The sequence below is a fragment of the Acinetobacter sp. V116_7 genome (assembly GCF_056735735.1).
In genome coordinates this window covers 115,343-173,013 of the sequence record NZ_JBWZIF010000014.1, presented here as the reverse complement: position 1 = coordinate 173,013, position 57,671 = coordinate 115,343, and the positions used below count along the sequence as shown (strand labels likewise).

Below are 57,671 nucleotides of genomic sequence, written 5' to 3'. Positions count from 1 at the left end.
TTGCTGCATGAATAAAGAGTATTTTTGGAGAGGGTTTAAGCTTCTGAATTTTCTTTTGATGTTGAGATTTTATAGTAAGCAACATCATAGACAGCTTGTTTGTAAGCTTCATAAGACGCTTTGCTAATAACAACTGCGGATTCTCGGCCTCTGCGAGTAATTTCTACAGGATGCCCAGCGATAGCTTGCTCCATAATCATGGTAAGTTGTGCTCTGGCATTTGAATAATTCCACTGATTCATTTGTAGTTCTCCCTGACTAAATCATTTTCACGATAGGGGAAATGTACAGCTCTCTTCAACGGATTTATTCTCAAGGATGAATGAATTTTTATCATGGGTGGATGTGGCTTTATGAAGTGTTTCTCGATATAGATTTAAGTTTTTTATGAAATTGATTTGTAACCTCAGAAATCTGTAACCTTTTTACTTTTTTAAAAGGTTACACCGTGAAAACCTTGCCCCGTACGGCCGTAACCTCGGTAATCTCTAAAAAAGATGCTGTTAATATTTTTTGGACAACTATCTTCCTAGCCCATATCTATACTTATCACTAAGTTTTCCAAACCTATTATGCTCACATTGGCCAATTTTTTAAAATAACAACCAGGATGATTTATGCAGGAGAGCATGTTTCTATAATAAAATTTCTGAACCACTGTTGAATAGGGTCATGATGAGTTCGCTCATGCCATGCCATTAATTTATTATAACCACCAACTTCGATAGGTGGTTGCTTTGAAATAATGCCCGAATCTTTGTCCAATAAATGATGAGGAGCAACAGCAATCCAATCACTATTTTTAAGAATTTCTGGTAATAAAAGAAAGCTTGTAATAGACATTACTACATTTCTTTTTTTTCCAATTTTCTCCAGTGCAACATCTGTAGCGCCAGTAAATTTACCTCCATCATATGAAACTAATACTTGATTGGCTGAACAAAATGTATCTATATCAAGCTCTTGATTAGCTAATGGATGATTTTCTCGCATCATACAAACATAGTTTTCTTTATGGATTATCCGTGAACGAAGGTTCAAGGGAACTGTTGGTTCACCCACTATAATAAGGTCAAGTTCTCCATTCATCAGCATAGCTTCGACATTCCGACCATGAATAGACATCAGAGCTATTTTGACTTTTGGTGCAATCTTATTTAAAGCTAATGTAAAAGGTACACCTACACAATGCATACCGTTATCAGTCGCAGCAATTCTAAAAGTTGTTTCTAGTTCCGCTGGATTAAAGATAGGCGATTGTATTAATTGCTCAATTTCACTTAATATTTTTTTTAAAGGTTCAGCTAAAGCAAGAGCTCTATCTGTTGGAACCATACCATATGATGCCCGAACAAATAATGGATCATCAAAACGATCTCTTAGCCGGTTAAGCATGCTACTAACAGCAGGTTGTGTTAAAGCTAACTTATCAGCTGCACGTGTAACATTCTTTTCATCTAGCAATGCATCTAGTGCTTTAAGTAAATTTAAATCGAGATTATTGATATTAACCATATTTATAGTAAGTATATAGTTTGATAATTATATTTATAACAAAGCATTTCCTAATATGCAAAGCCCTTATCTAAAAGCGCTAGTACTATGATAAAAACACCATTAAAATTTATAGGTGAATGCTCATTACCGATGAGTAAACTTGCATTAGGTACAGTTCAGATTGGTTATGACAGTAGGATCAGCTTTGATCAAGCAAAAGAAATTATAAATGCCGCATATTATGAGGGTGTTCGATACTTTGATAGCGCTCCGATGTATGGATTTGGACGTGCTGAATATACATTAAGTACTATTCTACGTGAGTTAGAGATCAGAAATAATGTCCTTGTCAGTACCAAAGTTGGGCGGGTTTTAAACTCACAAGGCCTTTATTCTAAAAATCCATCCTGGTACTTAAATAATCCTGGTTATTATTATGACTATACCTATGATGGAATAATGTCATCTTTCGAAGACAGCTTAAAACGAACTGGATTAGATCATATCGATTTATTGTTGGTACATGACCTCGGGGAAAAATGGCATGGAGATAAAGCTGAACTATTTTGGAATCAATTTTGTGAAAGTGGCTTTAGAGCTTTAGATGAATTGCGTAGAAATAGGGATGTTTCAGCAGTTGGACTAGGAGTGAACGAAACTGAAATTGTTTTAAAAGTAGCCAAAGAGTTTAAAATTGACTGTGCATTGATTGCTGGTCAATATACCTTATTAGATCATAAAAACTCATATGAAGATTTAAAAAAACTATCCGAATTTAATATAAAAATTTTAGCTGCGGGAATCTTTAACTCAGGTGTACTGGCCTTAGGTAATACTTCACAAGCTAGCTATAATTATAAAAAAGTACCTATTGAAATCTTCTCTAAGATACAGAAAATTCAAGAGATTTGTCTAAAATATAATGTATCTCTTGCTACTGCAGCTTTGCAATTTACTGCAAGCCATCCAACAATTACTTCATTAGTTTTCGGGGCTAAAAGTGATAATGAAGTCATGCAGAATGTTAGTTCTTATACACAGCAAGTTCCCTACGAGTTTTGGAATGAACTGAAATACAAAAATATCATCAGTACTTCTGTCCCATTGCCAGTTTCAGATTGAGCAGTAAATTACCTAGCAATAGTATTAGATATTAATTTGATTAATACAGTTTATATAATTCTATAATTATATTTATTTCTATGGTTGCACTAGTATTTTCATAACAGCTGAACACACATTTTTTTCTAAAGCCGAAAGCTGTTGTGTACGACTGAACTATCATACTGAAGTAGGAAATCCAAGATGTCTAAACCAACTTATGTAACTGAATACAATGCAATTGTTGAAGTATTAAATAAATATAATGAAGGTGGAAAACAAGCTGATAGCAGCATTATGAAACCTGCTTTCAGTGAGCACGCAACTATCTTTGGTGTAGATGCTGACAATAAGCTTATTGGTGGTCCCATCCAAGGGTTATTCGATGTTATTGATCGTGATTTTAGCCCATCACCAAATGCGCAAGGTGTGATCGTAAATATTGATATCGTTGGAACTGCTGCAAGTGCACGTATTGATACTAATGATATTTCAGGATTTTGCTTTACAGACTTCTTTAACTTATTGAAAGTAGACGGTAAGTGGACTGTTGTTAGTAAAATTTATCATACCCATTCAACCAATTAATATTTGGAGTGGGGCATGAATTATTTAGAAAGTAAAGTAATCATTATTACTGGAGCCTCTTCAGGTATTGGCAAAGCTTCTGCCAAAATGTTGGCGGCTGAAGGAGCTAAAGTTATAGCGGTTGCAAGAAATCAAGAACGTCTTAATGAACTAGTTAATGAAGTAACAAAGCATGGTGATCAAATCACAGGCTTTGTAGCAGATGTTACCAACCTTGATGACGCTAAAAAGCTTGCTCAATTTGCTAAAGATACTTACGGCTCTGTTGATATTCTAATTAACAATGCTGGACTTATGCTTTTTTCATATTGGAGCGATTTAGCAATTGATGATTGGAACAAAATGATTGATACCAATATCAAAGGCTATTTGAATGCAATAGCAGGCGTATTACCAATTATGCTTGAGCAAAAGTCTGGACAAATCTTGAATATGGATTCAGTTGCTGGGCATCAAGTAGATCCAGCAGCGGGGATCTATTGTGCAACAAAGTTTTTTGTACAAGCGATGACTGAGTCAATGCGTAAAGATTTGGGTGTTAACCATGGTATCCGAGTTAATACAGTTAGTCCTGGTGTTATTAATACAGGCTGGGCAGACAAAGTCACTGATCCTGAAGGCCGTAAGGCAGCACAAGAGCTGAACAAAATTGCTATAGATCCAGATGATGTAGCACGCGCTGTAGTCTATGCACTTAATCAACCTGAAAATGTCACTGTGAATGATTTAATCATTTCTCCAACGCGTCAAAATTGGTAATCACTATCTATCTTTCGCTTTTCCTATTCTTACAAGATGTGAGGTGGAGAAGCGATGCTTTTTACTCAGGGTTGGATATTAATCACTTCATTAAATCGTAATTATTACGAAGGTGTATTTATGAATATTCTTGTTGTTGGTGCAAATGGCAGAGTGGGTTCTCATTTGGTCAATACATTGGCAAAAATGGGGCATTCAGTTTTTGCAGGAGCCCGCAAGGACTCTTTGAGTTTTACGAATCCTAATATCCACTTTTTTGAATTAGATTTGCTGGCTGATTTGCAAAAGATCATTCAAGGTTTCGAGTCTATAAATATAGATGTTATTTATTTCACTGCAGGTTCTCGAGGAAAAAATCTTCTTCAAGTTGATGCTTTTGGTGCAGTGAAAGTCATGCAGGCTGCGCAAGCTGTGGGGATTCGTCGATTTATAATGTTGAGCTCAGTTTTTGCACTACAACCAGAACGCTGGGGTGAGTCATTCTTACAGAATATCACTGATTATAATATTGCAAAATTTTTCGCAGATCATTGGTTAGTTCATCAAAGTAATTTGGATTTTACTATCCTTCAACCAGGTGCATTGCAAGAAAAATTAGGTAGTGGCCGAATCAAGATTAATGTCTCTGAGCCTCTTAGTAACAGTATTGATAATGTCGTTGAAACACTTGCAGGTATTTTAAGTGCTCCAAATACGATTGGTCAGGTAATTACGATGGCTGATGGTGACATTCCAATTATAGATGCGCTCAATCAAGTCTCCTCGTAAAGTTTTACGTTTCTGTTTAATGCTTTTAAAGCAAAGATTAAGTTCAAAGATTTTTTAAATTGAAGATGAATATGATGAATCCGAAATACTCTCCCTTATTCCAACCCTATACTTTAAATAATGGGGTAACGATTAAAAATAGATTAGTCGTTGCTCCAATGACACATTTTGCTTCTAATGATGACGGAAGTCTGAGCCAAGAAGAGCGTGCTTTTATTCAAGGACGTGCAGAAAACTTTGGCTTATTCATTAGTGCAGCGACCTTAGTTTCACCTGAGGGTAAAGCATTTGTAGGTCAGCCTGAGGCCATTAGCGATAAAGATTTACCTAGTTTAAAAGCAGTTGCTAATTTGATTAAATCTCAAGGTGCAAAAGCAATTTTACAAATCCATCATGGAGGTAAGCTCAGCATTAATGAATTGTTGAATGGTGCAGAAATGGTTGCTCCATCAGAAGATCTACAATCTGGATCACGTGAACTCACACATTCTGAAATCAATAATTTAATCGAAGCATTTGCAAATGCTGCTGATTTAGCTATTCAAGCGGGTTTCGATGGTGTTGAGATTCATGGTGCAAATGGGTATTTAATTCAACAATTTAACTCAGCACAATCAAACCGTCGCACAGACGAATGGGGTGGCAGTATTGAAAAACGTATGCGTTTTTCATTGTCGATTGTAGATGCTGTACATGCTGTCAAAATGAAACATGGATTTAATGATTTCATAATTGGGTATCGGTTTTCGCCAGAAGAACCAGGAGAGCAAGGTTTAACAATGGCAGATACATTTGCTCTAATTGACGCCTTAGTAGAAAAGCCAATTCAATATTTACACGTATCTCTTTGGGATTTTTATAAAAAAGCACGTAGGGGGGCAGATGTAAGCTTAACTCGTATGCAACTTCTACATGAGAGAATTGCAGGTAAGCTTCCATTAATTGGTGTCGGAAGTTTATTTAGTGCAGATCAGATATTAGATGCATATGAAACTAAATGGGCTGAATTTATTGCAGTTGGTAAAGCAGTAATGATGAATCCTGATCTTGCAACATTAATTGCGAATGGGCGCGAGAGCGAAATTGTTTTAGCAATAGATCCTCATAAAGCAGATCGATATCGTATTCCTAATAATCTGTGGCAACAAAATATGAGCCGTTTATCCTATTTACCTCCACTTAAAGATGACTTTGAGTGGAAAACAGTTGATATTTAAATATTGAGCATAATATGGCAATTCAATCTGTACCTTTAGAAAAAGCATATCGCTTATTGAACCATGGACCAACTGTGTTGGTCTCTGCAAAACATCAATCTACTGAAAATGTGATGGCTGCTTCATGGGCTTGTGCATTGGAGTTTTCTCCAGCGAAAGTCACAGTGGTTTTAGATAAAATGGCATTTACACGTTCTTTAGTTGAACAAAGTGGATGGTTTGCATTACAAGTTCCTGTTGCACAGCAGGCTCAAATGGTTGTAGATGTTGGAAGTGAAAGTCTAAAAGACTACCCAAATAAATTGAATGAATTTGGTGTAAAGCTATTTTACAAAGATGGTTTTCAAACTCCTTTAGTCGAAGGTTGTGTAGCTTGGCTACTCTGTAAACTAATTCCAGAGCCACACAATCAAGAAGCTCATGATCTTTTCATTGGAGAGGTGGTTAGTGCTTGGGCTGATGATCGTGTCTTTAAAGATGGTCACTGGCAATTTGATGACGTACCGATAGAACTGAAAACTTTACATTATATTGCTGGTGGACAGTTTTATGTTATAGGCCAAGGACTTAAAGTAAATAAAGGACCTTAGTCTAGCTGTAATTTTACTGTATTGGCGTATTTTATGTACCAATACAGTAAATATTTTAATCATGTTAAAGTTAGAGATATTAAAGATATTGAAAATAAAATAAAAAAGGCACCAATTATTTTGTTAAATAAATAAAAGAATTTTGGTTTTTTTATTAACACTTTAATCTTTTCACCACCCCAAATGTAGATTAGCATCCAAGAAAATTCGCAAACAACAAAAGTAAAAATCAGTATTGAATATTGGGGAAGCAGAGGTGAGTTGGAATTAATAAATTGAGGAAAAAATGAAATAATAAAAAGTAATGTTTTAGGGTTGCTGATAGCTATAAAAAAACCGTTTATAAAGAAATTTCCACGTTTTTTATATTTTGATACATTATCATTTTCTAATTTTTCTGTTTTATACTTTAAGTGTTTTATTCCAATTAAAAATAAGTAGATAATTCCAAATAAATTAATTAATTTAATAAAGATAGTTTGTAAATTGCTTAAAAATAAGAGTGTAATACAACATGCTGTAATTGAGACTAATACTCCAAATAAACACCCTGCAACCGATATTATAGTTTCTTTTAAATTTTGGCTTAGTCTTGTATTCAAAACGAATACCATATTGGGGCCTGGTATTGCTGATAGTGCAGAAATAGTAGGTAGGAATAAGAGCCAAGTATATAAGGTCATAGTGGTTCATTAAATTTTAAATTATAGTTTTTAAATAAAAATATAATAAACAATATTTTTTTATTAAATAGATAAAAAAATATTATATGCATGTATGATTTTGATAATCATTATCTTTTATTTAATTTATTTTATTACAGTAACTTAGGTTGCATATAGGAATAATTTGTTAATTTGAGAAAATATTTTTGTTTCTAAATACGCTTTTTTTTATATAGCATTAATTTGTTTAAAGGATGTGAGTAAATAAGATCAAAAAGATTCTTATTATCTTAAATTCCTATTCAGGTATAAAGGATTATACGAGTAAAGACAGAATCTAAAGTTTTAGATTTTTAACTCGGAAAACCTTTCTATTTTAAATTTTTATTTAAGACAAAAGTCAATTTAATAGAGGTTCTTATGAGTTTAGCACCATTCCATTTAGCTATCCCAGTTTATGATTTGCCCGCTGCAAGAAATTTTTATGGTGAAGTCTTTGGTTTAGAAGAAGGAAGATCTAGTGATCACTGGGTTGATTTTAATTTCTTCGGACATCAATTAGTTATTCATGAACATCCTAAAATGGATTATCAAGAAAAAGTTGTTTCTAATTCTGTGGATGGTCATGATGTACCTGCTCCGCATTTCGGAATCATTCTAAGTTGGGAAGATTGGGAAACTTTAGCTGAAAGATTAAAGTCGTTAGGTACAAAGTTTGTGATTGAACCCTATGTACGTTTCAAAGGTAAAGTTGGCGAACAAGGAACTATGTTTTTATTTGATCCGTGTGGTAATGCGCTTGAATTTAAAGCATTTAAAGATATGACTCAGCTTTTTGCAAAATAAAGTAATGAGGGATACGAATATTATTTGTATCCCTTTTTTGAGGACATGTAGAAACAAGGATGATTTATGAAAAGTATTTCTTTGGTATGGCAAATATTAATTGGTCTTCTTTTTGGTATTTTAGTCGGGTGGTATTTTAATGTAAATCCAACTCATCAAGTTTGGGTAAGCACTGAGATATTAAAACCGTTAGGCGATATTTTTATTAATATGATGAAAATGGTCGTTGTACCTATTGTATTGTGTTGCATGATCTTAGGCATCGCAGGAGGAGGTGATAATAAGTCTTTTGGAAAAATGGGTGCGGGTTCTCTCCTTTATTTCTTTACAATAACAAGCCTTGCGATTGTTTGGGGTTTATTATTGGCCAACTTTTTTCAACCTGGGGTTGGAACAGATATATCTGGGATGGCACACTCAACTGTAGTACTACATACAGATACGAACAAAGGCGCTCTACAGATTATAAAAAATATCGTGCCGGAAAACATTGTGGTAGCACTATATGAAGGCAAACTACTATCAATTCTATTTTTTGCGATTCTTTTTGGTTTAGCATTAAACAAAATTCCTGAAGAAAAAAGCCAACCTGTAATAAGAGTTTTACAAGGAATATCTGATGCATTGTTCAAGCTTGTAAGTTTAGTCATGGCTTATGCACCGATTGGTGTGTTTGGGATGATCGGCGCGACAGTTGCGACTTTTGGCTTCAGTTCTTTATTGCCGTTACTGAAATTAATTGGAGTCGTTTATCTAGCTTTAGCTTTATTTGCTATTTTTGTTCTAGGTGCTGTGTGTTTGTATATAAGAGAAAACTTATTTCACCTTATTAAATATTTTAAAGACGAGCTTATTTTAGCTTTCTCAACTGGTGCATCTGCTGCAGTCATGCCGCAATTAATGCAGAAACTCGAAAACTATGGTGTTCCACGCCGTATTGTAAGTTTTGTAGTACCTATGGGATATGCATTTAATTTAGATGGAGCATCAATTTTCCTAGGTGTGGCTACAATTTTCGTCGCTCAATTATATGGAATAGATTTGACTATCTCTCAACAAGCATTATTGGTTGTGACTATGGTCTTAACATCTAAAGGGGCAGCAGGAGTTCCTGGTTTTGCAATTTTGATTTTATCTGCGACCTTAGCAACAGCTGGTTTACCATTAGAAGGTGTTGCCTTAATTGCTGGTATTTTTAGAATTATTGAAAGTGGTACTACAACATTAAATGTTCTTGGAAATGCTATTGCGCCACTAGTTGTAGCAAAGTGGAAAACTAAGAGGTTAGAGTCTTTTAATACTGTAACTGAAAATTAAAACCAAAGATAAGTATCGCACTAAGAGATACTTATCTATATAAATTTAAGAAGTGTATAATTTCTGCAAGGATTGGTTTTATCATTTAATGGAATGCAGATAGTATGTTTCATGAGCTCAAAACCCTTATAGCAATCAAAAAATATGGTTCATTTAGTGCTACAGGCCATAATGTAGGGCTTACACAAGCAGCTGTCAGTGCACAAATCAAATCTTTAGAATCTTATTTGGGGATTAAGCTTTTTGAAAGAAACGGAAAAACTGTTCAATTTAATAGTGAGGGTTTACGTGTACTTGCGTTAGCTGAACAAGTTTTTGATCTTGTCGAGAAGATGAAACAACCTGAATGTATGGCAGATTTCACTGGTGAGATTAGAATAGGGGCAATTGCTTCAATTCAATCCAATATTTTGCCAGAAATACTTGAAGAACTATTCAAATACTTTCCTAAAGCAAAAATTAAACTTATACCCGGTGTCTCATTTAATTTGTTCCATCAGCTTGGAAAAAATGAGATAGATCTAGCAATTATCATTAAGCCTAATTTTGAAGTTTCCGATGATTATTGTCATTATACTTTAAAAAAAGAGCCTATTCTTCTTATTACCCCAATTGATATTCACGAAAAACACCCTGTTGAAATTTTAAAAAATAATCCGTTTATACGTTATGACTATTCCTCATTTGGGGGGAAGGTGGTAGCAAACTATTTAAATAGAAATCAAATCAAAACAAATGACATTATTGAAGTAGATGAAATTGAAGCAATTATTAGAATGGTAGAAAAAAACTTAGGCGTAGCTTTAATTCCAGATATTGGAATGAATAAATTGAAAGAAAAAAATATCAATATAATTGATTTAAAACAACCAGATCTTTATCGAGAAATCATTATTATTCATAAAAGGAATACTGAAGATTCAATTATTTCGAGTATTGTTTCTAAAATAGTTCAAGGTGTAGCTATGCGTGATAAGTAATTAAGATTGTAATTCCAGTAAGAAAATAGTTAATTAATTCAAAAAGTAATATTGTTTAGATAAGATTTATTTTTATTGCCTTTAGTTATTAGTATCTTGTTCCCAACAAAAGCAAAGATATGTATTACGGCTGAAAGAGCTTTATCAATTTTGTATAGCTCTTTTAAGAAATTTAATTTTTTATTTGAAAGCTATCTATGTAACCTCAAAAACCTGTAACCTTTTCATTTTTTTTAAAGGTTACACCCTGAAAGCCTTACCATATAAGACTGTAACCTCCGTAACCTTTGTAACCTCTAAAATTTAGCTGTTTCTTAAATTAAAGTGAAAAGATAGGTATTGATATAAAGTTACAGCAAAGACAGTAGGAGTATTTTTGTATCATGACTTGTATCACCAATATGATTTGATTTATTAAATAATTATTTATCAATAATTTGTAATTAAGTTTGGTATTGGATATACCTACCAAGATTTAAAGTCATATAAACTCGAATAGCTTTACATGACTTAAAAAGCCCTAAACTATAATGGTTTAGGGCTTTTTTTATTGGTTTGTATAAACTTATAAAATCACTAAAGGCATATTGCAAGAAAGGTGTTAAAAGTACCTAGAATAAAAGAGTGTATTTTGAATAGTGAATAGAGATAATACAGTGAACCGATGAGATTGATAGGATAGTTGAAAATGGCTAAAGACTGGATGTTCAAAGGTTTTCTTGGAGATACTACACCGGATGATGAAATACGTGCTTGCATAAATCAAGGCAAGTTTATGATCGAAATTGCAGAAAAAATAAAAAATAATGAGTTGCTAACTGATCGGGAAAGGGAGTGGGCTGTAGGTATTGTGAAGGCTAGAGGTAAGGACCAAATAATAAATCCAACAAAATATATTTCTAAAGAAGAGAGCGGAGCTCCTCCAGATCCTAGGAGATATGAAGCTGTTCTAAGATATTATTGCTATCTAAAAATTCTAAAGGTCCAAAGAAGAGCGATTGAATTAGTTTGTTATTCCTATGAAGATATAACATCAGATAACTTAAAAAGTTGGATAAAGCAAGAACGAGAAGCTGGACAGCCAATTAAAAGGCAAGCAGACGATATGATTATTAATAATCCAGAAAGCATAATTGTTAGTTATGAGAAAATTAAAGGGAAAAAGTAAAAAAAGTTTTTTCCTATTTTCTAAAATTACTATGTGAATAATTAAGTACATCCCTGTTAAATTCTAAAGGATGTATTTAGATGTTGAATAAAATTAAACAGCCCAGAAAAATTGCTTCAGACTCAGTAAAGCCAAACTTTAAAACACTGTTAGATTTGCTAAATTCAATTTTGAAAATTATTCGTCTTTGGCTTGAAATCATCAACATTTTATTTCTTTAGATTTAAAAATTCTTTGCGACACAGTTAGACGTATTACTTAGCTTAATATCTTTATATATAAACTATTTTAATTTAACTTCAGAGAGCTAAGTCTAGGTTAGCTCCCGAAAGTCAGATACCCAATCTGATTGGCTTAGCTCTTTCTAAATGGGAATTTTGTGCTGTGGGAGGCATGATGTATAACGAACATAATAATTGTTCTGGCTATTCAGAATATGCTGAATGGTTAAGGCTATCTGATATTCTAAATGAATGGTGTAAGGCTGATAGAACATGCCGAGAAGTCAAGCAACTTGCTATTCTTGGAGCTTGTGAGAATGGTGAAATAGCGTATACAAGAAGTGATGGTAAAACCTTTGATGATCCAGTTATAGATCTTCAAGGACGTGGGATACTCTTAATCAATAAAAGCTCATTTAATGAGTGGAAAAATAGAATAGAGCAAATAGAGACTGCATCTATTACAACTCAGCCTCATACCAACTTACTGGACTTTCTAAATAGTATCGATTCTGAATATATCAGTATTGGGGATGCTATTGATGCTATTCATAAGCATATTGGATTAGATCATGATATTAATAAAGCTATACAAGTTTTGAATCTTGCAATTGGTAAAGCACCAAACAAACCTAATATATACAAAAGATATGATTTTAGTGGATGGGAAAAGGTAACCATTACTCAACAATACGGATCAGTTGATATTCATTGGTTTGCACAAGATCAATATATTACAGAAGTTAAGAAGACTAATACTATTCGGGGCGCAATTGATTTAGAGATAAGCACAAGAAGACAAAAGGAGTTAGACGATGAGTTACCATTCTGAGACTTTAGCTTTTAAAAAGTCTGAGCTTTTAGCTGTCTTACAAGCTATTGATAAAAACTTTAGTTTCGATCCTATTAAGCCAAGTGAACCGCCATTACAAAGAGTAATATCATCAGATAAGCAGGATTCATTTGACTATAATAAAATACTTTTTAAAAAGCCTTTACTTTCTCAGTATGAAGCAGCATGTATCATATCGGGAATTGGTTTGTACTTAGTCCTGGCATTCAATGATGAGTTTGAAGCAAAAATTGAATATCCAAATTGGGGAGGGGCCTTAGACTATATAAAAACATGTATAAAAGAGGGGCTGTTAGAAACTGAAGGCTCTGTTATAGAGCATATTAAGCGTGATCATTTAAAATCATTTTTAGCTTCAGAAAATATTATTATTGAAGGGTTTAATAATAATATTAAGCCAGATAATTTTATTGAGAAAGGGCAATTAATACTTCAGCAAGTAGAACTAAATGATGAAAAAATTAATGTAGAGATCGCAAATTTAAGTGGACTCGTGGCTAAACAAAAACTAGAGATTGAACAATTAAAAAAAGATATAGCGAACGAAAGGGCGATTTCTCTTTCATCATTAATAGATAAAAATGAAGCGGAAAAAGAGGTTGCTAAATTACAAGAACACATTAAACAACTAGAAAGCGAGAAAACCTTAGAAAAATCAGATGAAAGCGAACTTTTATCTTTAATTTTCGATGAATCAGCTACAGACAGATACGCGCCAGATTTAGTACTTTCAATAAAGTTATGGAAAGCGATCTATATAGATAATCCGAAAAATGATAGCCATAGTAATAAAGCTAATAATTGGATTTGTCTAAATACAGATTATGAATTATCTAGGCCATCAGCTACAAAATTAAGAGAAATAACTAACCCTTTAGTCAACTGGTCAACGCATAGAGATAGAAATTATAAAAAATAATTTTATTTTAAGTTGTTGATTTATATATACCCTACCTACTTATGGTAGGGTATTTTTTTACGTTACCTATCTTACCTGAGGTAATACCTAATTTGATTTTATTGCTCCATCAAACACAACTGTATGGAGCTAAATAAATGCAACCAATTCGAGTTATCTACCATCACACTGGTGAACTATTAAGTATTAACCGTAATACTTTAGGTCAGCCCAATTTAAATGATCCGATTTACTCTAGGGGGGATAGAGTGGTCGTAGATATTTCAAATCCTCAGGCTTTACGCCGTGCTCTTTTGGACTATACAGAGCAAGTAATTCATCTTGAAACTCAGAACCAGTTTTTAGAGCGAACGATCGACACCATTACTCAAACACCTACAGGAGTGAAATTTCAGCAAGCATGCAAGATCTTAAATATTAAAAGACAAGTATTAGCTAGCTGGTTGCGAAAACATGGTTGGGATCGTCATCTTAATAATGCACGTACTTCAACATACTATAGTCAGGTACGTGGGTATTGTGAAACCAAATATGAAAAGGTTATTCGGGTTCGCCCTAATGGTGACCAGTATACTTTCACTATGATAGAGTTTTTTATTCTTCCTAAGGGGATGAATATTTTGGCTAAAGCTTTTGGTAAGGAAGCCTAAGATAATGAACTTTAAAATTGCTTGATAGATAAGGCACTGGGAATGAGTGGGAAACTCTTAAAAGAGGTTCTCACCTTTTATAAACCCCTCCTAAATAATCACTTATTCATTATTTATCCTTACTTTTAATGATCTAATTTAAAGCCAATGTCATTTGCTTGACTGCAAAAGGGTAGCACTGTCCTTTGCCTACCTGTAATGAGCACAACTTGCTTATAAACACCTAGAATCCAGAACTTCACCTTATTTTATAAATAAAATAAATATATATATTAGAAAACTTGATTAATTTTATTTTTCGTATACAATGAACATAACTAGAAAAAGTCATGTTTGGTAAATCTTCTCTAAGTACCGCAGTATTAGTCATAATCCTTCGTTTTTTTCAGATTTTCAGCTCCATTCTTTATTATTTCGATGTTACTCATAACCAATAAAATGGTTTAAATTTTTAAAAAAACTAGGATGTATTATGTCTAATTCAAATATCATGAAAGGTACTGTTAAGTGGTTTAACGAAGCTAAAGGTTTCGGTTTTATCCAACCAGAATCAGGACCAGACGTTTTTGCTCATTTTAGCGAAATCGCTAACTCAGGTTTCAGAACTCTTGCTGAAGGTCAACGTGTTGAATTCAGTGTTGCACAAGGCCAAAAAGGCCCAAATGCTGTAAATATTGTTGCTCTATAAATAATTATAAGCAGTCATAAGTAAAAAGCACTAATGAGTGCTTTTCACTTTAAATTAATTTTAAAATTATTTTAAGATTATAAGTAAATTTTAATTTAGGATATAAATTGTTAAAAATAAATGATTTAATTGCAAAATCTAAAAATGGTACAGAAATTTTAGTGTCTTTAATTCCTCTAAATAGAATACAAAATACACGTCAAGGTTTTAAAACTGTTGAAGTTGGTAAAAGAGTTCTTCTTTCCTCTGGAATTGAAGTTGATTTAAATTTAGATGGGCGTACCTTTTATGCGTCTATAAATCAACTATTTAAATTAGATTATAGAGTTAGTTAAAACTCAGTTTGCTATTGGATATTTAGGCGGGTCCATTATTTCTGCCATAATTTTATTAGGATATCGTCATGCTTAAACAAAATATCAGTGTTAAAGACCAGTTTGGAATTAAATACGTCATTCAGGCAACAGTAGATAGTTACTTCGCTAATACTCAATGTTTTTCTAATTTAAAATACATTACAGTTGAAGGTGAAGATATACGACCGGGTTTTGAAATGTTTTTTCAAAGTACTCTAAGTGGTAAAATTTTTAAAATTGATAAAATAAATTAATCTATCCACGCAGTACATTTAACGTTGCAGGATAGCGTTCTTTTAAAAATAGAAAAACCTCATAGCTTTAGGGCATATTTTGCAAATACTCAATTAAACAATAACTTTAATAATAAAGCGCAGGTGGCGGAAGCCGCACTAGCGCATTTCTAGTTTCCTAAACCGCTATATCTCAAAATTCCCCCCTTTATAAACCCCCATTTAACAATCCCTTACTCATTATTTATCCTTACTTTTTAATGATCTAATTTAAAACAAATGTCATTTTGTGTGCTTGACTGCTAAAGGGCAGAGCACTATCCTTTGCCTGCTGGCCACATTGCCAGTCGGTTTTAGCAGACCGTTCCGAAAAGCATTAAAAGTTAATTCTTTTAGTGACGAACCCTCGTGCCCCCTCTACGGTGGAACGGGAGGGGGACACCTTCGGGTGTGCTGGGTTTTTTCGGCCAGTCTGCTAACCCCCTTTCGTTCTGCCACCATAATTCTTTAAATGTCTGGCAGAACTCCCAATAAAAAGGAGTTGGCTTTGCACATTCTTAATTTCTTGGCAGCCTTTGCCAAAAGCTATAACGACACGACTTAAATCATATTTATCAGCTTGATTACCTTTAGGGTTTTCAGGCTTTAAGTCATTACGGCTAAAAACTTATTTCAACAATAAAACTTGAGATGTGCCAAGCACAGTCTTACGGCTTTGCTATGCCTTTTTTTCTCCCAAAAAGTATCTCATTTAGAAACAACAAGAATTTATAACGGTAAAAATATGCCAAATTTAGAAACATCTTCAAAAAAATTAAAAGTGCTACATACAGCAGTAGATCTATTTAATACCTATGGATTTCACAATACAGGCGTAGACCTAATTGTCAAAAAATCTAAAGTTCCCAAAGCCACCTTTTATAACTACTTTCACTCAAAAGAACGCCTTGTTGAAACATGCTTAACCCTTCAAAAAAGCCGACTGAAAGAAGAAGTGCTGGCAATTGTCTATTCACACCGTTACCCAAAGACTGTCGATAAAATCAAAGAAATTGTCTGCTTACATGTCGATGTGAATAGCTTTTACCATCTTTTATTTAAAGCCATTTTTGAAATAAAACAGCTTTATCCAAGAGCCTACGGCATGGCAGTTGAATATCGAAAATGGTTGCTTAGAGAACTTTTTGATCTGGTCTTTAGTCTGGAAAGCAGAGCACTCAAACCCGATGCCAATATGGTTCTAAACCTGATAGATGGTTTGATGCTACAGACTTTAAGTTCAAACAGTTTGGATGAAAGAGATATGGTGTTGGAGTGGTTTTTAATATGAAACTGCTCAGATTAAACAAGGCATTCCAATACTTTCACCATGTGTTTAAGCAACAACATAAAAAAGAGTAAGCCTTATGCTTCCCCTTTTTTACATCACAAAGTTTTTATATTCCAATGTATAAAAATAGACCGCAAATAGCTGCCGCTAAAATGACATACATTACTTTTACTTCAAAGTGGAATAGAGCAATGAATGCAGCAATTGCAATTAAAGCAGCTTCATAATTGAAAGCTTGACCAAATCCATGAGGCCATAAAACATGGTAGCTAAAGAACAGTGCCAAATTTAAAATCACGCCAACTACGGCAGCAGTAATTGCAGTTAATGGAGCTGTAAACTTAAGCTCGTTATGCGTTGATTCGATAACAGGCGCACCTGCCAAAATAAAAACAAATGAAAATAGAAAGGTAAACCAAGTAACAATAGTCGCGCCGATTGCGCCTGCTAAAAATAAGTGTTCTGAACCTAATAAGGCATGGTTAAAGCCACCAAGAAAACCGACAAAAGCAACCACCATAATTAATGGGCCTGGTGTACTTTCACCCAGTGCTAAACCATCAATCATTTGGGTTGGACTTAACCATCCATAATAGTTCACAGCACCTTGATAGACATAGGGCAGTACCGCATACGCACCGCCAAAAGTAAGTAAAGCTGCTTTTGTAAAGAACCATGCCATTTGGGTATATGCATGATCCCAACCGAAATAAAGACCAAGCCCCAGCACGGGAATAAACCACAGCAGCGCTGCAATAATCAGAATTTTAGTCAGATGCGACCATCTGAACTTTGCATGATCTGGCGTTGGAGTGTCGTCATCAATTAAAGCAATACCATAATCTTTTTGGCTATTTTTATGTCCAGCATTGCTAGAAAATAGCTCAGGATACTTCTTACTTGTAAAATAACCCGTAAGTCCTGCTGCCAAAACGATAAGTGGAAAGGGTAGATTTAAAACAAAGATAGCAAGGAAAGCGAGAGCAGCAATTAACCACAAAAATTTATTTTTGAGTGATTTACTACCAATTCGATAAGTCGCATGAAAAACAATAGCGACTACTGCGGGTTTAATTCCATAAAACAGGCCAGCAATGACGGGAACATCACCGAATTTAATGTAGATCCATGATAGTCCGATCAAAATAAACAGCGAGGGGAGTACAAATAAAACACCCGCAACTATACCTCCAACGGTACGGTGCATAAGCCAGCCAATATAGGTCGCTAACTGCTGTGCTTCTGGGCCGGGCAACAGCATGCAATAGTTAAGCGCATGTAAAAAACGTTTTTCTGAAATCCAGCGCTTTTGCTCAACAAGCTCTTGATGCATAACTGCGATTTGTCCTGCTGGCCCGCCAAAGCTGATAAATCCTAATTTGAGCCAAAACAGAAATGCGCGCCAGAAGCTGACAGGTTCAACGGGCGAGTGCAGTGAATTTTCTTTTTCTTGTATCATGAGCATTCTCTTTTTAAGTCGGCATATAAGCCATCAAAGATATAATTGGCTAATTCGAATAATTGGTCGTCGTTGCTGATCTGACTACGTAAACCTTGAATTACTTTTTCTATGCCTATTGCTTCTGGTGGTTCAAAACCGCCTACATCAAGATAGTGCACAATTTCCGCAATCTTTTTTAATGCAGGTGTTTCAAGTTCAAAACTATGTAAGAGGACTTCAAACGTAACGAAGTTATCAATATGCGTGAAAGCGGCCCCATCAAAATCATAACCAAGCGCATGTGCGGGGCACTCAGAAGGAGACTCTAGCCATATAAGCTGAGGGGATTCATCAATAAAATTTTTGATGAGCCAAGCTGACGCTAATCTGTCTATCCATGGATGCTTGCGGGTAGCCCAGACTCGATTTTGATAATCTTTCTTTAGAAGTCTCTTTATCTTTGCTTGAGTAAAAACGGGTTCATTGGTTTCACCAAGTCGAGCAATAGAATGTTCGAGTGAAACCAGTTCATTAAGCGTCTGCCCTTGGATTTCGCTAGGGTAATAATCAATTTCTACAAGAGCATCAAAGCTCTTTCTTAATTTGCGGACTTGTTTAAGTAATTCTTTTTTTTCACTTTCATTTTGATTCTGATTTAAATCAACAAGCTGTTTACGTATAGCTTCATATTCTTCATTACGATTAAAAAGTGGAACAATTTCAAGGTTTAATGGCGCTTCTGCTTGAAAGATATAAGCTGAACCTTGCTCGGAGATTACATCCTGCGCGATAGCTTCAAACTTTTCAGAATGCGTTATGGGTAATAGATACACTCCATCACGAATAGTTGCGGCTCCGCTTGCTTTGAGTGAACGCCAGACTCTCATACGAGCGGTTGAGTTCTGAGTAGGGAGTGAAGATATGAGTAATGATATATTCATGTTATATACTCAACATATTTTGTTTAGTATATAACAAAAATATTTAAATAGTATTAATCGTGACTAGCGCTTTTTTTATATACTTATAAGAAAAAAGCGATCTACTGAGAGATAGCCTTATAAGACTGAAAATGCTCTAAGTTTGAAAAATGTTGCCTCAACGACTCTAAGAAAAGTTCAACCTTTTTTGGAATTTTTGAGCCATAGGGGGTGGTTGCATAAAAATGAACCGTTGATGAAAAGATGTCTTCTGAGCAATTAATAATTACGCCATCATCTTCATATTTTTTTGCTAAGAAATCAGGAATAAACAAAATACTCTGGTTCTTTTGGCAAAAATCTAAAAGAATTTCTATATTATTGCAAATGAGTTGAGGGCTTGAGTTAATAATCTTATCTTTTAAATCTGATCTTGAATATAACGATATATTATGTTTTCTTAGTTCTTCTATACTTTCAGGTTTTTCATGTTTATTTAAAAATGTCGTTGTTGCATAGAAGTTTCTTTTATAGCTATTTAGAATAAAAATATTTTCCTCTTTAATATCTTCTTCAATTTTTAAAACAATATCGAATTTATTTTCATTAATGTCTATTGATTTCTCTGAAAATAATAGATCAATTTCTATATGAGGATATTGGTTTAGAAAATTGGAAATAATTTCTGAAAAGCATGTCTGAATAAAAGCATCTGGAACGTTGATCTTTAATATACCTTCAGGATATTTTTGATCATAGATGAAGTCAATAGCAGCTAAATCTAGCTCTTTAACAATAACTTTACACCGTTGATAAAACTTTTCCCCTGAGCGGGTGAGGTCCATCTTTCTAGTGTTACGAATAAACAATGATGTACTGAATAAACTTTCTAAATAAAAAATTCTTTTAGAAACTTGATCTCGAGTAATACCTAAGTTTCTGGAGGCATTACTAAAATTTCCACTTTCTACAACACTAATAAAAGTATGAATACAGTCTAGTTTATCCATTAAATTTTGAAAGGCTAAATTGGCGTGTAGCTAAACTATATTATGAATTTTTACTTATCAATCATTGTATCTTTTAAGGATACAGTTTGTATTTAAATAAGTGTCTAGTAGTTTACGCTTATTTTTGATTTTATATAGTCTGCTAATTAATTTTTTGGTGAATCATATAAATAATCATTTTAAATATCTAAATTAAAATCATGGTTCTTGCAAATATTAATATTTTATAACTTTATAGGGTTGTTAAAAAATCGAAATACCAATGAGGTAAATAGATGAGTGACTTAATTAATAATAATCCTGTGTGGGTAAAAAAGATCTTATCAATTCATGGATTGCTCCCACTTCTTCGACTTGCATTAGTTTCCGCATATTTAGTCGGTGGAATGAATAAATTAATTGGATTTCATGCGGCTATTGAGGAGCAGGCAAGTTTTGGTTTACAACCTGCTTGGCTCTGGGCAGCTACAGCGATTTTTATTGAAATTGTGGGTTCGCTCTTGGTGATTTTTAATCGTTTTGTCTGGTTAGGAGCGGGGGCTTTAGGCTGTCTAACCGCAATAGCAATGCTGGTTGCCAACGATTTTTGGAATCACACAGGTCCAGCTTTTTTTAGCACGTTTAATAGTTTCTTTGAACATCTCGGTCTCATTGCTGCTCTAGTGATGGTCACCATTCTTTCTAATCAACAAACAAAGTCACAATAAGTTGTAGCACTTAATTCTTACGGAGTCTTTTATGCGTAAATCATTATCAGCCTTGCTTTTAAGCACCATGCTAGTGGGCACAAATGTTGCCATTGTTCCTCAAGTTTTTGCCAAAACAACAACCAGTGTAAAAAGTGAAGCGCCCGGTGTAGCTCCTCAATACGATACAACGCATGTGTATGTTAACCCCGAAGACTTCGATAAATTTACCGACAGCTTAGTCGCGACTTTTGGCGGGACCAAATCTAAACAGGGCATTTTTCAGGTGACGCCAACACCAAGCCAAACCATTTCCCAGCTTGTATTGACTCCAGTAGGAACACTGTCTGTATTTGGTTTTAAAACTCCAATTCCATATCCGTTTGGTTTAGAAAGAACAGGCTATTTAGTCAAAGATATGGATACAGCCGTCCAGTCTGCCAAAGCAAATGGGGCAGATGTGATTGTTGATGTATTTCCTGACCCAATCGGGCGTGATGCAGTCATCCAATGGCCGGGTGGCGTAAATATGCAGCTTTATTGGCACACGACTAAACCGAGCTATAACAAACTAGAAACTGTTCCAGAAAATCGTATTTATGTTTCAAAACAAAGTGCCGATTCTTTCGTTAAAAAGTTCGTTAATTTCTCGCACGGCAAAGTGGTTTCAGACAATCCGAAAGCGGCTGGTGTAGAGATTGGACGCCCAAATGAAACGTATAGACGTATTCGCGTTGAATCTGATTTCGGCAAAATGACAGTGTTAGTCACAGATGGACATCTTCCATATCCATATGGACACGATATGACGGGTTATGAAGTCAAAAATTTATCTGAGACTTTAGATAAAGCCACAAAAGCGGGTGTATCTGTACTGGTGAATGCCTATAAATCAGATGGTCGTGAGGCAGCGATGGTGCAGTTCCCAGGCGGTTATATTGCCGAAATTCATGCTGCTATAAAGTAATTTATTGTCTTAATGATTGTTAGAAATCAACGCTCATATCGCCTAAGGGCGGTGTGAGTGCAAAAGACTAAGTCTCTGCAATGACCTGTTTATTACCGTGGATAACTATATGGCTCAGCCTATTTCTAATGATAGAAAATATCGCATTAAGACCTCCGAAAATTATCTCAAAATTATAAAAATGAGCGTCTTGCTTACGGGAAGTTTATTTCTTTATGAATTTGCGCATGCAGAAAATGAGGTTTCAAATACAAATGCATGTCCAGCTCGCCCAAAAATCTCAACGAATCGTTGGCAAGAAAATTGGGATGTTTTAAAAAACTCGTGTGTACCAAAGAAAATAGGTGATGATTTCAAATATATACCCTTTGGCGATAATAATTATTTGTCATTGGGTGCGAATATTCGCGAGCGTTTTGAAGTCAATAATAATGCGAGATTTGGCAGCGGAAATAATCAAGCCGATCGCTATTTAATTCAAAGATTACAAGTTCATGCAGATGCACGTATTGGCGATCATTTACAATTATTTACTCAGCTCAGTGATGCACGAGCGTTTGATAAAAAGAATATTAGCAGTACCGATCAGAATAGACTCGATGTAGAGCAAGCTTTTATTGCTTGGGTGAGTCCTTTAAATAACGGAACTTTTAAGTTTAGAGTTGGCCGTCAAGAGATGGCTTTTGACTTACAACGCTTTATTTCAAATCGTGAGGGGCCAAATGTTAGGCAAGCCTTCGATGGCATTTGGTCGAATTATGAATATGGCGATTGGAGAGTTTTAGGCTATCTCACCAGACCTGTTCAAATTGAAAAAGATTCAACTTTTAACGACCACTCGAAACGTAATTTAAGTTTTAGTGGCTTTCGCGTAGATAAACAAAATGTGTGGGGAGGTGAGTTATCTGGTTATTACTCGCGTTATGCACGAGATAATGCATCTTTTACAAGCGTTAAAGGAAATGAAATTCGAGACTTATATGACGTTCGCCATATGGGTAAAAAGAATAATATCGATTGGGATGTTGAAGGCATGTTTCAACATGGAAAGATTGGTGGACAAACTATTCAAGCATGGGGACTCAGTAGCATTACAGGGTACACATTTGCTGACCAAGCTTGGTCGCCGCGTTTAGGCGTCCAGTTTGATATTGCTACAGGTGATAAAAACGCCAACGATAATGAACTCAATACTTTTAACCAGCTCTTTGCAAACGGCTCATACTTTACTTTGGCGGGTTACAGTGGCTACAGCAATATTATTCACATAAAACCATCTCTGACATTTAAGCCTTCCGATAAACTTACTCTGTTAAGTGCTTTAGGTTTTCAGTGGCGTGAAACCACCAATGATGCAGTTTATTTCCAAGGTAATAACAGCATGGCAAACACAGCAGGCCAAGGTTCAAGCTGGACAGGGGCATATATTCAACTGAGAGCAGATCAGAAAATAAATTCTAATTTGTCTGTTACTGCCGAAGGAGTGCACTTTGAAGTCGGAGATACCATTAAGAAAGCAGGTGGTAAAGACGCAAACTATTTAGGTCTTGAACTTAAATATGCATGGTAAAACTAAAAGAGAAAAAATATGAGCACAGATTTAAAGCAAACTAAAATTGGTCACTATCAAAATCTAGACATCGAACTCGTGACTTGGGACTGTGCTTCGGCCGAGGTTGAACTTTCTTGTGCTTGTGTTTTTGAACATGAAATGAATAACTGTTCTTTTTCGGGCGGTTTGGCACATTTAGATGAAGCTCTAAATGGAAGACTAGATCTGATACGAAAAAATAATTGGTTCAGCGCGAAATTGAATGATGTTCTTTTAATAAATCAAACACCATCAACCATACAAGCTTCTAAAGTGTTATTGATAGGAATGGGAGCGCCTGAAGATTTCACGATAGAGCGAATCGAGATTGCGATAAAAACTGTTGTAAAGACAGCGCATCAACTGGAACTCAATAGCGTGGCATTTGCGCCGAGTCTTTTAGATACAGGTCTGAATCCTCCCGCTGGTTTAAATGAACTTATGCTAAGAAGTTTAAAAGAAGAATTAGACAAACATCATCAGCTTTATTTGCAAAATTTAGTCAAAAAATCTGAAATTGAAAGATGGGTTTTTGATGCAGGTTTTCAAAATTATGATGCTAAGGCCGAGCAATATATAGCGTCTTTTGCCAAAGTTTTTTATAGCTAATATTTTAACTTATCAAAAAACAACTTGTTTCTTCAACATGACTCATTTAAATAATGAAATAGGAACACAACACATATCTCTGTTGCTTTAGTAGGAGGTCGTTATTTGAAGTTATTTATAATTATATTTATTGCAATTTTTTCTAGTATTGGACTGATCTGCTTAATTGCTCTACTCAAAAATCTAAAAAACAATTCGTCATCTGGCGAACACGATCATTCATCTTCTTCAACACATCATTTTCACGATAATACTCCTAGTCATCATAGCTCTAGTTATTCAAATGATTGTTCGTCATCTTCAGATTCAGGTAGCTGTGATAGCGGCGGCGGTGGAGATTAAAAAAGCCCTTTTATGCAAAGGGCTTTTAATGATTTAAGGTAAATCGAACCAGATAAATTGGCTATCTTCAGTTGCCTGAATCGTCGCTTTACCTTCAAACACGAAAGCATCGCCAGCTTTGACTTCTTGATCGCCAATACGGATCACGCCTGAAATCACGTGAACATAGTTCACTTTTTTAACTGGCTCAACGTTTAGCTCATGTCCTTTTTCCAATACAGCTGACTTTATCTCTGTATTTTGGCGAATATGCATCGGTGCATTTGCATCAGGCCCTGCAATTAAATGCCATTTGTTTGGATCATTACGTGGGTCAAGGCTAATTTGCTGGTAATTTGGCTCAGCTTCTTTTACGTCTGGAATAATCCAGATCTGTAATAAATGTACAGGCGTATCAGTGTTATTGATTTCACTATGAGCCACACCTGTACCAGCGCTCATGAGTTGCCATTCACCAGCCTTAATTTGGCCTTCATTTCCCATCGTATCACGGTGTGAAATTGCACCATCTAGCACACAGGTTAAGATTTCCATGTTGTCATGCGAGTGTGTACCAAAACCATTATGTGCATCAATTCTGTCATCATTAATCACACGTAATGCACTAACACCCATATATTTAGGATCGTACCAGCTACCAAATGAAAAGCTGTGATAAGACTCTAACCAACCCGCTTTTACATGTCCTCGATCTTCACCACGATGTAGATAAGTATTCATGATTTAATCTCCCAAATTTTTTATTTATCTCTTGAGAAATATATTAATGTTCTATTGAGACTAGAAAAATAGGCTAACTGCAACATGTCGTTGCATAATTGATATGGTTGTAAAGTTTTTTATTGATCAATTTTTTAAGAATAAAAAAAACCTGCCATGAAGGCAGGTCTTTTAAAGAATATATGGATTACTCAAGGAATTTAACAGTTACGCCAGAACGTACTTTATTTCCTAAATCGTTTGCATCCCAGTTTGTTAAGCGGATACAACCGTGTGATGCTGTTTTAGAAATTAAAGATGGGTTTGGTGTTCCGTGAATACCGAAAGATTTTTTACTTAAACCAATCCAGATATTACCTACTGGAGCATTCGGGCCAGGTGGTAAAGAAAGTGGTTTTAAGTTTTTACCTTGTACGAAGTTCGAAGGTGAATAGCTATACCAAGGGTTACGAGCCACACCAACTACCTTGTAAGTACCGGCCGGAGAAGGCGTATCAGTACTGCCAATTGTTGCAGGAAATGAGGCAATCATTTGGTTCCGGCTATTGAAGAGATACAATTGTTTTGCACCTTTATGGGCAATAATCAAATGAATATCTTCTGGTAAATCATTGCGTACGTTTGGAACAATGATTTTTTCACCCGCTTTTTTGAATGTCGCAGTTGGGTTAATTTTCTTTAAGAAAGCTTCATCAATATGAAACTTCTCACCCAACATTTCGGTTACACGTGTGTAGTACAAACCTTTCATTTTAGCTTGTAATGCGTAGTCAGAAGGAATCGACTCAGCATATGGGCCTTTTAGGTCAGCATCAGAAATTGTGTATTCAATAAATGCTGGCTTGGTTTGTTTAGCAACCAATGCATCCCAAGTTTCTTTGGTCAGGTCACCAGTAGGTGATAGACCATTCATTTGTTGGAATGAAGAAATTGCTTTTAATGTATTTTTACCGCTCATGCCGTCAATTGCACCTGGCGAAGCATGTGCATTATTGAGCATTACATGTGCACGCGCATAAACTGGAAGTTGGCCTTTACCAATATTTTCAGACCATTCTGCCGAATTTAAGCTATCTAAAGTCCATGATGCAGCGGTTGTCGCAGGAGCCGTAGACGCAGCAGTGCTTTTAGCAACAGCTGGAGTAGACGCCGCGATGCCTGATTCAGCATTTGGATCTTCAGTTTTCTGTAAATTTTGTAATGTTGTTGACGCTCGGTTTAAGTCGTTTTGTTCTTGAGCGGTAATTTGTGTCGAAGCTTGAGCTTTTACAGTTGAAGCTGCATCTACTGCTAAAGGATCAATCGGATCTTCTACAGGAGCTGATACCTTTTTAGGGTTCAGGGGTTGCTCAGTTGTTGAAGCAGCAAAAGCAACATTAGCAATAATACAACTTAAACTCATAGCGAGTAATGAGCGAACAAACATGTAATTCAACCTTAAGAATTTTCATATAAGCAATAGGGGATTGATCTAATCTCAAAGTGCATAAAATTACCAATAACTCACTTCTATGAGCCCAAGATTGGTAATTTAGTGATTAAAAGAATATCCAATGACCCCAATGTAACATGTTGCAAGTATTGCAGAAAACCCCAAGGCTTGCAGTAGACTTTTGTGTAAATATGCATTTTTTAGTAGATTGACGAGTTTTTTGTGTGAAATTGAAATTATAAAAATGTCTCTGTTTTTGATATGATGCTGCCACATAAAGAAGATAGAGATTGGTAATGACGACTTTGAAAAATGATCGTTTCCTCCGTGCTTTGTTACGCGAACCTGTAGATACCACACCAGTGTGGATGATGCGTCAAGCAGGGCGTTATTTGCCTGAATATCGCGAAACACGTTCACAAGCAGGTGATTTCCTATCTTTATGTAAAAATACAGATTTTGCTTGTGAAGTGACTTTACAACCTTTGCGTCGCTATGATTTAGATGCAGCAATTTTATTTTCAGATATTTTAACTATTCCAGATGCACTTGGTTTAGGACTTTATTTTGAAACTGGCGAAGGCCCTAAGTTTCAAAAGACCGTACGTACTGAACAAGATGTCGCAAATTTACCAAAATTAAATGCAAAATCAGATCTTGATTATGTGATGAATGCGGTAAGTACAATTCGTTCTGCTTTAGGTGGTCAAGTTCCACTGATTGGTTTCTCTGGTAGCCCTTGGACGCTTGCAACTTATATGGTTGAAGGTGGTTCAAGTAAAGAGTTCCGTTTTACCAAGCAGATGATGTACGCTCAACCAGAAGTTTTACATGCTTTGCTTGATCATTTAGCAGACTCAGTCATTGACTATTTAAATGCTCAAATTGATGCTGGTGCTCAGGCCATCCAGATCTTTGATAGCTGGGGCGGGGCATTAGCACACCGTGAATATGTCGAATTCTCTTTAAACTACATGAATAAAATCATTGCAGGTTTACAACGTGAGAAAGATGGTCGACGTATTCCTATCATCGTGTTCACAAAAGGCGGCGGTCAATGGTTAGAACCAATGATCACAACAGGTGCTGATGCTTTAGGTTTAGATTGGACGACACCATTAAATACGGCTCGAACTACAGTGGCTGGACGTGTCGCTCTGCAAGGGAATCTTGATCCGGCTGTTTTATACGGTTCGGCTGCTTCAATTGAGAAAGCAGTGAAATTGATGATAGACGATGCCTACGCAAATGGCGAAAAGACGGGTTACATTGCTAACTTGGGCCATGGGATTACTCAATGGGTGGATCCTGCACAACCAAAAATCTTTGTAGATACAGTGCATGAGTATAGTGCTAAATATCTAGGATAGTTTTTGTGCAATATCTAACTTTACCGTTTCAATTTATCGGCAAGGCTGTTTCGGCAGCCTTGTTTGGTATTTTGCTTTTAATTGCTTTTGCTTTAACAGCACCGATGGGAAGCCATGAATACATGGGGTTCTATCGTTATGATTATTTACTGACCTATGCACTTTTAATCCAGATCTGCTTACTCTATTTAAAACTGGAGTCATGGGAAGAAGCCAAGGTCATCGCTTTATTCCACGTTATGGCGATGGTTATGGAAATATTTCTAACGCATCCTGCCATTGCATCGTGGCAATATCCACAGCCCGCCGTATTTAAAATTTTAACTGTGCCTTTATTTGCAGGTTTTATGTATTCGGCTGTAGGTAGTTTTTTTGCACGTTCAATACGACTGTTTCAAGTGTCTTTTGAAAAACTTCCAAGTTTTGGAGCTATGCTGTTACTGGCATTTTTCTCATATATAAATTTTATGAGTAAATTTTTTGTTCCAGACATTCGCTATATTTTATTCGCGATTAGTATTTTTATTTTTTGGAAAACAAAACTTTATTTCCAGTTAAATGAACATAAATTTAAAATCCCGATGTTACCTGTTTTGTTTACACTCGCGTTTCTGATCTGGATTGCTGAAAATATAAGTACATTTTATAAAATCTGGCTTTATCCAAGTCAGGTCGATGCTTGGCATATGGTCGGTTGGGGCAAGCTAGGGTCGTGGTATTTATTATTACTTTTAAGTTTAGTACTGGTGCTTAAAATACTAGGCAACAGGGATAATCAAGGTAACTGGAATTTAAGATAATTTTTCTTTTGCACTTTTTATCATATTGTTTATTTTTTAATTGCTAAATCACAGCCTTCTCGTTATCTTTAATATCGTGTAATAAGAATTACACATAACAATACAACACATAAGAAACAATCAATAATGATTTTTGGAGATTTACATCTATGTTAAAAAAATTAGCTTTAGCTGCGTTATTAGCAGCTGGTTCAAGTGTTGCAATGGCTGACAACGATGTGGGTTGTGGTGCAGGTACACAAATATGGGCTGGTAAAAAAGGAGTAGCGCCTAAAATTCTTGCTGCAACAACAAACGGTATTTTTACTAACCAATTATTAGGGATCACTTTCGGTACTTTAGGCTGCCGTCAAGGCGGGACAGTAACAGCGCAAGTTGTAACATTCACAAATGAAAATGCAGAAGCTTTAGCACGTGATATGGCTGTAGGCCAAGGTGAAAGCCTAAACGTACTTGCTGAGTTAATGCAAATCAAACCTCAAGACAAAGACCGTTTCTTTAAAGTTTCAAAAGCAAACTTTGGTGAAATCTATTCTGCAAATAACCAAAATACCCTTCAAGTTTTAGCATCACTGCAAACTGTAATGGCTAAAGACGACGTTTTAAAAGCTTACGTATAAGTTTGAAATTGAAAACCCTGTCGTATGGCAGGGTTTTTCTTATATTTAATGATAAAAATTGATGAGCTTAATGAAGTCATTTGTTTTAGTTTTTGCCTCTTTGGCAGTGAATACTGCATATTCAGCAGATATAAATCCATCTATTCAAAAATATTGGTCAATTGCAGAACAGAAAAACTTAGATCAAGACATTACATGGCAAAGGCTCATGTATGCTAATAAAGACCATAAAAGTGATGTCACTTATTCTGGCTATTTCATGTCGGAAAGTGGGAAAAATAATTTAAAAGAAGAACTGAAAGCTGACATCTCGGCATTATTTATGCCTGCTCAAGATAATCAGTCGATTCGCTGTAAATTTCCGGCACGCAGTCAATGGCTCATACAAAAAGTAGGCATTCAAGAAAGTGAATTGCCTCAAGTGAAGTGTTCAGAATTTGAAAACTGGATTGGGCAGATTAAGCCTCATAAAGCGACATTAATTTACGCGACAGATTTTATGGGCAATCCGAGCTCCATGTTTGGGCATACTTTATTGCGTTTAGACCCGAAAGATCAGCAACAATTAAATTTAGTTTCCTACGCTGTAAATTATGCAGCAACTGTGGCTGGAAACGACAACTGGTCATATGCATGGAAAGGCTTAACAGGGCAATATCCGGGTGAATATTCACTGATGCCTTATTACCGTAAAGTAAAAGAGTACGGCGATTTTGAAAGCCGTGATTTATGGGAATATGAGCTAAATTTAACACCTGAAGAAACACGGTTTTTAGTAAGCCATATTTGGGAGATGCAACATGTGAGCTTTCCTTATTACTTTGTGAGTGATAACTGTGCCTATCGATTGTTAGGGTTGGTTGATTTAGTAAAAACGGAGTCTCACCTGCAAGAGAAATTCACTCATGCTTCCATCCCGATGGAAACCATTAAATCGATGCAGCAGCAAGGGCTTACCAAAGCTCCTGTATATCGACCAGCTTTGGAAACCCAATTATTGGCCCAAGCTCATCAGCATGGTGCCTCATTAGCAAAAGTGGCCCATCAAATTGCGATGATGCCCACTCAGCAGTCTTCTCAGATTTTAAAATCATTTAGTGAGCAAGATCAGGCTAAAATTTTAGAGATGGCTTATGATGATTTATATCTTCAATTTACGAGCCGTAAAATAGAAGAAAGCGTTGCTCAGCCACAGTTGCGCCAGCTTTTAGCACTCAGAAGCCAGATTGATTTAGACAAACAGCGTCAAGAACCTAAAAGACCAACAAAAGAGCCAACTGAAGGTCACAATGCACGTAATATTTCAGTCAAAGCTGGTGAAGTGCAAGGTGATAAGTTTATCGAATTTGGTCATCGCCAAGCCTATCATGACTTGATAGATCCTCAAGGCGGATATCGTGCGGGAACTCAATTACTCTTTTTAAATGGTAATGTACAGTGGCGAGATGACCATTTAAAACTAGAACGTCTTGATCTGCTAGAAGTAAATTCTTATAACCCGATTCAACCTTTTAAAACACCGCTGAGTTGGGGATTTAATTTAGGTTGGCGTCAGGAAGCGATTCATGATGGTACTTTTAGTGAAGAAAAACAGCATGGCGTAGCGAATTTTAATGCTCAGGTTGGATATAGCTTTGCTGACTATGAGCGCAAACATGTTTGCTATGGGCAACTACAAACCTATCTACAAGGCGGTTCAAATCTAGATAAAGGGTGGCGTGGGGGGATGGGGCCAACTTTGGGTTGCATGAATCAGTGGTTTGAACACTTCAACTCTGTAGTGCAAATTGAATTACCCTATTGGGAAGATCAAAACCAATGGAATTTGAGAGTAAATACTCAGTGGCAATATGTGATTAATAGTAATAATACTGTTCGATTAAATTTGGATTATGAACAACAAAATCATCGAGACTGGATGAAATCAAGTCTAGGATATGTTTGGTTCTTTTAAATAGCATTACGAATAAAAAAAGGGAAAAATGAATGAAATCATTTCTCCCTTTTTTGTTTTAGCAAAAGATTATTTCTTTATTGCATTCAATACTGCATACGCTGCTTTAATGCGTTCTTCATTCGGAATACGTTTATTGGTTAACATAACTAAACCAATATTTTCTTTTGGAATAAACACAACATAGGTTCCAAAACCGTTGGTTGAACCAGTTTTGTGGAACATCTTAACTGAAGGTTCTTTTGAAATAGCAGTCACTTTATTAGGCTTCATCACGATTTGTTCTGAATTACTGTCTAATAAAGTCTGTAACGGTGCTGGATAAGAGAACTCTTCCCAACCTAATGCTTGATACATCGTGCCTACTTGGTAGAAACCTTTATGTGTTTCATTAATTGCGCGTTGAATATCTGCCGGATATTTTTGTGGATTTAGATTGGCATTAACGAAACTCAGCATATCCGGTAAGGTCGATTTAACGCCGTACGCAGGTGCATCTAGCGGGCCGGGGTTAACTCGAATCGGCTGATTTTCTTGGTTATAGCCAAATGCATAGTTTTGCATTTGAGTTTTAGGCAGATTTACATAGCTATGTTTTAAGCCAAGATCTGGAAAAATGGTTTTTTCTAAGACTTGGTCAAAAGGTTTATTCATAGACAAAGCAACAACTTTTCCAAATAAACCAATGCTTGGATTTGAATATTGTCGATATTCACCGATTGAGTTTTTAGGCTTCCAGTCTTTGAAAAAAGTTAAAACTTGCTGATCTGTTTTGACTTCATCTGGAAACTGTAAGCCAAGGTTGCCACTTGTATAAGTAGCAAGTTGAAGTAAGTTAACTTGGTCAATCGGTGTGTTTTTTAATTCTTTCCAATATTTTCCGGGTGTGTCTTTAAAAGAAATTGTTCCTTTTGTTTTGGCATATCCACCAGCTGTAGCAGTAAATAATTTACTAACTGAACCGAGCTCAAAAATGGTACTGCTATTTACGGCTTTTTTATCTTGAACGGATTGTAGACCATAATACGTTTCATACTTTTTATTATTTTGGATGATGCCAACAGCCATCCCAGGCACATCATATTTTTCTAATAACGGTTTAAAATTTTGATCAACCAGTTTCTTAATTTCTTGCTCTTTTGGTGTATTCCCTGCATAAATTGAGGTATTAAAAATAAAAAGAGGGGATAAAAGTAAGCAAGAAATTTTGTTAAATCGCATGATTAACTCATAAATTATTTAAAATTAAAGATGTGTACTTTTATAACAAAAATCACATAATTTGATTGTTATGTTTTATAGAGTAAGTGCTTTATCTAAATATAAAAAAAAGCCCAACTGAGTCGGGCTTTTTTTGCAGTAGTTACCAGATTAGTAGCTTTCTGGTACTGCACTTAAAAATTCACGGCGTGCTTCTTTGTCAGTTTTAAAATCTCCGACAAATGAAACTGTACGAGTTGTAGATTCCTGTTTACCTACACCACGCATCATCATACACATATGTGCTGAATCGATCACGACAGCCACACCACGTGCGCCAGTCACTTCAGCTACCGCTTCGGCGATTTGTTGAGTTAAATTTTCTTGAATTTGCAAACGACGAGCAAACATCTCGGTAATACGTGCAAATTTAGATAAGCCAAGAACTTTGCCTTCTGGTAAATAGGCAACATGAACACGGCCATAGAACGGGAGGAGATGATGTTCGCAAAGCGAATAGAATTCAATATTCTTCACCAATACCATTTCATGGTTATCTGATGGGAAAACCGCATTATTGGTGACTTCTTCTAAAGTTTTACTATAGCCAGAAGTTAAATATGAAAAAGCTTTAGCCGCACGCACAGGCGTATCTTTAAGGCCGGGACGATTAAGGTCTTCACCGACGGCAGTCAGAATGTTTGCGTACGATTGCTGCATTGACATAAGGCGTATAAATTTACTCTATTAGACAAGCTCGGCATTGTATCAGAAACATGCCCTGATGTTCATAACTCGTCGCACTATATTTATCCTGTTCGGCGCGCATTAGATAAATGGTGAATAAATTTCATGTTTTTTATCGTTAATAGTCAATTATTTGAGCATGAAATGTGCAACTAATAGAGGTAAGTTATAAATGATCGCCTGATGGCATCATATTTGCAAATATGCCGTACTATAGAGCATAAGGATAAAACATGTCAGAACGTCCAATCACCTTTTTTTTTCGTGGTAGTCAGCAACAAGTAGAAAATGTATTACCCACCATGACAGTCTTACAATTTTTACGAGAATATACTCAAACGGGTAAGACTCGGCAGACTGGTACAAAAGAGGGCTGTGCTGAGGGCGATTGTGGTGCATGTACAGTAGTGATTGGTGAGTTGGTCAATGACAATCTGCAATTGCGCAGTGTGAATGCGTGTATTCAGTTTTTACCGACATTAGATGGTAAAGCCCTGTTTACAGTAGAAGATCTGCATAATTTATTGCCTACACAAGATGGAGCACTTCATCCAGTACAGCAGGCAATGGTGGATATGCATGGTTCACAATGTGGTTTTTGTACGCCCGGTTTTATCATGTCCTTATGGTCAATGTATGAAAATGAAAAACAACCTCCAAGCAAAGATAAAATCAGTGATTATCTTTCTGGAAATTTATGTCGCTGTACAGGCTATCGCCCTATTTTAGATGCAGCACAAAAAGCTTATGACTATCCACGTGTTGTATTAGAACGCCAAAAAATAATTGATGTATTAAAAGAGATCAAAACATTACCTGCATTACATTTAAATGATCATGGTCAACAATTCTTTGCACCAAAGATTTTGCAGGACTTTGCCGCATTACGCTTACAGTTGCCGCAAGCACGGATTGTTGCAGGTAGTACAGATGTCGGTTTGTGGGTAACAAAGCAGGGCCGTGATTTGGGCGATATGCTTTATATTGGTCAGGTGGACGAACTGAAAAGGATTGTAGTCACAGACTATGCTTTAACGATTGGGGCAAATGTCAGTTTGAGTGATGCACTCATCAAAATTTCAGAGTTTTATCCCGAATTTCAAGAATTACAGCGTCGTTTTGCTTCTATGCCGATTAAAAACGCAGGAACTCTAGGTGGAAATATTGCCAATGGTTCGCCTATTGGCGACTCAATGCCGGCATTAATTACCCTAGGTACACAATTGATTTTGCGTGTAGGTGAGCAGACTCGTGAAATCGCCTTGGAAGACTTTTATCTCGATTATCAAAAAACAGCATTACAGCTTGGTGAGTTTGTTGAGGCGATTGTTATTCCGCTTCGCGAAGGACAGACGCGTTTTAAATTTGCTAGCTATAAAATTGCTAAACGTTTTGAGCAAGATATTTCTGCGGTATGTGCGGCCATTTCATGTGAGTTAGATACTTATCATGTCGCTCACAATGTCAGAATTGCTTTTGGTGGCATGGCTGCTATTCCCAAACGTGCAAAATATGCAGAAGCCATATTGGAAGGTCAGCAACTTACAGCAGAATTGATCGTTCAGGCTCAAGAGGCATTATCGCAAGACTATCAACCTTTAGATGATGGACGTGCTAGCTCGGCATATCGGTTACACGTCGCGAAAAACTGTTTACAGCGTTTTTATGTAGAAAAAGTCCTGTCTAAAACGATTACTCGTGTGAATGACTTGATTGCTATGGTGGAGATCTAACATGAACCAAACCATTGACTTAAGAGTTTCTAAAAAATCCGCTAAAGCAGGCGACTCGATTCCACACGAGAGCGCCCATTTACATGTGACTGGGCAGGCGACCTATATCGATGATTTACCAGAGCTTGAGAATACCCTGCATCTGGCGGTCGGATTTTCAAATTGTGCCAAAGGTAAAATTAGTAAATTTGATTTGGATGCAGTACGTCTGGCTGATGGTGTCCATGCAGTTTTTTCGGCAAAGGATATTGATGTTGAAAATAATTGGGGACCAATTGTAAAAGATGACCCAATTTTTGCCGAAGAGCAGGTTGAGTTTTATGGCCAAGCCTTGTTTGTAGTTGTTGCTGAGAGTTATCAGCAAGCCCGTCAGGCAGTTCGCTTAGCAAAAATTGAGTATGTGACCGAAACTCCGATTTTAACGATTCAAGATGCGATTGAAAAAGAATCGTGGGTGTTACCGCCTGTTGAATTTAGTCATGGTGAAGTTGAACAGGCATTTCAAAACGCAGCCCATCAACTTTCTGGAACCATTGAGCTAGGTGGCCAAGAGCATTTTTATTTAGAAGGTCAGATTTCCTATGCGATTCCTCAAGAAAATCACAGCTTAAAAGTCTATTGCTCAACACAACATCCAACCGAAATGCAGCTGCTGATTTGTCATGCATTAGGCATGAACATGCATCAGGTGAGTGTGGAAAGCCGCCGTATGGGGGGGGGATTTGGCGGTAAAGAGTCGCAGTCGGCGCAGTGGGCATGCATTGCATCTTTGGCAGCACAAAAAACAGGCCGTCCGTGTAAATTACGTTTAGATCGTGATGATGACATGAGTGCTACAGGCAAACGTCATGGTTTTGCTTATGAGTGGTCTGTAGCCTTTGATGACAGTGGTGTTCTGCAAGGCTTAAAGGTACAACTGGCTTCAAACTGCGGTTTTTCGGCTGATCTTTCTGGGCCAGTAAATGAACGAGCAATTTGCCATATTGGCAACGCCTATTATTTAAATGCAGTTGAGCTACGTAACTTACGTTGTAAAACCAACACTGTGTCCAACACGGCATATCGTGGTTTTGGTGGGCCACAAGGTATGTTTGTGATTGAAAATATTATTGATGACATTGCTCGTTATTTAGGTTGTGACCCAGTTGAAATTCGTCAACGTAATTTCTTTGCCGAGCAGCCCGGTGCTGGACGTGACCGTATGCACTATGGGGCAGAAGTCCGTGATAATGTTGCGCCAAAATTAGTAGCCGAATTATTGCAAAGTAGTGATTATGCGAAACGCAAACAGAGCATTCATGCCTTTAATCAGAACAATGACATCATTAAACGTGGTATTGCGTTAACCCCATTAATGTTCGGTATTTCGTTTAATGCCGTACATTACAATCAGGCGGGTGCACTGGTCTATGTGTATATGGATGGCACTGTTTCTATTACCCATGGCGGTACAGAAATGGGACAGGGGTTATATACCAAAGTACGGCAGGTTGCTGCACATGAGTTGGGTTTACCAATCGATAGCGTTCGCTTAATTGCAACAGATACTTCTCGGATTCCAAATACTTCAGCAACGGCAGCATCGAGTGGCGCAGATCTAAATGGTAAAGCTGTTCAAAATGCCTGTATTAAAATTCGTGAGCGTCTGGCAAAACTTGCAGCAGAAATAAGTGATAGTGATGCTGACCAAATCCACTTTGAAGATAGTATGGTTTCAACAGCGAATGGTCATTCATGGACTTTTCCTGATTTGGTTCAACGGGCATATATGGCGCGTGTACAACTATGGGACAGTGGTTTTTATAAAACGCCAGAAATTCATTATGATCAGGTCAACCATTTAGGGCGCCCATTTTTCTATTATGCCTATGGTGCAGCCGTCAGTGAGGTCGCAGTAGATACGCTAACTGGGGAAATGAAAGTATTACGTGCCGATATTTTGCATGATGTTGGACGGTCAATTAACCCTGCAATTGATATAGGGCAAATTGAGGGTGGTTTTGTTCAAGGGATGGGATGGCTCACGACAGAAGAGTTATATTGGCAGCCGCAGGGCCCACACGCAGGCCGTTTATTTACCCATGCACCTTCAACTTATAAAATCCCGACCAGTGTGGATATTCCTCATATTTTTAATGTCAAATTGTTTAATAATCAAAATCAGGCAGACACCATCTACCGCTCCAAAGCAGTAGGCGAACCGCCATTTATGTTGGCATTATCTGTTTTCTCGGCAATTCGTCAGGCGGTACAGGCAGCTATTCCAGAAAATGCACCGCTCGTACTCAATGCTCCGGCAACTGCCGAAGAAATTTTACGTGCAATTGCGATTGGACGAGGACAAGCTTTGGCTGACCGCCCACAAGCTAAAATGTAGAAGATTATGCAACATTTACAATGGTGGACTGATTTTGTGGCGTGGCAAGTCGATGCTCTGCCTATGGTATTGGTCACAGTAGTCCGCGCTGATGGTTCAACACCACGAGAAGTTGGTGCAACCATGTTATTGCGGTTTAATTTGCAACAGCAATGGCAACAGTCCGATACGATCGGTGGTGGGCATTTAGAATTTCAGGCTATTGATATTGCTAAAGCAATGTTAAAAGAAACGGGAACTTCTGTGAGGCGTATTGAACGCTTTAACCTCAGTGCGCGGCTGGGACAGTGTTGTGGCGGAGTAATGTGGTTATTGTTTGAAAAAATATCACCCACTGATATCACATCGAATTTATCTGCGAGTTTGCAAGCATGGCGAGGTGGAAAGCATATATGGCGTACCGTCTCACATCAATATGTGTCCACTTGGCAGACTATGGAGATAGAACAACAACCAAGTTTCGAGTTTTATTCTGGCAGTAGTGAAGAATGGCAATTTGGCCAGCAGATTCAACCATATGCCATGCAAGTGCTAATTTGTGGAGCAGGGCATGTGGGGGAAGCAATTGTCCGTTGTTTATTGCCTATTGGTGTCAGAGTGAAATGGGTTGATCCGAGGGATGATATTTTCCCATCAGACTTACTGGAACAGGTGCAATGTTTAACGACTGATACATTAGACGTCGAGATTGAGCATTTTGACCGTTCAGGTGCAGTTTTAATTTTAACTCATGATCATCAATTAGATTTGCAACTGTGTTTTACAGCCTTGAAACCTAAGGAAAAACCATTTGCTTATGTTGGGATGATTGGCTCAAAAAGTAAAAGGGCTATTTTTGAAAAGCGTATGCAAATACGTGGTTATACCCCAGAAACATTACAACGTTTGGTTTGCCCGATCGGGATAGAGGGGATTTCATCGAAACAACCTGCAACGATTGCCGTTGCAGTAGTTGCTCAATTATTGCAGGTGTTTGATGTAAAGAAATGATCTTTCGGGATCATTTCTTTTGTTCGAACTTTGGATTTTTTTCTGCACGTTTAAGCAGAACGAGAACAGCACCTGTGCCACCTTGATTTTCAGGCGCACTTACAAATGCTAAAACATCGCGGTGTTGACGTAACCATCCGTTGACATAGGTTTTTAAGACCGCTTCAGGGCCTTTGCCATGCACAATTTTGATGACATTTTGATTTTCATCTTTTGCCATCTGAATAATTTGTAAAACTGCGTCACGTGCTTGTTCAATGGTACAGCCGTGTAAATCTACAGCTTCAAACCAACGCATCTTGCCTGCTTTTAAATCTTCAAAAACCTTATGTTGAAGAGTCGCAATGCGATAGCTTAACGTTGCTTGGCTTGCGACAGGATTTAAAGCAGCTTGAGTGTCTGACAATTCAGCATGTTCGGTATCACGGCCACCTTCGGCAGCTGCACGTTTAGCTAATGTTTGAGCATCAACTTTTTTTGCACGAGGAACTCTTACATCAGCAATATTACTATTATTGATGGGTTTAACACCTGCTACAGCGCTTTGAAACAGATTTGCATTTTCCAATTCTTCAGACTCAGCCTGAGGTTGTTTGGTCTCAGGCTGACTTGCGATTTTGCTTGAATGAGGATTGGAGATTTGCTTTTTAAATTGCTTCAATAACTTTTGTTGCTCTTTAGAAAGCGATGAATCTTTATTACTCATATATCTTCATTAAACCGTTTGAGGTTGTCCAAAAAGGGCAGTAAAAGCTTGATCTGGACGTGGTTGTTTCATAAAACTTTCGCCCACCAAGAAACTGTGAATATCATGCTCTTGCATCATGCGCACATCATCTGGTGTCGCAATACCGCTTTCAGTAATTAATAAACGTGAGGCCGGAAGTAATTTTTTCAAACGAATAGACGTATTTAAATCCACATCAAACGTTTTTAAATTACGGTTATTCACACCTAATAAACATTGCTCAGAAAGCTTTAAAGCGCGTTCCATTTCTTCTTCGTCATGAACTTCAACTAATACATCGAGTTGATGTTCAAACGCAGTTTTAGACATTTCTTCGAGTTGCTGGTCAGACAAACATGCAACAATTAATAAAATACAGTCAGCATGCAAAGCACGTGCTTCAACTACATTATATGGATCGATCAGAAAGTCTTTACGTAAAGCAGGCAGGGTACAATGACTGCGAGCAATCGCAATATTCTCATCTGCACCCTGAAAGAAATCAACATCGGTCAGTACCGATAAACATGCTGCTCCAGCTTGTTCATACTGCTCTGCAATTTCGGCAGGATTAAAGTCTGCGCGAATAATCCCTTTTGATGGAGACGCTTTTTTAATTTCAGCAATCACACCTGGACGTTTATGTTTTAAAGCATTTGCAAAGCCACGCACTGGAGTCGCAGCTTTTGCTAATTCTTCAATATCTTGCAAATTACGTTGTTTTAAACGCGCAGCAAGTTCCTCATGTTTACGGTCAACAATTTTACCTAAAATGGTATTTTGAATATTAATCATGAGAAGTCCTTAATCTGCCTGACATTGTTTTAATGTTTTGGTAAATTCAGCCAAAACACTCATTTTTTCTAAAGCTTGTCCGCCATAAATAATATCTTGCGCGAAGGTAACAGCCTGAGCATAAGTCTTGGTAATGCCAGCTACATAAATACCTGCGCCTGCATTAAGCGCAATCATGTTTGCTGCTTTTTCACCAATATCGGATTTATTTTTACTTAAAGCATCTTTAATCAATTTTAGACTTGCCGTTGCATCAGCAACCACCAAACCACTTAAGGTTTGTGACTCAATTCCGACATCTTCAGGATTAAGTGTCCATTCAGTAATTTCGCCGTCTTTCAGTTCGGCAACAGCAGTAGGAGCAGCAAGACTGATTTCATCAAGACCATCTTTTGAATGAACAACCATCACGTGTTCAGCACCGAGTTGCTTCATAACCTCTGCAATTGGGCGGCAAAGTTCATCTGAAAATACACCAATGACAAAGCGTTTCACGCCCGCTGGATTCGTAAGCGGCCCGAGTAAATTGAAAATACTGCGGACACCAAGTTCGCGACGTGGCCCAGCAGCGTATTTCATTGCTTTATGATGGTTTGGTGCAAACAAGAAACCTATACCCATTTCACGGATACAGCGTTCAGTTTGTTGCATATCTAAATCAAGATGAATACCTGCTTGTTCAAGTAGATCTGATGAGCCTGATTTACTTGAAACACCACGGTTACCATGTTTGGCAATGGTTGCACCGGCTGCCGCAATCACAAAGCTTGAAGCAGTAGAGACATTAAATAAGTTTTGCCCATCGCCGCCAGTACCCACAATATCAACTAAATGTTTGATATCACTGACATCAATTTTAATCGCAAATTCACGCATGACACGTGCAGCTGCAGTCATTTCATCAATACTTTCACCCTTCATGCGTAAGCCCATCATTAAAGCACCAATTTGTGCTTCAGTTGCCTCACCTTGCATGATGCTGCGCATGATGTCTTCCATTTGAGGCTGAGTCAAATGAATGTTTTTGGTAATGTGGTTGAGCGCCTGTTGGATATTCATAGTCATGATTTACAGCATTAATGATTAAAATTTTTAGGTGAAGTTGATCAAGAGTGGAAGGTTCGGCTTGTTGCGTCCCATGATTCACTAGCTACGGGGAGCTATGTTAGCAGAAAATAATCAAAGATTTTTGTTGTTCGATCATAGTTTTAAAAATTTTGCTCGTTTCTTACTTTAGTTTGATTAATAAACAGAATTTATTTATGGAAAAAGGTTTTAGTTTATTGTGAGTTTTTATGATAAATAATTAACCATTTGGTATATCTTAAACGCAAATATACCTAGGAGAAATGTGTATAAATTAATCAAATTAAAGTGGATATATTAGGGCAATCTTTATTTTGTCTACTAATAAATATGTATTTAAATAACTTGAAATATCTAGGGACGTTAAAAAATAAGCGCTCATTTATTTTTGTATTTGTTGCACTTTTTCATCCATTAGAAAGCTATGCACAAGAAACTGTAGAGCAACCACAAAACCAAACTAAACCAGATAAAGTAGTTCGTGTTGCAGTAACAGGCTCAAGGATTTCAAAAGCACAAAAAGATGGCCCGACCAGTGTGACGGTAATCACGGCAGCCGATATTGAAAAACAAGGTTTTAGTAATGCATTTGACGCACTCAATAATTTGACGCAGAACACGGGTTTTGTACAAGGTGCCGATTATGGAAATACTTTTACACCTGCGGCTAACGCTATTAGCTTAAGAGGCTTAGGACCTAATCATACTTTAACTTTGATTAATGGACATCGGGTTGCAGACTATCCTGTACCTTATGATGGCTCTGTCAATTTCGTAAATTTAGCCAATATTCCAACTGCCATTATTGACCGTATTGAAATATTAAACGGTGGTGCCTCTGCAATTTATGGTTCAGATGCAATTGCTGGTGTGGTGAATATCATTCTGAAAAAGAAAACAGACGGCACACAGTTTAATATCAAGGCGGGTGGAACAAAAGAAGGTGGTGAAAACTTACGTTTACAACTGAGTGGCAGTAAGACTTTAGACAAGCTCAGCCTTGTTTATGGGGTTGAACTCAGTGGCCGTGAACCGATATGGGCAGCCGATCGAGATTTTATGAAGAGCCGAACTCGTTTAGGAGAAAAACCCGACACTATTGTGGGTCGTAAAAATGCTGATACTGGTAAATATCTTTCAATTGGTGGGTGTCAGGCCTTTAATGGTTTATTTAACGGATCAGTCAATAATATTGGACAAGCAGGGGCGGACAATTGTGCCAGTGGTTTGGCTCGACCGACTTATTGGACTGTTCAAACTCAAAATCGCAGTCAAAATGGTTATCTCGGTTTAGATTATGAGTTAAATGATAAAACTCAATTATTTGCAGATTTTTTGATTGGGGCAAACCAAATTGAAAATAATACCCGTAGTCCGACATGGACTTCTTTAGCTGCAACGAGTGGTTATTTCCTAAATCAAGATTCGGGAAATTATGAAATTTGGAATCGCCGTTTTGCACCTGAAGAATTAGGCGGGGTAGAACGAATAAATAAAAAATGGAAAGAACTTTCTTCTAACTTAAATTTTGGAATTCGAGGCGATATTGGAGAGACGAGCTGGAGTTATGAAGCAGCCTATAATGGTTCCATCTATACCAGTCAGCTACGCCGCCAAGGCTTATTACGCTCGAATGTTGATGAGTACTTCTTAGGTAAGCAACTTGGTACAGATGTAGATGGTATTCCTATTTATTCACCTCATTTAGATCGTTTAAGTCGACCACTCACAGCAAGTGAATTTGAAAGCATTTCGGGAACCACAAAAGAAAAAGATAAGTCGTGGGCACAAAGTTTGACCCTAAGTGCGAATGGTGACGTATTTAAGCTACCTGCAGGAACTGCCAAACTTGCGGCTGTGGCTGAAATTGGGCGTCAAGGCTTCTCGATTAAGCCAGATGAGGCGATCGAAAATGGTGAATATTATAATTTAAGCTCTAGTGGCGAATATGGAGGAACACGGACCCGCCAAGCACTCGGCGCTGAATTATTCTTACCCTTAGCAAAACCGTTAAATTTAACCCTGTCCGGACGCTATGACCGTTATGCTTTGTCAGATAACAGCATTGATAAGCTAACTTTCGGTTCGGGTCTCGAGTTTAGACCACATCCGACTTTATTAGTGCGTGGTAATTACGCGACCAGCTTCCGTGCACCAGATATGAACTATCTGTTTTTAAATAAGCAAAAAGGTTATTTCGCAAGTACCACCGATTATTTACGTTGTAGCCAAACGGGACAACCTTTAGATAAATGTAGCTTTAAAGATTACGCACCTGGGGCGAACTACACTTTAACCGGAAACAAAGAGCTAAAACCTGAAGAGGGTAAATCTTATGGTGCAGGTTTTGTTTGGTCGCCAACCAATAAGTTTGATATCAGCGTCGATTACTGGGATATCAAAATTGATAATCTTGTGACGAACTTAAGTGAGGACAAAATTCTACGTTTGGAAGCAGATTGTCGTTTAGGCAACCAAGATGTTAACTCTGCAGCCTGTGTTGATGCATTAGCACGTGTGGAGCGTAACCCTGCAAATGCAGTTGTCGACCCAAATGTAATTAAGAATATTAATATTGTTCCAATTAATGCTGCATCAGACCATACCCGCGGGATTGATTTCACTAGCAGATGGCGCTGGAAAACAGAGAGCTTTGGTAACTTTCTCTGGACGATCAATTATAGCCGTGTACTAGAACATGAATATCAACAATCAAAAGATGGCGAGAAAGATGACTACTTAAAAGATTTAACTATTCCGGATTGGCGTGACCGATTTAATACCAGTCTCAGCTGGAGCTTTGGAGATTGGGCATCAACAGTGTTAGTTAATCGTTATGGCAAAATTCCAAACGGCGACCAGACTGCCTATTTAAGCCCAACGTATTTGGTGAACTGGAGTGGTACTTATCAAATCTCTCCAAAAGCTTCTGCTTCAATCATTATTAATAACTTGTTTGACAAAGTGAAACGAGATGACACAGGCGGTTGGCCGTATTATCCGGTAGGATCATATTCGCCATTCGGCCGTCAAGGTTGGTTGGAGTTTAACTATAAATTTTAAGAATGATGTATGGATGCAGCGATGTGGTACAGCAATTGCTGCATCTTTTTATTTAAAACTACAGAGGATAAAACCCCTTATGTTGGTCAAGCCTTCATTTAAAAAAAGATTACTACTTACAACATTATTATCTTTATCGGCAACACAGATTTTTGCATCGAATAACAGTGAACAAATCCCGATTGGTAAATTACCCGAGTGGGTCGTACCCGAATCTTATGATTTAGATTTTAAGATTGATCCCGCACAAAAAGGCTATACCGGTAAAACCACTATTCATTTAAAGCTGGCTCAAGCCACAGATCACATCTGGATTCATGGTAAATCTTTGACGGTGAAAGATGTGAATATCATATCTGCAGAGGGTGCTAAAACCAAAGCAAAATATGAACAAGCCTCTGAGATAGATGGGGTAAGTAAAATTAAATTTGCCAAGACTTTGCCCGCAGGCCAGTATCAACTCGTTCTAGATTTTAATGCGGCGTACGACCAGCAGCTCGACGGTATTTATAAAATCGAGTTTGAGGGTAAACCTTATGTGATGACTCAAATGGAAGCAATTAGTGCACGCCAGTCATTCCCGTCATTTGATGAGCCACGTTTTAAAACTCCGTTTAATATTCGTTTGACGATTCCAAGCAAATATTCAGGGTTTGCCAATACCCAACAAACTTCCGAGCAAGCAGAGAAGTCGGGTTGGAAAACACTTAGTTTTGCACAAACTAAACCACTACCAACGTATTTACTTGCGTTGGCTGTCGGACCGTGGCAATTACAAAAAGGGCCAGATATTGGGGCAACTTCATGGCGTAAGCAGCCGATCCAGTTACGTGGTATTGCGCCCGATGCTAAAGCTGAAAAAATGCAGCATGCTTTATCTGAAACGCCAGCCATTTTAAAAACTTTAGAAGATTATTTTGCCTTTGGTTATCCATTTGACAAGCTCGATTTACTTGCAGCACCAGACTTTGCGGCTGGGGCTATGGAAAACCCGGGGCTAATTACTTTTAGAGACTATTTAATGTTGCTAGATAAGGACTCACCAGTCTCTTTTGTACAGAATTCATTTAACGTCAATGCACATGAGCTGGCGCATCAATGGTTCGGTGATGTGGTCACGATGCCATGGTGGGATGATCTGTGGCTTAATGAATCTTTTGCGACATGGATGCAAAGCAAAATCACTCAAAAACTACATCCCGAATTTAATGCTGACCTAGAACGTATTGCAGATACTGCTGATGCGATGAAAAGTGATAGTTTAGTGAGTGTACGTCGTATTCGTCAGCCTATTTTAAGCAATGCTGATATTCAAACTGCTTTTGATGGCATTACATACCAAAAAGGTGCGGCTGTTTTAAATATGTTTGAAAGCTATTTGGGCGAAGAAAAATTCAAACAAGGAGTACGCAATTATATTAATAAGCACCAATATGGTAATGCGACAGCCAATGATTTAATTAGCGCTTTAGCAGAGCAGTCTGAGCAAGGTGAGCGCTTTGCCAAAGCGATGAAAAGTTTCCTTGATCAACCGGGTGTACCTTTAATCAATACTTCACTACAGCAAGAAGGCAATAAAGTCTTTTTAAATGTGAAGCAAACTCGTTATTTACCTGTGGGCTCAAAAGGTGATGCAAGAAGCCTCTGGGGCGTACCGTTATGTGTACGTTATGAAGTTCCAAATGCAGCCAGTAAGGTCCAGTGTGAGCTGGTAGACCAAGCAGAAGCTAAGATTGAACTCAAAGGTGCTAGCCTTGGCAGTTGGTATATTCCAAATGCAGATGCGGCAGGGTATTACCAATTCAGTTTGCCTCAAAAAGAGTTTACTCGTCTAACTGCCGCTACAGAGAAGCTTTCTAACAGTGAACAGTTGGCCTACGCCTACGCGATTTCAGCGGCATTTAACCATGGCGATATTAATTTATTGGCTGTCGTAGATGCTGCCAAGAAATTTGCCAATTCAAATAGCCGACAAATTAGTACAGCGCTGTTTTCTCAGTTAAGTACCATTCATCGTCATGTGTTGAAAACGGAAGCTGAACGTGAACATTTTAGAAAAGTCTTGGCCAATTTATATTTACCAAAATTAAATCAGTTGGGTTATGTAAACAAAAAAGATGAATCAGCCGAAGACAGTTTATGGCGTAGCGAGTTAGTTAAGTTTCTTGCTTTAGATATTCAAGTTCCCGAAGTCCGTACACAACTGTTAAAACAGTCAGATGCACTCTTTGCTCAAAAGCAGCTTAACTTTGCGCAAGTAACACCTGAATTATTACCAACCATTTTAGCTATTCGTGTACAAGAAAAAGGCCAAGCTGTTTTTGATCGTTTATCGGGAGAGTTACAACGCGTGACTCAACCGACACAACGTCTTGCGATTCTTACAGCCCTAGGTTCAGCAAATCAAGAAGCAACACGCCAACAAGCACGACAGTTGATTTTGAACCCGCGTGTTAAAGTCGGTGAAGTTCGTACTGTGGTTAACTCCATCAATAATTATGGAGATGAACAAGGTGGCTTATGGTCTTGGTTTAAGGTAAATCATGACGCCGTATTTGATCGTTTAGGTAAATCTTCGGCTGGGCGTTTTCCTGCAATGTTCAGTGGGGCAGCATGTACCCAACAACAAGCAGTCCAGTTAAATGACTTTTTTGCACCACGAACTAAAGAATTGGTCGGGGTAGAAAGAGGATTGAAACAGACCAAAGAACGTATTCAACTCTGCGAATCTTTGGTGGCAAAACAAGATGGATCAATTGTGCAACAGTTAAAGTTGTAATTGATTCAAGCATTAAAAAAGCCAACTGATCGTAGTTGGCTTTTTATTCAGGTTACTTATCAAATTACTTTTAAAATAATCTATTTACGGCTGACTTATGCATAGATATCTAAAAAGTTTTTAAATATTTGATGGCCATGCTGACTCAAGATCGACTCGGGATGGAACTGCACACCTTCAACAGGCAATGTCTTATGTTTAACACCCATGATTTCTTCCATTGAACCATCTGCTTCATTGGTCCAGCACGTTACTTCAAGGCAATCAGGCAGTGTTTGCTGATCAATCACCAATGAATGATAACGAGTTGCCGAGAATGGACTAGGCAGATTACTGAAAATACCTTTATTGCTGTGGTACATATCAGATAAACGTCCGTGCATCACCGTTTTGGCTCTTACAATTTTTCCGCCAAAAGCTTGCCCGATACTTTGATGCCCTAAACACACGCCAAGCAAAGGAATTTTCCCAGCAAAGTGGTTAATTGCAGGAATTGAAATACCAGCTTCACTTGGAGAACAAGGACCAGGACCAATTACGAGGTATTTAGGTTGCCATCGTTCAATATCCTCTAATGTGACTTGATCATTGCGAACAACTTTTACTTCCTGATCCAACTCGCCAAAATACTGGACGATGTTGTAGGTAAAAGAGTCGTAATTGTCGATCATTAGAAGCATGATGAACTTAACCTCATGATAGTTAATATATATTTAATAAGTGACTAGAGATTTACTCACAATATTGCTCACTTTTTAAAAAGTACCTTTATTTGATCAAATAAAAAGCCGCTTTCTAAGCGGCTAATGTACCAGAATTTCCTTGTCTTGTAATAACTTCATGCTTTATTGCTAGCAAAAGCATATTAATAATTATAAGTTGATGTATTTCATAAACTAAAAAGAGTCGGGGAAATCGATAATTTAATTTGAAATTGTCTCTATGTTATTAGGCAAAATCTGCCACACAAAATTTTCTTGATTCAGTGGAGTAAAGCCTATTTGTTTATAGAAACCTGAGGCTGTACTGGTAAGTAACATAATTCTGCGAAGTTTGAGAGACCCCAAGTGTTCTAAGCAACATTCCATTAACCATAGCCCTAAGCCTAATTTTTGAAATTCATCGATCACAAAAACATCTTTTACATAAGCAAAGGTTGCGTAGTCTGTAATGATACGAGCAAGACCAATTTGTTGGTTGTTCGGATCATATAACCCAAAGCATAAACTGTTTTGTATGGCGACTTGCATTGTTTCTAAATCAATCCCTTTTGCCCATTTTGAATGGTATAAAAAAGAATGAATCACTTCTATGTCGAGTTTAGAGGGATCTGTAGAAACAGTATAATGATCATCACGGGTGACTGCGAAATTGGATACCTGCATAGGGAAACCCTTTAATTCAAAGAAACATCGAATACGGTTAAAAATAGCATAGTGCTTACAAAGTTTTCTTCAAACTACCTCTTTATAGTTACCATTATGTTTCGTAATCACTAATAAAAATTAAAAATTGCTTGATGGCTAATAGTTGAAGGGTTTTTGATGAAAAATTTCGCTTCACTTTATTTTTTAGAAAAAAAGAGCACTTTCTTATTAGAACTTTATTTAACTCAACCAGCTTTGATACATCTTAATTTGTTAGAAAATAGAGATAACTACAACTCAGGCAAAATAAGCTTTTCATTAGAAATAGAAAATTATTCTGCCTGAGTTAAAAAAGAAGATTAAATCGCTCTAGTGTTGTAAATCAACCAATCTAAAACATCGCCAGACAAGTGTTCAGCTAGTCTTTCCTGAACAGTTTGATGGTAACGATTTAACCAGTCTTTTTCTTCATTATTAAGCATATCAACAACGATACAATCTAAATGAATGGGGCAAAGGGTCAGTGTTTCAAACTCCAAGAATTCACCGTAAGTTTTTTCAAACCCTGAGTGAAGTTTGTTAGCAACCAGATTTTCAATGCGAATACCGTATTGTCCCTCATGGTATAAGCCCGGCTCGTTAGAAATAATCATTCCTTCACGCAACTTACTGTAGGCATGTATAGGCGCGTAATAAGAAAGAACTTGCGGACCTTCATGAACATTAAGCGCAAAGCCTACGCCATGACCTGTTCCATGTCGGTAATCTAGACCATGTTGCCATAAAGTATTGCGACAAATTGAATCGAGTAGAGGAGCAGCTAAACCTTCTGGATAAATCGTTTTTGCCAAAGCAATGTGACATTTTAAAACCAGAGTATAGTCACGTTTTTGTTGCCCTGTTGGCGTGCCTACAGGAATAACACGAGTAATATCGGTTGTTCCATCAACATATTGCCCACCTGAGTCAATGAGTAATAGACCATCACCTTCGATAAATGAATAGTGCTCTTCAGTTGCACGGTAGTGGGGTAGAGCACCATTAGCATTAAAGCCAGCAATCGTTGAAAAACTTGGCCCTATAAATCCATCTTGCTGAGTACGGAAAGCTGTAATCTTTTCATCAATAGTGAGTTCTGAAATACTTTCACCGTGATGAAGTGCTTTCTCTAACCAATGGAAAAAGTGGCAAAGCGCGACTCCATCTTTAACCATTGCATGACGGATATGAGCAATTTCACTTTCATGTTTACGCGATTTAAAAAGCGTACTCGGGTTGATGTCATATATAACCCGAATATCTTTTGCGATGGCTTGTTCATGAAAAATTGAGACTTTGGCTGGATCTAAAAGTACCGAGGCATCTGAAATATTCGATAAAAACTTAGCTGTATCTTCGTAGTTACGAATTTCAATACCATCGGTTGCCAAAGCTTGCTGAATGCTTACATCAACTTTTTCAGCATCAATAAAAAGAACAGTTTGTTTTGCACTGACATATAAATGTGAAAGAAACACAGGGTTATATTCTACATCTTGCCCACGTGCATTTAAGATCCATGCAATATCGTCTAAAGATGAAATGAAATGACCCGCAATATTCTTGCTAGCTAATGTCTCACGAATAGCCTGAATTTTCTCTTTACGAGATAGGGCATTTAACCCTTCAGGCATGAAATGAATTTTCTTTGATGGAAGTTCTGGGCGGTTTAACCAAATCTCTCCAATTAAATCTTGTTGAGTTTCGAGTTTATAATTATTAACTCGTGCAGTATGTTCGAGTGCCTTAAATTGCTGAACCGATAAGGTATGTCCATTTACCACAATGACTGATTCTGGTTGTAGATTTTTTTCAATCCAAGCGAGATGTGTTGAAGATTCATCACTTGTTAATTTTTGAAGATCAAAGCCAGTTCCAACAAGTTGTTGCTCTGCTTGTACCCAATAGCGACCATCTGCCCAAAGGCCAGCAAAGTTTTGGGTCACGACGAGCGTACCAACCGAACCACTAAAACCACTTAACCACTGCCTTGCTTTCCAGTAGTCTGGTAAATATTCTGACATATGCGGATCGGCACTCATCACAATCAAAGCATCAACATGCTGATTGCGCATGAGTTCACGAAGTTTCTCAAGTTTCTCTGGAACAGTTAAAACGCTCATATAGTTTCCAACTCAGGTTGAACTTTACTGGTACTTTTGTTCATTAATCTATTGATAGGTTTCTTTAATAAAAATAACACGATTGCGCCAATCACTAACGCTAAAACACATCGCATAAATAAGGTAGGTAAATGATTAATACCATCCGCTGATACATGCCCGCCAATAAGACCAGCGATAAGATTACCTAAAGCTGAACCTGTAAACCATAGACCCATAATTTGACCACGTATAACATCAGGTGCAAGTTTAGTCATAGTTGATAAACCAATCGGGCTTAAACAAAGTTCTCCGATAGTAAGTAGAAATAAAGTTCCGACTAACCAAAATGGTGAAACTAGGCCGCCAGCAATAGCAAAACGGCTTGCAAATGACATCAACAAGAAACCACCTGCTGCCAGTAAAAGTGCAATAATAAATTTACTGATATAACTTGGGTCTTTATTTGACTTACCAAGTTTAGCCCAAAGCCATGCTGCAATTGGGGCAAAAATAATAATAAACAGAGCATTAATTGATTGAAACCATACTGCTGGAATCTCAAATCCGAAAACAATACGGTCTGTGTAGTCTTGCGCAAATAGGTTAAAAGATGTTGGTTTTTGCTCAAAGGCAGACCAAAAAAGAGCTGATGTTGCTAATAAGACAAAGCAGATAATAATTTTAAATTTTTCATGTTTTTCTAAACCAAGGAAAAATAATAAATAGATAAAATAAGCGATAATTCCAACGCCGATTCCGACTGTTAAATAAGTTGCTACCGCGACTGGATTGATATGAATAACGCCAAAGAAAGTAAGAGCAATAACGACTGCAACAGATAGTAAAAATGAGAAAGCAATTTTTGGCGCATTTCTATTTTCTACGACAGGTTTATTCCAATTGTCAGTTTGCTGACGCAATTGGTTGAATGATTGTAGTTGAGGAATGGCTAATGCACGGAAGATGAGTAATGCAATCAACATTCCAAGGCCGCCAATCCCAAAACCTAGATGCCAGCCATGATCACGAGCCAATATACCTGTAATAAGCGGGGCAAAAAACGACCCCATATTGATTCCCATATAAAAAATGGAGAAGCCGGCATCTCGTCTACTATCCTGAGCTTTATATAATGTTCCGACAATCACTGAAATACAGGTTTTAAATAAACCTGATCCAAGAACAATAAGGACTAAGCCGAAATAAAAAAAGAATTGATCGAAGATGGGGGTAAGCGCAATTGATAAATGACCTAATGCAATAATGAGGGAGCCATACCAGACGGATCGTGCTTGGCCTAACCAGTTGTCAGCAATCCAACCACCTAAAACGGTCATTAAATACATAGAGCCTGCAAATAACCCAACAATTGCGGCGGCAGTAGGACGATCAAGACCTAAACCCCCATCATTGACCATCGCGACCATATAAAGAACGAGTAAGGGGCGAATTCCATAGTAAGAAAAGCGTTCCCATAGCTCTGTAAAAAATAAAGTTTTTAAGGGTTTTGGATGGCCGAAAAAAGCTGTGTCACATTGTTCGAGTTCATGCTTCATTTCAAATCCTTTGAACATATTTGTAGTTTAATAAGCCAAACTTTTAGTTTGTTTAGTTATAAAAAAAAGTTATGTTTTATTTTTTAGATTTTTTTAAATTGAAAAGCAAGTTGGTCATGTATAAAAAAGGTATATAACAAATGGTAAAAAATCCCTTTAGTTTCTTACTGCACCAAAGCTGATCAAAACCTGTTTCACGGTAGAGAACTTGATAAGCGAAAGAAAACTAATTTTATAAAACTTCATTATTTATTGAGGTAAGGGATGATTCGATCGCTAACGTTTTTAAATTTTTGAGAACTATTTTTTGAAGAGATATTTGCATTAGAACCTTTTGGTAAAGGCATGGATAGATATAGAAGAGACAACTAAAGGTTAAAATTTTATAAGTCATCTTTTATTATTTTTATTCATTGTAATAAGAAAGTCAGCTTTCTATATGAGAAAGTATTATGATCATGAATGACTGTTAGATATTGATGCGATGATTCATATTGGCGCAACAATTTTGCACTAAATTAGGGCGATTGCGAGCTATTCTTGTATGTCATAATTTGAAAATGTCTGAATATGGTGCATTTAACTATGCAAACAGTATAATGGGTTCAAGACAAGGGGCCTAAATCATGGATAGTTATAAGCAATTCAATGTTTTAGGTAAGTCTTATAAAGTTGGTATGAGAATTGCTATATAAATACCAGCAATTAACACGCACTTAACAAGTGCAACAAAATTTCATTGGAGCAAAATGAGCATGGCGAACAAGGTCCTTCAACTCATACAAGAAAGTGGCGCAAAATGGGTCGATTTTCGCTTTACTGATACTAAGGGTAAAGAACAGCACGTAACTTACCCAGCTGATTCTATTGATGAAGATACTTTTGAAGACGGTAAAATGTTTGATGGTTCTTCAATCGCTGGTTGGAAAGGCATTGAAGCATCTGACATGATCTTACGTCCAGATGCAGAAACTGGTTTCATCGACCCGTTCTTTGCTGAACCAACTGTAGTTGTGACTTGTGACGTTATTGAACCTTCAACTGGTCAAGGTTATGAGCGTGACCCACGTTCGATTGCTCGCCGTGCAGAAGAATACTTAAAATCTACAGGTATCGGTGATACTGCATTCTTTGGTCCAGAACCAGAATTCTTTGTATTTGACGAAGTGAAGTGGGACATCGATATGTCTGGCGCTCGTCATACATTAATCGCTGAAGAAGCTGCTTGGTCTACTGGTAAAGATTACGAGTCTGGTAACTCTGGTCACCGTCCACGTGTTAAAGGCGGTTACTTCCCAGTTCCTCCAGTTGATTCTTCACAAGATATGCGTGCAGAAATGTGTGCAAAAATCGAAGACATCATGGGCCCAGGTCGTGTAGAAGTACATCACCACGAAGTTGCTTCTTGTCAGTTAGAAATTGGTGTGAGCTTCAATACACTTGTACGTAAAGCTGACGAAGTTCAACAGTTCAAATATGCTGTTTGGAACGTTGCTCACCAATATGCAAAAACTGCAACCTTTATGCCTAAACCAATGGTAGGTGATAACGGTTCTGGTATGCATGTTCACATGTCTATCTCTAAAGATGGCAAGAACTTGTTTGCTGGTGATGAATATGCAGGCCTTTCAGAAATGGCATTGTACTTCATCGGTGGTGTAATCAAGCACGCTCGTGCATTGAATGCAATCACAAACCCATCTACAAACTCATACAAGCGTTTGGTTCCTCACTTCGAAGCGCCAATCATGCTTGCTTACTCAGCACGTAACCGTTCTGCGTCTATCCGTATTCCATACGTTTCTAGCCCTAAAGGTAAGCGTATCGAAGCTCGTTTCCCAGACCCAATGATGAACCCGTACTTAGGTTTCGCTGCATTGTTAATGGCTGGTATCGACGGTATCCAAAACAAGATCCATCCGGGCGAAGCTGCTGATAAGAACTTGTACGATCTTCCTCCAGAAGAAGAAGCAAAAATCCCAACAGTTGCTCATAGCTTAGATATGGCTCTTGAAGCACTTCAAGCAGATCACGAATTCTTGTTAAAAGGTGGCGTGTTCACTAAAGAAATGCTTGATGCATACATCGAACTTAAAACTGAAGATGTACGTCGTCTTAATACGACTACTCACCCAGTTGAATTCGATATGTACTACAGCTTGTAATACATATTTTTGTAAAAAAGCCTGCTTATGCAGGCTTTTTTATTGCTTGGAATGTTGATTGAATTCTCTACGTTTTTTATCAAAAAATTGGGGTAAACTAGGTGCGAGTTTTCATGTGAGTAGATTATGCGTAAACGACAACCAGTACTTAAACAGGAAAAGACTTTAAATCCTGAATTGAAAACATGGTTGTATGCGTCTGGTTCACTGACCCAACAATTGACTGAACTTGGCGGTGGCCAGTTTAGTGTAAAGCCTTTTCAAGAACATTTTCAGCGTTTAACTTTTGCAGATAGTCAGTGGATGAAGATGTCTCATGCTCACACTTCGTGGGTAAGGGAAACCTATTTATATGGCTGTGAAGCAGAACCATGGGTTAAAGCAAAAAGTATTTTTCCAATTCAAAGTTTACAAAAAAAAGCCCGTATATTTCAGCACATTGGTTCTAAGCCAATTGGCTTTTTTCTATTTCAAAGAACAACACCACTTTGTGACCGCCGTGTCATTCGTTTGCCAGAAGGTTGGACAAGACAAAGTTGCTATACTTGGCATGGATGTAAATTTATTGTTCAAGAAACATTCTTACCAGCTTTTGAAGCTTTTTTAAATCAGCAGCACGACAAGGAATTACTATGACGACTGCAACAAGCATCACATGGCGTCAGCGTTTAGAGGCTTATTATTATCTCTGCCGATTTGATAAGCCCGTTGGAACAGAACTCGTCTTTTGGCCAACCATGTGGGCACTTTGGATTGCAGCAGAGGGAATGCCACCTCTACATATTCTTTTGGCGATGGTATTAGGTACAATTTTTATGCGTGCCGCTGGCTGTGCAATTAATGACTTCGCTGATCGAAAAGTGGATGGACATGTAGAGCGTACAAAAACACGCCCTTTGGCAACAGGGGTAATCCGTCCAAGAGAAGCGGTGTACGTATTTTTAGCATTAGTATTTGCCAGTGCTTGTACACTTTTCTTTTTACCTATCGCGACGTTCTACTGTGCATTAGGGGGCTTGGCTTTAGCATTTATATATCCGTTTATGAAGCGTTATACCCATTTACCGCAAGTCGTGTTAGGTATGGCATTTTCTTGGGGTATTCCAATGTCATTTACTGCAATGGGTAAGCCTTTAGATATAACGTGTTGGCTAATTTATTTTGGTAATTTAGCATGGACAGTGGCTTTTGACACTCAATATGCAATTACAGATCGTGAATATGATTTAAAAATTGGTGTGAAATCTACCGCTATTCTTTTTGGTCGATATGACATTCAGATTATTGCGCTTTTACAAGCAACTAGTCTTGTTTTGATTGGCACTACACTGTATTTAGAAAATATCTTATTTCCATGGGCGATCATTGCTTTAATTGTTGTTGCATTCGATTTTATATATCAAACAATTAAAACCAAAGACCGCAACCCTCAAGTATGTTTTTGGGCATTCCGTCACAATCGCTGGGTTGGATTAATCATTTTTCTAGGAATATTTTTAAATTTCATATAGTAAAAATGACCGCAAGGTTGAAAAGTGTTCTATGCAGAGCACTTTTTTTATGTCTTAATATTCGTGCATAAAAAAATATGCGGAATAAATAATACATAAAAAAGGATATTCTATGAAACGGTCAAAAATTGCTTTAGCTATAACATTATCGGTTTCAACATTATTTCTTGCAGCATGTAATGACAATGATGATGACTATGTTGGCGTAAACCCTGATAAAACCTATCTGTCTGAAAAAGCCTATTCTAAAGATAGCTTAAGCGGTGCTTCATCTATAAAAGTTATGACTTATAACATGGTCAATGTACAAGGAAAAACAGCTGAAGCAACTGCTTTGGTAATGTTCCCTAAAGTGACTCAGCCGAAAGATGGTTATCGCGTAGTGGTATGGGAGCACGGCACTGTAGGTGTAGGAGATAGTTGTGCCCCAAGCAATAATACGATTAATCCACGCTTTAAAATTCTAGCAGATACATTATTGGCAGCTGGCTATGTTGTGATTGCTCCAGATTATGAAGGTTTGGGTACGCGAGGCATGCATCCATACCTTAATTTAGGCAGTGAGGCTAAATCTGCAATTGCAGCAGTTAAAGCTGCAAAGGATCATTACGGTAGTCAGTTAAATAGTTCATGGATGTCAATTGGGCAGTCTCAAGGAGGCCATGCTTCATTAGGAACAGCTGAATTTGCTAATAACGATACTAATTATAAAGGAGCGGTTGCAACGGCACCAGCTTCTAGCCTTGGTTATATTATTTCTAAAGTTGCTCCGCAAGCAATTAAAGACATTCTTGATAAAGAGCAGGCTGGTCAAGCACCTGTTGGTACGGCTGTTGAAGTGTATGCTGAGCTACTCGCGTATGCTGCATATACCACAGTAGGTATTACTGCTTATGAGCCTAAATTTAATTATCGTGAAATTTTCCAACAACGTTCTCAGAGTGTAGCTGAGTTCGCAGAAGGGACTACTGGTGAAAATGGCGTATGTTTAACTGATTTGCATAATAAATTTGCAGATGACATTCGAGATTTTCTTGCGACTAATACTGGCAAAACAGTTTTAGATTATCCTGGTTTAGCTGGTAACTTCCAAGAAAACCCAACTGTGAAAAAATTCTTGGCGGATAACCAACCTGCAACTAAAAAAATTAATTCACCGGTCATGATTGTTCAAGGTACTGCTGATATGGCTGTACCATATCCTGTTACTGAAGGATTGCAACAAGGACTTAAAGACAAGGGAACGGATGTAACATTTGTGCCTGTTCTAGGGGCTGCTCATACTCAAGCAATTGTATGTAGAAATGCTGAAATTTATCAATTTGTTCAATCTAAGATGCCAGCTAAAACAAATATCGTGCTTGATCCATCGGTAATAGATGCTAGTAAGAATGTTGAATGTACAGGAATAGCACAATAATTTTTGTATTTAAAATATTCAAATTAAAAGGGTCCTAAAGAGGGCCCTTTTTGTTATATTGTTGCGCATATTAAAATTGATACCGTTTGAGTTTGAAGTAGTTATGAGCCAGCAACCTGTTGAAAAAAAATCTGTTCCTTGGTTATTAATGGGATTAGGTTTACTTATTCCTTTTTTAATTATTGGAATACTTTTCTTGGCTGCAAAAAGTGATGCTAATACTAAAAAGCAATATGAACAGCAACGTTTAGAGATGGAAAAAAGAATAGCTGAAAAAGAAGCAGTAAGTTCTGAAAAGAAATAACAGCAGTGCCTTTAATGAATATCCTTTTGTAGCTGACGTACACTTGGGATGCTTGTATAGCGTCTTACTATATAACCTGCTTCTGTGAGCATTTGATCACGAATACGGTCTTCTTCTGCTTTTTCAAGATGGGTAGGGTCATCTAGCTCAATAATGGCAATAACTTCCATCTTGTCATTAAGCACAACAAAGTCGGTTACTTTACGGTTGAACTGACTACGAATTTTATAGTCATTGCTGGTAATCAAAGCACTAAAAGCCACTTGTGCTAAAACATGATGGCTTGGAAAACTTTGTTTTAAACGAATAAACATCTGAGTTTCAAAGTTGGTAATAACAGGACGAGCAAAGAATTTTTGTTTTGGAAATAAATAAGGGCGTAAACAAACAACAAGAAAAATGCAGGTGCTTAAGCAACCTAAAACAATAAAAAATAAGTGACTCGATTCGAACATGTGAAGGCATCATACAAATAAAAACCCACTCATGATGAGTGGGT

At 37.2% G+C, this 57,671-nt stretch carries 54 protein-coding genes; 36 read left to right on the top strand and 18 right to left on the bottom strand.

Annotated elements, in window-relative coordinates; all coding sequences use genetic code 11:
* Positions 1–35: 35 nt before the first annotated feature.
* Both AC1PJP_RS05410 and AC1PJP_RS05405 read right to left on the bottom strand, forming a co-directional pair.
* Positions 36–242, bottom strand: a complete 207-nt coding sequence (locus tag AC1PJP_RS05410; protein WP_045429906.1) for a type II toxin-antitoxin system Phd/YefM family antitoxin — start codon at positions 240–242, stop codon at positions 36–38.
* Positions 243–615: 373 nt separating this feature from the next.
* Complete coding sequence (locus AC1PJP_RS05405; RefSeq protein ID WP_130036790.1) at positions 616–1,515, bottom strand: LysR family transcriptional regulator; 900 nt, start codon at positions 1,513–1,515, stop codon at positions 616–618.
* A gap of 132 nt (positions 1,516–1,647) precedes the next feature.
* Between AC1PJP_RS05405 and AC1PJP_RS05400 the strand changes: the two genes are divergently transcribed.
* The 6 genes from AC1PJP_RS05400 (at position 1,648) to AC1PJP_RS05375 (ending at position 6,520) form a co-directional block, all read left to right on the top strand.
* Positions 1,648–2,619, top strand: coding sequence for an aldo/keto reductase (locus AC1PJP_RS05400; protein WP_252377813.1), 972 nt, complete (start codon positions 1,648–1,650; stop codon positions 2,617–2,619).
* Positions 2,620–2,802: 183 nt separating this feature from the next.
* A complete protein-coding gene (locus AC1PJP_RS05395) occupies positions 2,803–3,186 on the top strand; it encodes a nuclear transport factor 2 family protein (RefSeq protein ID WP_080027130.1) in 384 nt (127 codons plus the stop codon).
* Between the two features lie 15 nt (positions 3,187–3,201).
* Positions 3,202–3,945, top strand: a complete 744-nt coding sequence (locus AC1PJP_RS05390) for an SDR family oxidoreductase (protein WP_003650516.1) — start codon at positions 3,202–3,204, stop codon at positions 3,943–3,945.
* 120 nt (positions 3,946–4,065) lie between these two features.
* The gene (locus AC1PJP_RS05385) at positions 4,066–4,713 is read left to right on the top strand and encodes an SDR family oxidoreductase (protein ID WP_130036787.1); all 648 of its coding nucleotides are present in this window, start codon (positions 4,066–4,068) and stop codon (positions 4,711–4,713) included.
* A 71-nt stretch (positions 4,714–4,784) separates the two neighbouring features.
* Positions 4,785–5,930, top strand: a complete 1,146-nt coding sequence (locus AC1PJP_RS05380; protein WP_130036786.1) for an NADH-dependent flavin oxidoreductase — start codon at positions 4,785–4,787, stop codon at positions 5,928–5,930.
* 14 nt (positions 5,931–5,944) lie between these two features.
* Positions 5,945–6,520 (top strand): flavin reductase family protein, encoded by a 576-nt coding sequence (locus AC1PJP_RS05375; protein ID WP_130036785.1) that lies wholly within the window; start codon positions 5,945–5,947, stop codon positions 6,518–6,520.
* Between the two features lie 59 nt (positions 6,521–6,579).
* On the opposite strand, the gene AC1PJP_RS05370 is transcribed toward AC1PJP_RS05375, so the two are convergent.
* Positions 6,580–7,203, bottom strand: a complete 624-nt coding sequence (locus AC1PJP_RS05370; protein ID WP_130036784.1) for a LysE family translocator — start codon at positions 7,201–7,203, stop codon at positions 6,580–6,582.
* A 402-nt stretch (positions 7,204–7,605) separates the two neighbouring features.
* Here AC1PJP_RS05370 and AC1PJP_RS05365 point away from each other — a divergent pair, with 402 nt between their 5' ends.
* The 11 genes from AC1PJP_RS05365 (at position 7,606) to AC1PJP_RS05315 (ending at position 16,746) form a co-directional block, all read left to right on the top strand.
* Positions 7,606–8,031, top strand: coding sequence for a VOC family protein (locus AC1PJP_RS05365; protein WP_003650523.1), 426 nt, complete (start codon positions 7,606–7,608; stop codon positions 8,029–8,031).
* Between the two features lie 66 nt (positions 8,032–8,097).
* A complete protein-coding gene (locus tag AC1PJP_RS05360) occupies positions 8,098–9,348 on the top strand; it encodes a cation:dicarboxylate symporter family transporter (RefSeq protein ID WP_130036783.1) in 1,251 nt (416 codons plus the stop codon).
* Positions 9,349–9,452: 104 nt separating this feature from the next.
* Positions 9,453–10,328: a LysR family transcriptional regulator gene (locus AC1PJP_RS05355; RefSeq protein WP_130036782.1), complete on the top strand. Its 876-nt coding sequence runs from the start codon at positions 9,453–9,455 to the stop codon at positions 10,326–10,328.
* A gap of 688 nt (positions 10,329–11,016) precedes the next feature.
* The gene (locus tag AC1PJP_RS05350) at positions 11,017–11,496 is read left to right on the top strand and encodes a hypothetical protein (RefSeq protein ID WP_151988411.1); all 480 of its coding nucleotides are present in this window, start codon (positions 11,017–11,019) and stop codon (positions 11,494–11,496) included.
* Positions 11,497–11,892: 396 nt separating this feature from the next.
* Positions 11,893–12,549, top strand: coding sequence for a hypothetical protein (locus AC1PJP_RS05345; RefSeq protein WP_151988412.1), 657 nt, complete (start codon positions 11,893–11,895; stop codon positions 12,547–12,549).
* A complete protein-coding gene (locus tag AC1PJP_RS05340) occupies positions 12,533–13,489 on the top strand; it encodes a hypothetical protein (protein ID WP_416661978.1) in 957 nt (318 codons plus the stop codon). Before AC1PJP_RS05345 ends, AC1PJP_RS05340 begins: the two co-directional genes overlap by 17 nt.
* Positions 13,490–13,626: 137 nt before the next feature.
* Positions 13,627–14,139, top strand: coding sequence for a phage antirepressor KilAC domain-containing protein (locus tag AC1PJP_RS05335; RefSeq protein ID WP_479766624.1), 513 nt, complete (start codon positions 13,627–13,629; stop codon positions 14,137–14,139).
* A 472-nt stretch (positions 14,140–14,611) separates the two neighbouring features.
* A complete protein-coding gene (locus AC1PJP_RS05330) occupies positions 14,612–14,827 on the top strand; it encodes a cold-shock protein (protein ID WP_003650532.1) in 216 nt (71 codons plus the stop codon).
* A gap of 107 nt (positions 14,828–14,934) precedes the next feature.
* Complete coding sequence (locus tag AC1PJP_RS05325) at positions 14,935–15,162, top strand: hypothetical protein (protein ID WP_005307255.1); 228 nt, start codon at positions 14,935–14,937, stop codon at positions 15,160–15,162.
* Between the two features lie 68 nt (positions 15,163–15,230).
* Positions 15,231–15,437, top strand: a complete 207-nt coding sequence (locus AC1PJP_RS05320; protein WP_013197165.1) for a hypothetical protein — start codon at positions 15,231–15,233, stop codon at positions 15,435–15,437.
* A gap of 763 nt (positions 15,438–16,200) precedes the next feature.
* Entirely contained in the window at positions 16,201–16,746 is a 546-nt protein-coding gene (locus tag AC1PJP_RS05315; RefSeq protein WP_479766623.1) for a TetR/AcrR family transcriptional regulator, read from the top strand.
* A 106-nt stretch (positions 16,747–16,852) separates the two neighbouring features.
* Here the strand turns inward: AC1PJP_RS05315 and chrA are convergent, their stop codons facing one another.
* The 3 genes from chrA to AC1PJP_RS05300 all read right to left on the bottom strand — a co-directional run bounded on the left by chrA (position 16,853) and on the right by AC1PJP_RS05300 (position 20,117).
* A complete protein-coding gene (gene chrA, locus AC1PJP_RS05310) occupies positions 16,853–18,205 on the bottom strand; it encodes a chromate efflux transporter (RefSeq protein ID WP_479766622.1) in 1,353 nt (450 codons plus the stop codon).
* Positions 18,202–19,128: a chromate resistance protein ChrB domain-containing protein gene (locus AC1PJP_RS05305; protein ID WP_479766621.1), complete on the bottom strand. Its 927-nt coding sequence runs from the start codon at positions 19,126–19,128 to the stop codon at positions 18,202–18,204. The genes chrA and AC1PJP_RS05305 overlap by 4 nt, the downstream gene beginning before the upstream one ends.
* Before the next feature lie 101 nt (positions 19,129–19,229).
* The gene (locus AC1PJP_RS05300) at positions 19,230–20,117 is read right to left on the bottom strand and encodes a LysR family transcriptional regulator (protein WP_479766620.1); all 888 of its coding nucleotides are present in this window, start codon (positions 20,115–20,117) and stop codon (positions 19,230–19,232) included.
* 275 nt (positions 20,118–20,392) lie between these two features.
* On the opposite strand from AC1PJP_RS05300, the gene AC1PJP_RS05295 reads away from it, so the two are divergent.
* From AC1PJP_RS05295 to AC1PJP_RS05275, 5 genes are all read left to right on the top strand, one after another.
* A complete protein-coding gene (locus AC1PJP_RS05295) occupies positions 20,393–20,824 on the top strand; it encodes a DoxX family protein (RefSeq protein WP_151828036.1) in 432 nt (143 codons plus the stop codon).
* Between the two features lie 31 nt (positions 20,825–20,855).
* Complete coding sequence (locus tag AC1PJP_RS05290; RefSeq protein WP_151828035.1) at positions 20,856–21,770, top strand: glyoxalase; 915 nt, start codon at positions 20,856–20,858, stop codon at positions 21,768–21,770.
* Between the two features lie 109 nt (positions 21,771–21,879).
* Positions 21,880–23,340 carry an alginate export family protein gene (locus AC1PJP_RS05285; protein WP_479766619.1) on the top strand — a complete coding sequence of 487 codons (1,461 nt, stop codon included), beginning with the start codon at positions 21,880–21,882 and terminating at the stop codon, positions 23,338–23,340.
* Positions 23,341–23,358: 18 nt separating this feature from the next.
* Positions 23,359–23,970 (top strand): M17 family peptidase N-terminal domain-containing protein, encoded by a 612-nt coding sequence (locus AC1PJP_RS05280; protein WP_479766618.1) that lies wholly within the window; start codon positions 23,359–23,361, stop codon positions 23,968–23,970.
* A 105-nt stretch (positions 23,971–24,075) separates the two neighbouring features.
* A complete protein-coding gene (locus AC1PJP_RS05275; protein ID WP_322004768.1) occupies positions 24,076–24,312 on the top strand; it encodes a hypothetical protein in 237 nt (78 codons plus the stop codon).
* A 33-nt stretch (positions 24,313–24,345) separates the two neighbouring features.
* Here AC1PJP_RS05275 and AC1PJP_RS05270 read toward each other — a convergent pair whose 3' ends face one another.
* Entirely contained in the window at positions 24,346–25,032 is a 687-nt protein-coding gene (locus AC1PJP_RS05270; RefSeq protein ID WP_013197179.1) for a pirin family protein, read from the bottom strand.
* A gap of 187 nt (positions 25,033–25,219) precedes the next feature.
* A complete protein-coding gene (locus AC1PJP_RS05265; RefSeq protein ID WP_151743314.1) occupies positions 25,220–26,458 on the bottom strand; it encodes a L,D-transpeptidase family protein in 1,239 nt (412 codons plus the stop codon).
* A 302-nt stretch (positions 26,459–26,760) separates the two neighbouring features.
* Between AC1PJP_RS05265 and hemE the strand changes: the two genes are divergently transcribed.
* From hemE to AC1PJP_RS05245, 4 genes are all read left to right on the top strand, one after another.
* Complete coding sequence (hemE, locus tag AC1PJP_RS05260; RefSeq protein ID WP_005307229.1) at positions 26,761–27,834, top strand: uroporphyrinogen decarboxylase; 1,074 nt, start codon at positions 26,761–26,763, stop codon at positions 27,832–27,834.
* A 5-nt stretch (positions 27,835–27,839) separates the two neighbouring features.
* On the top strand, positions 27,840–28,634 hold the full coding sequence (locus tag AC1PJP_RS05255; RefSeq protein WP_005307226.1) for a DUF817 domain-containing protein: 795 nt from the start codon (positions 27,840–27,842) through the stop codon (positions 28,632–28,634).
* A 149-nt stretch (positions 28,635–28,783) separates the two neighbouring features.
* Entirely contained in the window at positions 28,784–29,254 is a 471-nt protein-coding gene (locus AC1PJP_RS05250; RefSeq protein WP_005307224.1) for a DUF3015 family protein, read from the top strand.
* Between the two features lie 70 nt (positions 29,255–29,324).
* A complete protein-coding gene (locus AC1PJP_RS05245) occupies positions 29,325–31,208 on the top strand; it encodes an Lnb N-terminal periplasmic domain-containing protein (RefSeq protein ID WP_479766617.1) in 1,884 nt (627 codons plus the stop codon).
* Between the two features lie 69 nt (positions 31,209–31,277).
* Here AC1PJP_RS05245 and blaADC read toward each other — a convergent pair whose 3' ends face one another.
* Together blaADC and folE are read right to left on the bottom strand one after the other, a co-directional pair.
* On the bottom strand, positions 31,278–32,429 hold the full coding sequence (gene blaADC / locus AC1PJP_RS05240) for an ADC family extended-spectrum class C beta-lactamase (protein ID WP_479766616.1): 1,152 nt from the start codon (positions 32,427–32,429) through the stop codon (positions 31,278–31,280).
* Between the two features lie 150 nt (positions 32,430–32,579).
* On the bottom strand, positions 32,580–33,128 hold the full coding sequence (gene folE, locus AC1PJP_RS05235; protein ID WP_001187844.1) for a GTP cyclohydrolase I FolE: 549 nt from the start codon (positions 33,126–33,128) through the stop codon (positions 32,580–32,582).
* Positions 33,129–33,388: 260 nt separating this feature from the next.
* Between folE and xdhA the strand changes: the two genes are divergently transcribed.
* The 3 genes from xdhA to xdhC are packed head-to-tail and all read left to right on the top strand — an operon-like array spanning position 33,389 to position 38,255.
* Entirely contained in the window at positions 33,389–34,888 is a 1,500-nt protein-coding gene (xdhA, locus tag AC1PJP_RS05230) for a xanthine dehydrogenase small subunit (RefSeq protein ID WP_479766615.1), read from the top strand.
* A 1-nt stretch (position 34,889) separates the two neighbouring features.
* Positions 34,890–37,265, top strand: coding sequence for a xanthine dehydrogenase molybdopterin binding subunit (xdhB, locus tag AC1PJP_RS05225; RefSeq protein ID WP_416715998.1), 2,376 nt, complete (start codon positions 34,890–34,892; stop codon positions 37,263–37,265).
* Positions 37,266–37,271: 6 nt separating this feature from the next.
* Positions 37,272–38,255: a xanthine dehydrogenase accessory protein XdhC gene (xdhC, locus tag AC1PJP_RS05220; RefSeq protein ID WP_416715999.1), complete on the top strand. Its 984-nt coding sequence runs from the start codon at positions 37,272–37,274 to the stop codon at positions 38,253–38,255.
* Positions 38,256–38,265: 10 nt separating this feature from the next.
* Here xdhC and AC1PJP_RS05215 read toward each other — a convergent pair whose 3' ends face one another.
* From AC1PJP_RS05215 to trpD, 3 genes are read right to left on the bottom strand one after another with little or no spacing between them, the layout of a single operon-like run.
* Positions 38,266–38,961 carry a Smr/MutS family protein gene (locus AC1PJP_RS05215; protein ID WP_111854399.1) on the bottom strand — a complete coding sequence of 232 codons (696 nt, stop codon included), beginning with the start codon at positions 38,959–38,961 and terminating at the stop codon, positions 38,266–38,268.
* 9 nt (positions 38,962–38,970) lie between these two features.
* Complete coding sequence (gene trpC / locus AC1PJP_RS05210; protein WP_192833882.1) at positions 38,971–39,777, bottom strand: indole-3-glycerol phosphate synthase TrpC; 807 nt, start codon at positions 39,775–39,777, stop codon at positions 38,971–38,973.
* A 9-nt stretch (positions 39,778–39,786) separates the two neighbouring features.
* A complete protein-coding gene (trpD, locus tag AC1PJP_RS05205; protein ID WP_128825213.1) occupies positions 39,787–40,836 on the bottom strand; it encodes an anthranilate phosphoribosyltransferase in 1,050 nt (349 codons plus the stop codon).
* A gap of 357 nt (positions 40,837–41,193) precedes the next feature.
* Here trpD and AC1PJP_RS05200 point away from each other — a divergent pair, with 357 nt between their 5' ends.
* Complete coding sequence (locus AC1PJP_RS05200) at positions 41,194–43,926, top strand: TonB-dependent receptor plug domain-containing protein (protein WP_479766614.1); 2,733 nt, start codon at positions 41,194–41,196, stop codon at positions 43,924–43,926.
* A gap of 13 nt (positions 43,927–43,939) precedes the next feature.
* Positions 43,940–46,705, top strand: coding sequence for a M1 family metallopeptidase (locus tag AC1PJP_RS05195; RefSeq protein ID WP_416716002.1), 2,766 nt, complete (start codon positions 43,940–43,942; stop codon positions 46,703–46,705).
* Positions 46,706–46,800: 95 nt separating this feature from the next.
* On the opposite strand, the gene AC1PJP_RS05190 is transcribed toward AC1PJP_RS05195, so the two are convergent.
* The 4 genes from AC1PJP_RS05190 to AC1PJP_RS05175 form a co-directional block, all read right to left on the bottom strand.
* A complete protein-coding gene (locus AC1PJP_RS05190) occupies positions 46,801–47,385 on the bottom strand; it encodes an anthranilate synthase component II (RefSeq protein ID WP_005307201.1) in 585 nt (194 codons plus the stop codon).
* A gap of 243 nt (positions 47,386–47,628) precedes the next feature.
* Positions 47,629–48,090, bottom strand: a complete 462-nt coding sequence (locus AC1PJP_RS05185) for a GNAT family N-acetyltransferase (RefSeq protein ID WP_151766918.1) — start codon at positions 48,088–48,090, stop codon at positions 47,629–47,631.
* Between the two features lie 341 nt (positions 48,091–48,431).
* Complete coding sequence (locus AC1PJP_RS05180) at positions 48,432–50,234, bottom strand: aminopeptidase P family protein (protein ID WP_416661962.1); 1,803 nt, start codon at positions 50,232–50,234, stop codon at positions 48,432–48,434.
* Positions 50,231–51,790, bottom strand: coding sequence for a peptide MFS transporter (locus AC1PJP_RS05175; protein ID WP_151766920.1), 1,560 nt, complete (start codon positions 51,788–51,790; stop codon positions 50,231–50,233). Before AC1PJP_RS05175 ends, AC1PJP_RS05180 begins: the two co-directional genes overlap by 4 nt.
* Before the next feature lie 731 nt (positions 51,791–52,521).
* On the opposite strand from AC1PJP_RS05175, the gene glnA reads away from it, so the two are divergent.
* The 5 genes from glnA to AC1PJP_RS05150 all read left to right on the top strand — a co-directional run bounded on the left by glnA (position 52,522) and on the right by AC1PJP_RS05150 (position 57,172).
* Positions 52,522–53,937: a type I glutamate--ammonia ligase gene (gene glnA / locus AC1PJP_RS05170; protein ID WP_171056845.1), complete on the top strand. Its 1,416-nt coding sequence runs from the start codon at positions 52,522–52,524 to the stop codon at positions 53,935–53,937.
* A 126-nt stretch (positions 53,938–54,063) separates the two neighbouring features.
* Positions 54,064–54,573 carry a chorismate--pyruvate lyase family protein gene (locus AC1PJP_RS05165; RefSeq protein ID WP_004790961.1) on the top strand — a complete coding sequence of 170 codons (510 nt, stop codon included), beginning with the start codon at positions 54,064–54,066 and terminating at the stop codon, positions 54,571–54,573.
* Positions 54,570–55,448, top strand: coding sequence for a 4-hydroxybenzoate octaprenyltransferase (gene ubiA / locus AC1PJP_RS05160; protein WP_479766613.1), 879 nt, complete (start codon positions 54,570–54,572; stop codon positions 55,446–55,448). Before AC1PJP_RS05165 ends, ubiA begins: the two co-directional genes overlap by 4 nt.
* A 112-nt stretch (positions 55,449–55,560) precedes the next feature.
* The gene (locus AC1PJP_RS05155) at positions 55,561–56,868 is read left to right on the top strand and encodes an alpha/beta hydrolase family protein (RefSeq protein ID WP_479766612.1); all 1,308 of its coding nucleotides are present in this window, start codon (positions 55,561–55,563) and stop codon (positions 56,866–56,868) included.
* A 103-nt stretch (positions 56,869–56,971) separates the two neighbouring features.
* Positions 56,972–57,172 carry a hypothetical protein gene (locus tag AC1PJP_RS05150; protein ID WP_192835406.1) on the top strand — a complete coding sequence of 67 codons (201 nt, stop codon included), beginning with the start codon at positions 56,972–56,974 and terminating at the stop codon, positions 57,170–57,172.
* An 11-nt stretch (positions 57,173–57,183) separates the two neighbouring features.
* Here AC1PJP_RS05150 and AC1PJP_RS05145 read toward each other — a convergent pair whose 3' ends face one another.
* Entirely contained in the window at positions 57,184–57,627 is a 444-nt protein-coding gene (locus tag AC1PJP_RS05145; protein ID WP_192835407.1) for a DUF2726 domain-containing protein, read from the bottom strand.
* Positions 57,628–57,671: the final 44 nt, after the last annotated feature.

What these genes read in the sequence shown, in the direction of transcription:
- AC1PJP_RS05410 (WP_045429906.1), bottom strand. Translation starts at nt 242, where the DNA reads ATGAATCAGTGGAATTATTCAAATGCCAGAGCACAACTTACCATGATT.
- AC1PJP_RS05405 (WP_130036790.1), bottom strand. Translation starts at nt 1,515, where the DNA reads ATGGTTAATATCAATAATCTCGATTTAAATTTACTTAAAGCACTAGAT.
- AC1PJP_RS05400 (WP_252377813.1), top strand. Translation starts at nt 1,648, where the DNA reads ATGAGTAAACTTGCATTAGGTACAGTTCAGATTGGTTATGACAGTAGG.
- AC1PJP_RS05395 (WP_080027130.1), top strand. Translation starts at nt 2,803, where the DNA reads ATGTCTAAACCAACTTATGTAACTGAATACAATGCAATTGTTGAAGTA.
- AC1PJP_RS05390 (WP_003650516.1), top strand. Translation starts at nt 3,202, where the DNA reads ATGAATTATTTAGAAAGTAAAGTAATCATTATTACTGGAGCCTCTTCA.
- AC1PJP_RS05385 (WP_130036787.1), top strand. Translation starts at nt 4,066, where the DNA reads ATGAATATTCTTGTTGTTGGTGCAAATGGCAGAGTGGGTTCTCATTTG.
- AC1PJP_RS05380 (WP_130036786.1), top strand. Translation starts at nt 4,785, where the DNA reads ATGATGAATCCGAAATACTCTCCCTTATTCCAACCCTATACTTTAAAT.
- AC1PJP_RS05375 (WP_130036785.1), top strand. Translation starts at nt 5,945, where the DNA reads ATGGCAATTCAATCTGTACCTTTAGAAAAAGCATATCGCTTATTGAAC.
- AC1PJP_RS05370 (WP_130036784.1), bottom strand. Translation starts at nt 7,203, where the DNA reads ATGACCTTATATACTTGGCTCTTATTCCTACCTACTATTTCTGCACTA.
- AC1PJP_RS05365 (WP_003650523.1), top strand. Translation starts at nt 7,606, where the DNA reads ATGAGTTTAGCACCATTCCATTTAGCTATCCCAGTTTATGATTTGCCC.
- AC1PJP_RS05360 (WP_130036783.1), top strand. Translation starts at nt 8,098, where the DNA reads ATGAAAAGTATTTCTTTGGTATGGCAAATATTAATTGGTCTTCTTTTT.
- AC1PJP_RS05355 (WP_130036782.1), top strand. Translation starts at nt 9,453, where the DNA reads ATGTTTCATGAGCTCAAAACCCTTATAGCAATCAAAAAATATGGTTCA.
- AC1PJP_RS05350 (WP_151988411.1), top strand. Translation starts at nt 11,017, where the DNA reads ATGGCTAAAGACTGGATGTTCAAAGGTTTTCTTGGAGATACTACACCG.
- AC1PJP_RS05345 (WP_151988412.1), top strand. Translation starts at nt 11,893, where the DNA reads ATGTATAACGAACATAATAATTGTTCTGGCTATTCAGAATATGCTGAA.
- AC1PJP_RS05340 (WP_416661978.1), top strand. Translation starts at nt 12,533, where the DNA reads ATGAGTTACCATTCTGAGACTTTAGCTTTTAAAAAGTCTGAGCTTTTA.
- AC1PJP_RS05335 (WP_479766624.1), top strand. Translation starts at nt 13,627, where the DNA reads ATGCAACCAATTCGAGTTATCTACCATCACACTGGTGAACTATTAAGT.
- AC1PJP_RS05330 (WP_003650532.1), top strand. Translation starts at nt 14,612, where the DNA reads ATGTCTAATTCAAATATCATGAAAGGTACTGTTAAGTGGTTTAACGAA.
- AC1PJP_RS05320 (WP_013197165.1), top strand. Translation starts at nt 15,231, where the DNA reads ATGCTTAAACAAAATATCAGTGTTAAAGACCAGTTTGGAATTAAATAC.
- AC1PJP_RS05315 (WP_479766623.1), top strand. Translation starts at nt 16,201, where the DNA reads ATGCCAAATTTAGAAACATCTTCAAAAAAATTAAAAGTGCTACATACA.
- chrA (WP_479766622.1), bottom strand. Translation starts at nt 18,205, where the DNA reads ATGATACAAGAAAAAGAAAATTCACTGCACTCGCCCGTTGAACCTGTC.
- AC1PJP_RS05305 (WP_479766621.1), bottom strand. Translation starts at nt 19,128, where the DNA reads ATGAATATATCATTACTCATATCTTCACTCCCTACTCAGAACTCAACC.
- AC1PJP_RS05300 (WP_479766620.1), bottom strand. Translation starts at nt 20,117, where the DNA reads ATGGATAAACTAGACTGTATTCATACTTTTATTAGTGTTGTAGAAAGT.
- AC1PJP_RS05295 (WP_151828036.1), top strand. Translation starts at nt 20,393, where the DNA reads ATGAGTGACTTAATTAATAATAATCCTGTGTGGGTAAAAAAGATCTTA.
- AC1PJP_RS05290 (WP_151828035.1), top strand. Translation starts at nt 20,856, where the DNA reads ATGCGTAAATCATTATCAGCCTTGCTTTTAAGCACCATGCTAGTGGGC.
- AC1PJP_RS05285 (WP_479766619.1), top strand. Translation starts at nt 21,880, where the DNA reads ATGGCTCAGCCTATTTCTAATGATAGAAAATATCGCATTAAGACCTCC.
- AC1PJP_RS05280 (WP_479766618.1), top strand. Translation starts at nt 23,359, where the DNA reads ATGAGCACAGATTTAAAGCAAACTAAAATTGGTCACTATCAAAATCTA.
- AC1PJP_RS05270 (WP_013197179.1), bottom strand. Translation starts at nt 25,032, where the DNA reads ATGAATACTTATCTACATCGTGGTGAAGATCGAGGACATGTAAAAGCG.
- AC1PJP_RS05265 (WP_151743314.1), bottom strand. Translation starts at nt 26,458, where the DNA reads ATGTTTGTTCGCTCATTACTCGCTATGAGTTTAAGTTGTATTATTGCT.
- hemE (WP_005307229.1), top strand. Translation starts at nt 26,761, where the DNA reads ATGACGACTTTGAAAAATGATCGTTTCCTCCGTGCTTTGTTACGCGAA.
- AC1PJP_RS05250 (WP_005307224.1), top strand. Translation starts at nt 28,784, where the DNA reads ATGTTAAAAAAATTAGCTTTAGCTGCGTTATTAGCAGCTGGTTCAAGT.
- AC1PJP_RS05245 (WP_479766617.1), top strand. Translation starts at nt 29,325, where the DNA reads ATGAAGTCATTTGTTTTAGTTTTTGCCTCTTTGGCAGTGAATACTGCA.
- blaADC (WP_479766616.1), bottom strand. Translation starts at nt 32,429, where the DNA reads ATGCGATTTAACAAAATTTCTTGCTTACTTTTATCCCCTCTTTTTATT.
- folE (WP_001187844.1), bottom strand. Translation starts at nt 33,128, where the DNA reads ATGCAGCAATCGTACGCAAACATTCTGACTGCCGTCGGTGAAGACCTT.
- xdhA (WP_479766615.1), top strand. Translation starts at nt 33,389, where the DNA reads ATGTCAGAACGTCCAATCACCTTTTTTTTTCGTGGTAGTCAGCAACAA.
- xdhB (WP_416715998.1), top strand. Translation starts at nt 34,890, where the DNA reads ATGAACCAAACCATTGACTTAAGAGTTTCTAAAAAATCCGCTAAAGCA.
- xdhC (WP_416715999.1), top strand. Translation starts at nt 37,272, where the DNA reads ATGCAACATTTACAATGGTGGACTGATTTTGTGGCGTGGCAAGTCGAT.
- AC1PJP_RS05215 (WP_111854399.1), bottom strand. Translation starts at nt 38,961, where the DNA reads ATGAGTAATAAAGATTCATCGCTTTCTAAAGAGCAACAAAAGTTATTG.
- trpC (WP_192833882.1), bottom strand. Translation starts at nt 39,777, where the DNA reads ATGATTAATATTCAAAATACCATTTTAGGTAAAATTGTTGACCGTAAA.
- trpD (WP_128825213.1), bottom strand. Translation starts at nt 40,836, where the DNA reads ATGAATATCCAACAGGCGCTCAACCACATTACCAAAAACATTCATTTG.
- AC1PJP_RS05200 (WP_479766614.1), top strand. Translation starts at nt 41,194, where the DNA reads ATGTATTTAAATAACTTGAAATATCTAGGGACGTTAAAAAATAAGCGC.
- AC1PJP_RS05195 (WP_416716002.1), top strand. Translation starts at nt 43,940, where the DNA reads ATGCAGCGATGTGGTACAGCAATTGCTGCATCTTTTTATTTAAAACTA.
- AC1PJP_RS05190 (WP_005307201.1), bottom strand. Translation starts at nt 47,385, where the DNA reads ATGCTTCTAATGATCGACAATTACGACTCTTTTACCTACAACATCGTC.
- AC1PJP_RS05185 (WP_151766918.1), bottom strand. Translation starts at nt 48,090, where the DNA reads ATGCAGGTATCCAATTTCGCAGTCACCCGTGATGATCATTATACTGTT.
- AC1PJP_RS05180 (WP_416661962.1), bottom strand. Translation starts at nt 50,234, where the DNA reads ATGAGCGTTTTAACTGTTCCAGAGAAACTTGAGAAACTTCGTGAACTC.
- AC1PJP_RS05175 (WP_151766920.1), bottom strand. Translation starts at nt 51,790, where the DNA reads ATGTTCAAAGGATTTGAAATGAAGCATGAACTCGAACAATGTGACACA.
- glnA (WP_171056845.1), top strand. Translation starts at nt 52,522, where the DNA reads ATGAGCATGGCGAACAAGGTCCTTCAACTCATACAAGAAAGTGGCGCA.
- AC1PJP_RS05165 (WP_004790961.1), top strand. Translation starts at nt 54,064, where the DNA reads ATGCGTAAACGACAACCAGTACTTAAACAGGAAAAGACTTTAAATCCT.
- ubiA (WP_479766613.1), top strand. Translation starts at nt 54,570, where the DNA reads ATGACGACTGCAACAAGCATCACATGGCGTCAGCGTTTAGAGGCTTAT.
- AC1PJP_RS05155 (WP_479766612.1), top strand. Translation starts at nt 55,561, where the DNA reads ATGAAACGGTCAAAAATTGCTTTAGCTATAACATTATCGGTTTCAACA.
- AC1PJP_RS05150 (WP_192835406.1), top strand. Translation starts at nt 56,972, where the DNA reads ATGAGCCAGCAACCTGTTGAAAAAAAATCTGTTCCTTGGTTATTAATG.
- AC1PJP_RS05145 (WP_192835407.1), bottom strand. Translation starts at nt 57,627, where the DNA reads ATGTTCGAATCGAGTCACTTATTTTTTATTGTTTTAGGTTGCTTAAGC.